The sequence below is a fragment of the Alteromonas sp. MMG017 genome, assembly GCF_018100795.1.
Taxonomy (GTDB): Bacteria; Pseudomonadota; Gammaproteobacteria; order Enterobacterales; family Alteromonadaceae; genus Alteromonas.
The window spans coordinates 1-48,268 of the sequence record NZ_JAGJDY010000017.1; the positions used below are offsets into that span (position 1 = coordinate 1).

Annotated in this window: 43 protein-coding genes and 2 pseudogenes; 15 read left to right on the forward strand and 30 right to left on the reverse strand. The window is 42.9% G+C overall.

The genetic code is table 11. The annotated features are described in order from the left end of the window. Positions 1–209 precede the first annotated feature (209 nt). The 6 genes from J8L84_RS19395 to J8L84_RS19420 all read left to right on the forward strand — a co-directional run bounded on the left by J8L84_RS19395 (position 210) and on the right by J8L84_RS19420 (position 3,399). Entirely contained in the window at positions 210–875 is a 666-nt protein-coding gene (locus J8L84_RS19395) for a Bax inhibitor-1/YccA family protein (protein ID WP_013784150.1), read from the forward strand. A gap of 114 nt (positions 876–989) precedes the next feature. Continuing rightward, entirely contained in the window at positions 990–1,379 is a 390-nt protein-coding gene (gene tusD, locus J8L84_RS19400; protein WP_211072138.1) for a sulfurtransferase complex subunit TusD, read from the forward strand. After that, positions 1,379–1,741: a DsrE family protein gene (locus J8L84_RS19405; RefSeq protein ID WP_211072139.1), complete on the forward strand. Its 363-nt coding sequence runs from the start codon at positions 1,379–1,381 to the stop codon at positions 1,739–1,741. Before tusD ends, J8L84_RS19405 begins: the two co-directional genes overlap by 1 nt. Next, positions 1,741–2,082, forward strand: a complete 342-nt coding sequence (locus tag J8L84_RS19410; RefSeq protein WP_211072140.1) for a DsrH/TusB family sulfur metabolism protein — start codon at positions 1,741–1,743, stop codon at positions 2,080–2,082. Before J8L84_RS19405 ends, J8L84_RS19410 begins: the two co-directional genes overlap by 1 nt. A gap of 90 nt (positions 2,083–2,172) precedes the next feature. Then, on the forward strand, positions 2,173–2,520 hold the full coding sequence (locus J8L84_RS19415; RefSeq protein WP_211072141.1) for a TusE/DsrC/DsvC family sulfur relay protein: 348 nt from the start codon (positions 2,173–2,175) through the stop codon (positions 2,518–2,520). A gap of 60 nt (positions 2,521–2,580) precedes the next feature. Further along, positions 2,581–3,399, forward strand: coding sequence for a Cof-type HAD-IIB family hydrolase (locus tag J8L84_RS19420; RefSeq protein ID WP_211072142.1), 819 nt, complete (start codon positions 2,581–2,583; stop codon positions 3,397–3,399). Between the two features lie 223 nt (positions 3,400–3,622). Here the strand turns inward: J8L84_RS19420 and serS are convergent, their stop codons facing one another. The 6 genes from serS to lrp all read right to left on the reverse strand — a co-directional run bounded on the left by serS (position 3,623) and on the right by lrp (position 10,861). After that, positions 3,623–4,915 carry a serine--tRNA ligase gene (serS, locus tag J8L84_RS19425; RefSeq protein WP_211072143.1) on the reverse strand — a complete coding sequence of 431 codons (1,293 nt, stop codon included), beginning with the start codon at positions 4,913–4,915 and terminating at the stop codon, positions 3,623–3,625. Between the two features lie 10 nt (positions 4,916–4,925). Beyond that, complete coding sequence (gene crcB / locus J8L84_RS19430) at positions 4,926–5,309, reverse strand: fluoride efflux transporter CrcB (protein WP_057791932.1); 384 nt, start codon at positions 5,307–5,309, stop codon at positions 4,926–4,928. A gap of 5 nt (positions 5,310–5,314) precedes the next feature. Then, the gene (locus tag J8L84_RS19435) at positions 5,315–6,649 is read right to left on the reverse strand and encodes a replication-associated recombination protein A (RefSeq protein WP_211072144.1); all 1,335 of its coding nucleotides are present in this window, start codon (positions 6,647–6,649) and stop codon (positions 5,315–5,317) included. Between the two features lie 10 nt (positions 6,650–6,659). Further along, complete coding sequence (gene lolA, locus J8L84_RS19440) at positions 6,660–7,463, reverse strand: outer membrane lipoprotein chaperone LolA (protein WP_211072145.1); 804 nt, start codon at positions 7,461–7,463, stop codon at positions 6,660–6,662. A gap of 5 nt (positions 7,464–7,468) precedes the next feature. Next, a complete protein-coding gene (locus tag J8L84_RS20700) occupies positions 7,469–10,135 on the reverse strand; it encodes a DNA translocase FtsK (RefSeq protein ID WP_211072146.1) in 2,667 nt (888 codons plus the stop codon). 240 nt (positions 10,136–10,375) lie between these two features. After that, positions 10,376–10,861, reverse strand: a complete 486-nt coding sequence (gene lrp, locus J8L84_RS19450) for a leucine-responsive transcriptional regulator Lrp (RefSeq protein WP_013784161.1) — start codon at positions 10,859–10,861, stop codon at positions 10,376–10,378. Positions 10,862–11,007: 146 nt separating this feature from the next. On the opposite strand from lrp, the gene ald reads away from it, so the two are divergent. Beyond that, positions 11,008–12,138 (forward strand): alanine dehydrogenase, encoded by a 1,131-nt coding sequence (gene ald / locus J8L84_RS19455; RefSeq protein WP_211072147.1) that lies wholly within the window; start codon positions 11,008–11,010, stop codon positions 12,136–12,138. A gap of 172 nt (positions 12,139–12,310) precedes the next feature. Here the strand turns inward: ald and pyrF are convergent, their stop codons facing one another. The 10 genes from pyrF to gyrA all read right to left on the reverse strand — a co-directional run bounded on the left by pyrF (position 12,311) and on the right by gyrA (position 25,177). After that, complete coding sequence (pyrF, locus tag J8L84_RS19460; RefSeq protein ID WP_061997324.1) at positions 12,311–13,006, reverse strand: orotidine-5'-phosphate decarboxylase; 696 nt, start codon at positions 13,004–13,006, stop codon at positions 12,311–12,313. Between the two features lie 7 nt (positions 13,007–13,013). Beyond that, positions 13,014–14,183 (reverse strand): lipopolysaccharide assembly protein LapB, encoded by a 1,170-nt coding sequence (lapB, locus tag J8L84_RS19465; protein ID WP_211072148.1) that lies wholly within the window; start codon positions 14,181–14,183, stop codon positions 13,014–13,016. A 1-nt stretch (position 14,184) separates the two neighbouring features. After that, positions 14,185–14,442, reverse strand: coding sequence for a LapA family protein (locus J8L84_RS19470; RefSeq protein WP_057791948.1), 258 nt, complete (start codon positions 14,440–14,442; stop codon positions 14,185–14,187). Between the two features lie 95 nt (positions 14,443–14,537). Further along, positions 14,538–16,877 (reverse strand): PilZ domain-containing protein, encoded by a 2,340-nt coding sequence (locus J8L84_RS19475; RefSeq protein WP_211072149.1) that lies wholly within the window; start codon positions 16,875–16,877, stop codon positions 14,538–14,540. A 153-nt stretch (positions 16,878–17,030) separates the two neighbouring features. Beyond that, positions 17,031–17,318: an integration host factor subunit beta gene (gene ihfB / locus J8L84_RS19480; protein ID WP_013784167.1), complete on the reverse strand. Its 288-nt coding sequence runs from the start codon at positions 17,316–17,318 to the stop codon at positions 17,031–17,033. A gap of 76 nt (positions 17,319–17,394) precedes the next feature. Beyond that, positions 17,395–19,065, reverse strand: a complete 1,671-nt coding sequence (gene rpsA / locus J8L84_RS19485; RefSeq protein ID WP_013784168.1) for a 30S ribosomal protein S1 — start codon at positions 19,063–19,065, stop codon at positions 17,395–17,397. 121 nt (positions 19,066–19,186) lie between these two features. Further along, positions 19,187–19,858, reverse strand: a complete 672-nt coding sequence (gene cmk / locus J8L84_RS19490) for a (d)CMP kinase (protein ID WP_057791952.1) — start codon at positions 19,856–19,858, stop codon at positions 19,187–19,189. Between the two features lie 157 nt (positions 19,859–20,015). Beyond that, positions 20,016–21,296 carry a 3-phosphoshikimate 1-carboxyvinyltransferase gene (gene aroA / locus J8L84_RS19495; protein ID WP_211072150.1) on the reverse strand — a complete coding sequence of 427 codons (1,281 nt, stop codon included), beginning with the start codon at positions 21,294–21,296 and terminating at the stop codon, positions 20,016–20,018. 2 nt (positions 21,297–21,298) lie between these two features. Next, positions 21,299–22,384, reverse strand: coding sequence for a 3-phosphoserine/phosphohydroxythreonine transaminase (serC, locus tag J8L84_RS19500; RefSeq protein WP_057791955.1), 1,086 nt, complete (start codon positions 22,382–22,384; stop codon positions 21,299–21,301). 96 nt (positions 22,385–22,480) lie between these two features. Further along, the gene (gene gyrA, locus J8L84_RS19505) at positions 22,481–25,177 is read right to left on the reverse strand and encodes a DNA topoisomerase (ATP-hydrolyzing) subunit A (RefSeq protein ID WP_211072151.1); all 2,697 of its coding nucleotides are present in this window, start codon (positions 25,175–25,177) and stop codon (positions 22,481–22,483) included. A gap of 410 nt (positions 25,178–25,587) precedes the next feature. Between gyrA and ubiG the strand changes: the two genes are divergently transcribed. The 4 genes from ubiG to yfaE all read left to right on the forward strand — a co-directional run bounded on the left by ubiG (position 25,588) and on the right by yfaE (position 30,681). Beyond that, positions 25,588–26,292 carry a bifunctional 2-polyprenyl-6-hydroxyphenol methylase/3-demethylubiquinol 3-O-methyltransferase UbiG gene (gene ubiG, locus J8L84_RS19510; protein ID WP_211072152.1) on the forward strand — a complete coding sequence of 235 codons (705 nt, stop codon included), beginning with the start codon at positions 25,588–25,590 and terminating at the stop codon, positions 26,290–26,292. Positions 26,293–26,845: 553 nt separating this feature from the next. Further along, positions 26,846–29,167, forward strand: a complete 2,322-nt coding sequence (nrdA, locus tag J8L84_RS19515; protein ID WP_211072153.1) for a class 1a ribonucleoside-diphosphate reductase subunit alpha — start codon at positions 26,846–26,848, stop codon at positions 29,165–29,167. Positions 29,168–29,253: 86 nt separating this feature from the next. Beyond that, positions 29,254–30,384, forward strand: coding sequence for a class Ia ribonucleoside-diphosphate reductase subunit beta (nrdB, locus tag J8L84_RS19520; RefSeq protein ID WP_057791963.1), 1,131 nt, complete (start codon positions 29,254–29,256; stop codon positions 30,382–30,384). A gap of 24 nt (positions 30,385–30,408) precedes the next feature. Further along, on the forward strand, positions 30,409–30,681 hold the full coding sequence (yfaE, locus tag J8L84_RS19525) for a class I ribonucleotide reductase maintenance protein YfaE (RefSeq protein ID WP_211072154.1): 273 nt from the start codon (positions 30,409–30,411) through the stop codon (positions 30,679–30,681). Between the two features lie 117 nt (positions 30,682–30,798). Here yfaE and J8L84_RS19530 read toward each other — a convergent pair whose 3' ends face one another. The 4 genes from J8L84_RS19530 to J8L84_RS19545 all read right to left on the reverse strand — a co-directional run bounded on the left by J8L84_RS19530 (position 30,799) and on the right by J8L84_RS19545 (position 34,573). Next, positions 30,799–32,286 (reverse strand): HAMP domain-containing sensor histidine kinase, encoded by a 1,488-nt coding sequence (locus J8L84_RS19530; RefSeq protein WP_211072155.1) that lies wholly within the window; start codon positions 32,284–32,286, stop codon positions 30,799–30,801. Positions 32,287–32,290: 4 nt separating this feature from the next. Then, positions 32,291–33,004, reverse strand: coding sequence for a response regulator transcription factor (locus tag J8L84_RS19535; RefSeq protein WP_211072156.1), 714 nt, complete (start codon positions 33,002–33,004; stop codon positions 32,291–32,293). Positions 33,005–33,135: 131 nt separating this feature from the next. Continuing rightward, positions 33,136–33,858 carry a spondin domain-containing protein gene (locus J8L84_RS19540; protein ID WP_211072157.1) on the reverse strand — a complete coding sequence of 241 codons (723 nt, stop codon included), beginning with the start codon at positions 33,856–33,858 and terminating at the stop codon, positions 33,136–33,138. Positions 33,859–33,868: 10 nt separating this feature from the next. Next, positions 33,869–34,573, reverse strand: coding sequence for a spondin domain-containing protein (locus J8L84_RS19545; protein WP_211072158.1), 705 nt, complete (start codon positions 34,571–34,573; stop codon positions 33,869–33,871). Between the two features lie 282 nt (positions 34,574–34,855). Between J8L84_RS19545 and J8L84_RS19550 the strand changes: the two genes are divergently transcribed. Further along, entirely contained in the window at positions 34,856–36,829 is a 1,974-nt protein-coding gene (locus J8L84_RS19550; RefSeq protein ID WP_211072159.1) for a hypothetical protein, read from the forward strand. Between the two features lie 254 nt (positions 36,830–37,083). Here the strand turns inward: J8L84_RS19550 and J8L84_RS19555 are convergent, their stop codons facing one another. The 6 genes from J8L84_RS19555 to J8L84_RS19580 all read right to left on the reverse strand — a co-directional run bounded on the left by J8L84_RS19555 (position 37,084) and on the right by J8L84_RS19580 (position 41,274). After that, complete coding sequence (locus J8L84_RS19555) at positions 37,084–37,575, reverse strand: hypothetical protein (protein ID WP_211072160.1); 492 nt, start codon at positions 37,573–37,575, stop codon at positions 37,084–37,086. Positions 37,576–37,685: 110 nt separating this feature from the next. Next, positions 37,686–37,982 (reverse strand): hypothetical protein, encoded by a 297-nt coding sequence (locus J8L84_RS19560; protein ID WP_211072161.1) that lies wholly within the window; start codon positions 37,980–37,982, stop codon positions 37,686–37,688. A 96-nt stretch (positions 37,983–38,078) separates the two neighbouring features. After that, the gene (locus J8L84_RS19565) at positions 38,079–38,507 is read right to left on the reverse strand and encodes a hypothetical protein (RefSeq protein WP_211072162.1); all 429 of its coding nucleotides are present in this window, start codon (positions 38,505–38,507) and stop codon (positions 38,079–38,081) included. A gap of 121 nt (positions 38,508–38,628) precedes the next feature. Further along, positions 38,629–39,282, reverse strand: coding sequence for a hypothetical protein (locus J8L84_RS19570; RefSeq protein ID WP_211072163.1), 654 nt, complete (start codon positions 39,280–39,282; stop codon positions 38,629–38,631). 99 nt (positions 39,283–39,381) lie between these two features. Further along, positions 39,382–39,987, reverse strand: coding sequence for a hypothetical protein (locus J8L84_RS19575; RefSeq protein ID WP_211072164.1), 606 nt, complete (start codon positions 39,985–39,987; stop codon positions 39,382–39,384). 84 nt (positions 39,988–40,071) lie between these two features. After that, the gene (locus tag J8L84_RS19580; RefSeq protein ID WP_211072165.1) at positions 40,072–41,274 is read right to left on the reverse strand and encodes a hypothetical protein; all 1,203 of its coding nucleotides are present in this window, start codon (positions 41,272–41,274) and stop codon (positions 40,072–40,074) included. A 126-nt stretch (positions 41,275–41,400) separates the two neighbouring features. Here J8L84_RS19580 and J8L84_RS19585 point away from each other — a divergent pair. Further along, a pseudogene (locus J8L84_RS19585) lies at positions 41,401–41,937 on the forward strand (transposase); the annotation flags it as partial. Positions 41,938–42,056: 119 nt separating this feature from the next. After that, entirely contained in the window at positions 42,057–43,034 is a 978-nt protein-coding gene (locus tag J8L84_RS19590) for a transposase (protein ID WP_211072166.1), read from the forward strand. A gap of 387 nt (positions 43,035–43,421) precedes the next feature. Here J8L84_RS19590 and J8L84_RS19595 read toward each other — a convergent pair whose 3' ends face one another. Both J8L84_RS19595 and J8L84_RS19600 read right to left on the reverse strand, forming a co-directional pair. Further along, positions 43,422–43,838, reverse strand: a complete 417-nt coding sequence (locus J8L84_RS19595; RefSeq protein WP_211072167.1) for an MAPEG family protein — start codon at positions 43,836–43,838, stop codon at positions 43,422–43,424. 147 nt (positions 43,839–43,985) lie between these two features. Beyond that, positions 43,986–44,744, reverse strand: a complete 759-nt coding sequence (locus J8L84_RS19600) for an alpha/beta hydrolase-fold protein (RefSeq protein ID WP_247670895.1) — start codon at positions 44,742–44,744, stop codon at positions 43,986–43,988. Positions 44,745–45,260: 516 nt separating this feature from the next. Between J8L84_RS19600 and J8L84_RS19605 the strand changes: the two are divergent. After that, positions 45,261–46,286 (forward strand): annotated as a pseudogene (locus J8L84_RS19605) (IS110 family transposase). Positions 46,287–46,663: 377 nt separating this feature from the next. On the opposite strand, the gene J8L84_RS19610 reads toward J8L84_RS19605, so the two are convergent. Both J8L84_RS19610 and J8L84_RS19615 read right to left on the reverse strand, forming a co-directional pair. Next, positions 46,664–47,140, reverse strand: a complete 477-nt coding sequence (locus J8L84_RS19610; protein ID WP_211072168.1) for a DUF4265 domain-containing protein — start codon at positions 47,138–47,140, stop codon at positions 46,664–46,666. Between the two features lie 132 nt (positions 47,141–47,272). Beyond that, positions 47,273–47,590, reverse strand: a complete 318-nt coding sequence (locus J8L84_RS19615; protein WP_211072169.1) for a hypothetical protein — start codon at positions 47,588–47,590, stop codon at positions 47,273–47,275. Positions 47,591–48,268: the final 678 nt, after the last annotated feature.

Sequence of the window (48,268 nt, forward strand, 5' to 3'; positions counted from 1 at the left end):
ATGACTGTAAAGTAAAAATTAAAAAAAATAGGTTAAGTGATGGCATTTCAGACAATTAGTGCGCTAATTGCGCGGTTGACACGTAATTCATACTTACTAACACTATTTTCATTTGAAACTACTTGAAAATGGGAACTAAAACCCATACAACATACACTAATAGTTAGTTTACCATTTTGGTTAAAGACATAGTCCTTTTGGAGGAAACAATGGATCAACGTTCGATGTATTCAAGTGCATCTCAACCATCAGTGTTGCAAACAAACAAGGTTTTGCGCAACACCTATATGCTGCTTGCGATGACACTAGCGTTCAGTGCGGTTTGTGCTGGTGTTGCCATGGCTGTAGGTATTTCTCCTATGATGTCATTAGGCATGACCATTGGTGCATTCATCACTTTATTTGTTGTACAAAAGAAAGCTGAATCAGCTTCAGGTATTTACTGGGTATTCTTGTTCACCGGTTTAATGGGCGCTTCATTAGGATACACACTTAACTTTTACTTAGGTGTAGCGGGACCAGGCTTAATCATGGAAGCGTTAGGTGCTACTGCGTTAGTATTCTTCGCCCTTTCTGGTTATGCACTTACCACCAAAAAAGACTTCTCATTTATGGGTGGCTTCTTGGTAGTAGGCTTAGTTGTAGTGATTGTAGCGGCTATCGCGAATATGTTTTTCGCCGTACCTGCGGTAAGCTTGGCAATTAGCGCAGCTATCGTATTTATCATGTCTGGTTTCATCTTGTTTGATACAAGCCGTATCATCAACGGTGGCGAGACAAACTACATCCGCGCAACGGTTTCTTTGTACTTGAACATCTATAACTTGTTCACGTCTATGCTTCACCTTCTAGGTGCATTTGGCGGCGACGACTAAGCTTAACGTAAGCGTTTAAGAAAACACCCCGTTACTGGGGTGTTTTTGTTTCTACAACGCAATTTTTATTACTAGGTTTAACATTAGTTTTATCACTAACCATATTTTAGAGTAATGGCACACTATTCAATTTTAGTCACAAGCTCCCCTTACGAAGGCCAACATGCTCAGCGTGCGGTTTCCTTTATTAAAAGTGCAATTGCACAAGGGCATACTGTTAATAACATCTTCTTTTATGGCCAAGGTGTGCACCATGCTAATGGCTTCATGGTGGAAGTGGGTGATGAATTCTATCCCCTTAACGGGTGGCAGGCGCTCAAAAACGACCATAATATTACCCTGCTGCTTTGTATTACCGCCGCGATTAAACGCGGAGTCATTAGCGAGCAGGAAGCCGCTAGTGCTGGCGTGTCAGCTGCTAACGTGGCAGATGGGTTTGAACAAGCAGGTTTAGGTGAGTTTTTTACCGCACTTCATGACTGCGATAAGGTGGTACAGTTTTAATGGCTACTTTACTGATTCGTTTTACGCAAGCCCCTTATCAATCTAGCGCTAGTCAAGACGGGCTAGACTTCGCACTGGCTGCCACCAATTATGGCCATGAGATCATTGTGCTATTTGAACATCAAGGTGTGTTGCAGCTCAATAAGACTGATTCTGTGCGCGGAACAAAAAACCACAGCAAACGGTTAGGCTCCCTGCCCTTTTTCGATATTGAAGAATGTTACGTTTGCGAAGAAAGTTTGAAACTGTCGCCGCTAAATAACGAGAAACATGAATTAATAGCACAACTAGACGCTTCACTGTTATCGATTGATGAAAAGCTAGCACTGTGTGCGCGCGTTGACCACGTGGTGACCTTCTAATGCTCTTTATTGTAAAATCTTACCCATTAAATGCTGTAGCAATCAAAACCCTACAGCAGGCGTTTAGAAGTGCTGAGTCTGACCAAGCGCTAGTTTTAATAGACGATGGTGTGTATTACGCCCAACAGACTAATGACGGTTTGTTAAGCGTTTTAGCGAGGGCACTTGAAATCGACGCCAATACGGACCCAATACCGGAAATATTTGCCTTACAAGAAGATATGGCCCTTCGAGGAATAAGTAATGGGGAAAGTAAAAGTAATAAAGCATCTTTCACATCATTATTGATGGATGAGTTCGTTACTTTAACCGATACTTTTTATCCTGTGGTGTATCTTTAAGCGTTCAAATCTACGCTGCTTTAGCGACTAATATAAACGCCTAACATCGACACTCACAATACCCAGTGCGTCAACTATAGAGCTTTATTAATGACCCAAGAACAGTTTCATTTTGAATTTAACGGCACAGCCATTCCCACCGACAAAGCAGGCTATCTGCTTGATCACACCTTGTGGAATGAAGATATGGTACCAACACTCGCTGCAAACGAAAACATTACGCTTAGTGAGCCTCATTGGGAAGTTATTCGCTTTGTACGTAACTTTTACGAAGAATTTGAAACTAGCCCGGCTATTCGCGCACTAGTGAAAGCAATGGCAGCTAAATATGGGCCAGAGAAAGGTAATAGTCGTTATTTGCAACGGTTGTTCCCTAAAGGGCCAGCCAAGCAAGCTACCAAACTTGCTGGGTTGCCAAAACCGGCTAAATGCTTGTAATACCTATTTCAGTTGGTGCATGCGCTTAGGCACTAATTAAGACCTAATGAGGAGCAGTACATGGATCTTATCTTTTTCGATTTAGACGGGACGCTGTTAAACAGCGAATCGCAAATATCAAATTACACCCGCGAAACGTTAGCCCTGCTCCAACAAAACGGCATAGCATATACAGTGGCAACGGGCAGAACCATGCTGTCAGCCAACAGCATTATTGCAGAAGATAACTTTCTTCTACCCCATATTTATAATAACGGTGTGGCTATATGGGATCCCACAGCCAATGCATTAACCCTCGAAAATCTCGTTAATGGTAATGAACTCGAATTCATCATCAATCTTGCCCATCAAAATGATATTACGCCTTTTGTGAATGTGATTGATGGCACGTCTCATGTTGTTTATCACCCCGCACCGAAACACCCAATAGAACAAAATTTATTAGACAAATATTTTAAGAAAACTAACGCAGTACTTCGCCCGTTAAGCCAGCTTTCCCTTTCAGCTAAAATAACCAACATCAGTATGATTGGCGACAATACAAGGGTTAGAAATATGTGGAAAACCACTAACGACGTTGAAAACCTTATTGCGTATTCAGGGCCTGCAATTGAAGGGCAATCTTTTAGCTGGATGGATATTCACCACCGTGCGGCCAGCAAAGGTAGTGCGGTCATGAATTTGAAACAAAAACTTGGCGCTACCAATGTTATTTGTTTTGGCGACAGCGACAACGATTTGAGCATGTTCGAGTTAGCGAACGAATGTTACGCCCCCGACAACGCTAAGCCGGTTATCAAAAACGCAGCCAGTGAAGTGATTGGGCATCATAATGAAGATGGTGTCGCTCGCTTTCTGAGGCAACGATTTTCACTGTAAGTCACAAGTAAGTGACAAACACTACACGCTATGCTTTTTGCTACCAAGCGTTTTGTATTTGGGATTTACCAATAGGCATAGATATAGATATCGGCCAATAGAGATTTAGTTTCCCTCACATACAAATAAGCTCGTAGATTCAACATCTACGAGCTTATAAACAGCAACTAAATACCTAATGTAAGTTGCAGCGCTAAATCTGCAACAACTTAGTTTAAAGCGCTTACGCTTTTATCACTTCTACACCGTTCATGTACGGTACTAGGGCTTTAGGTATCGTTACACTGCCGTCAGCCTGTTGGTAGTTTTCTAAAATAGCCACCAATGTACGACCAACTGCCAAACCAGAACCATTTAAGGTATGAAGCAACTCAGGCTTGTTTGTTTCTGGGTTTCTGAAACGTGCTTGCATACGTCTAGCCTGGAAATCTAACATGTTCGAACATGACGAGATTTCACGATAGGTGTTTTGTGCGGGCAACCATACTTCTAAATCGTAGGTTTTACATGCGCCAAAGCCCATGTCGCCAGTACAAAGCAATACTTTACGGTATGGCAATTCAAGCTTCTGCAAAATGGTTTCAGCGTGCTGAGTAAGTTCTTCTAACGCATCGAAGCTGTTTTCAGGCTTCACAAGCTGTACAAGCTCAACTTTGTCGAACTGATGCTGACGAATCAAACCACGGGTATCACGACCATACGAGCCTGCTTCTGAACGAAAACAAGGAGTATGCGCGGTCATCTTAACTGGTAGCGACTTCTCATCTAGAATTTCATCACGGGCGATGTTGGTTAGCGGCACTTCTGCAGTTGGAATAAGTGAAAGCCCTTGGCCTTCTTCCGTTGCTGGCTGAGTATGAAATAAATCTTCACCAAATTTAGGTAATTGCCCTGTGCCGTAAAGGCTGTCAGCGTTTACCAAAAACGGGACATACATTTCATCATAACCGTGTTCGTTAGTGTGAACATCTAACATGAACTGGGCAATGGCACGGTTTAAGCGAGCCATCTCACGGCGCATCACTACAAAACGGCTACCAGTTAATTTAGTCGCCGTAGCAAAATCTAAGCTGTTATTTAGCCCTTCACCAATATCAACGTGATCTTTCACTTCAAAATCGAAAGTACGTGGCTCACCCCAACGTGAAATCTCAACGTTGTCGTCTTCGTCTTTACCTTCAGGTACCGACTCATGTGGCAAGTTAGGAATGCCTTGGGTAAACGCAGTGATTTCATCAAGCAGTACGGTTAGTTCAGCTTTAGCCGCATCTAAGTCGTCGCCTAATTTGCCCACTTCTGCCAACAAAGGTGCAATATCTTCGCCTTGTGACTTGGCTTTACCAATGGACTTACTTCGAACATTACGTTCGTTCTGCAGATCCTGTGTTTTGGACTGAAGTGTTTTTCTTTTTTCTTCTAGCGAGTTAAATGTTGCTACATCGAGGTTATAACCACGGGCAGCCAAACGCTTGGCAGTTTCTTCTATATCGCTTCGTAAACACTTTGGATCTAACATGTGTTCCTACTTATCCTTTCATGAGTTCAATAGCCAGCCAACCTGCTAATAAGCAAGCGCCAACGTTGAGAAATATATTAGCAATGGCTTTTAACCACAGCTCGTTTTCTAATAATGTGAGCGTTTCCACAGAGAATGTTGAAAATGTAGTAAACGCGCCTAACAGCCCTACCCCAATTAGTGCTCGGTAAGGAGAGTCAGTTAATTCGTTGCGCTCAATAAAGCCATACAGGGTAACTAAGGCAAATGAACCTACAACGTTAACCGCTAGTGTACCAAAGGGCATATTTTTTCCAAACCAAGAATCTATGGTTGTGGTACAAAAATAACGCAAGCAAGCCCCAACTGCACCGCCTGCTGCAATATAGCAGTATAAAATAACGCCTTGAGGCACAATGTTCACCGTTTTTGATTATTACGCGCACTCTGCGCGTGTTCATTGAGATTATCTAAATAGTCACGTTTTGCTTTAAGCGCTTTCTCTAAACCACGTTCGTTAGGCTCGTATAAGCGAGTACCTGCAATGCTATCGGGTAAATACACTTCACCTGCCGCGAAAGCATTTGCTTCGTTATGCGCGTACCGATAACCATCACCATGGCCTAGGTCTTTCATTAGTTCAGTAGGAGCATTACGTAAATGCATGGGCACAGGCGCATCGGATGTTTGTCTTGCTAGTGCTTTTGCTTGGCTAAATGCCATATAAACGGCATTACTTTTTGCCGCCAACGCACAATAAACAGCCGCTTGTGCAATGGCACGTTCACCCTCAGCTGGCCCCACGCGATGAAAGGTATCCCACGCGTTTATGCATAACTGCATGGCTCTGGGATCGGCATTACCAATATCTTCCGATGCAATTGCCAATAATCTTCTTGCCACATACAGCGCATCACCGCCACCGTCTAATATACGTGCGTACCAATATAGCGCGGCATCAGGGTCGGAACCCCGTACCGACTTATGAAACGCCGATATTAGGTCGTAAAATGTATCACCTTTATTGTCGTAGCTGGCAATTTTTTCGCCTACGGCTTGTTCAATATCGGCAATAGAAATAACACTGTTCTCAGTAAAGTCGGCGGCTAGCTCTAAATAAGTGAGTAACCTGCGGCCATCACCGCCACACAAACCTAACAAGGCGTTACTGGCATCTTCCTCAATACTTAATTGTCGTAAACCTAACCCTTTTTCTTCATCGGTTAGCGCTCGTTGCATTAATTCAGCAAGTGCGTCTTGTTCTAGTGCTTTAAGTACATAAACCCGAACACGAGAAAGCAATGCGTTGTTCAATTCAAAAGAAGGGTTTTCAGTGGTTGCACCTATGAAAGTAACAGTGCCCGACTCTACAAAAGGTAAAAAAGCGTCTTGTTGGCTTTTGTTGAACCTGTGTACCTCATCTACGAACAATAAAGTACGTTGGTTGTAGCGGGAGTTTTCTTTCGCGGTGTCCATTGCAGCGCGAATATCTTTAACCCCAGAGGTTACCGCCGAAATGCGAATAACCGAGGCATTGGTATATGTGGCAATAAGCTCTGCTAGGGTTGTTTTACCCGTACCAGGTGGGCCCCATAAAATCATTGAATGGCAGTGACCCGCTTCTAGCATTTTACGTAGGGGTTTGTTAGCGCCTAATAAGTGCGACTGACCGGCATACTCATCTATGGTCACCGGCCGCATTTTTGCAGCTAGCGGCGCAAAAGGTTCAAGCGGTTCTTTGTTATCGTTAATCATCTATTCTTTGCTATCGCTGATCATCAATAATATAGCTTTGCGGCACGTCTACAAAGAAAAGATTGTCTTTAACCGTATCAATAGCAAAATCTAAGTCTTGCTCGCTAAAGATTAACGCACTGGTTTGATCTTGTGCATCAAGCATATCAAGTGTCGACAACGTGCCTTCACTATTGAAACCCAATGTCAGTGACTTAATTTGACCATCTGTCGATTTAGGCACAACTTGGTATTGCTCTAACATCGAGCTGGCTTTTGCGTCATCAAGCTTACTGATCACAAAGCTGTCCCACGTTTCATCGTCGTTAGCCGTTAATAAAACAATAGGGTTGTCTTTAATTGCTTGATCTTGCGAAATAATAGTGACCTGCTCAACAAAGGTATCGATATTCCATACCGCTTCACCATCGGCGATAAGCAAGGTTTCATCAGGAAACGTGGTTTCCCAGCGAAGCTTATTCGGGCGCATCATGGTTAATGTACCCTGCGCTTCATGCACAATATTGCCTTGGGCATCCGTTACCGTTTGATTGAAAGCGGCTTGGTATTGCTGTAATCCATGTAGGCGTTTTTTCAAAAGTACATTTGCACTATCTGCTGCCTCATCGGCTGCATTATCTCCTGCATTAACTGCTTTCGACATTTCGTTAGTACTTTGAGTGGTAAATTCAGGCTTTGTTACAGAACCCACTACCACTTCGGCTTCGCTATTCGTCTTTAGCGCATCGCTAGTTATATTAGTTACCTGCATTGCAGATAAACTCAATGGTGCGGCGATTAACGCTGCCATCATAATAGGTACTACTTTGTTCATTCTTCTTAATCCTTAGGCGCTGGCGGAGCTAATACTTCGCGGTTGCCGTTGTGACCCTGTGCACTTACGACGCCACTAGATTCCATTTGTTCCACTAATCGTGCTGCGCGATTGTAACCAATTCTGAATTTGCGTTGCACACTAGAGACACTTGCCCTTCTTGTTTCGGTAACAAAGGCTACGGCTTCATCATAAAATGCATCAAATTCTTGATCTTCACCTTCGGCTTGTTCACCCGGTAAAAGTACCTCGGCAGACGCTTCGCCATTTAATATCTCATCAATATATTTAGGTGCGCCTCTACGCTTCCAATCTGCCACAACAGCATGAACTTCGTGGTCGTCCACGAAAGCGCCGTGCACACGAGTTGGAACTGGGCTGCCTGGTGGCAAGTACAACATATCACCCATGCCTAGCAATGCTTCAGCACCTTGTTGGTCTAAAATGGTACGTGAATCAATTTTACTAGAAACCTGGAATGCAATACGCGTTGGAATATTCGCTTTAATTAAGCCGGTAATAACATCTACCGAAGGACGCTGCGTGGCGAGTACCAAGTGAATACCTGCTGCACGGGCCTTTTGTGCAATACGAGCAATTAGTTCTTCTACTTTTTTGCCTACAATCATCATCATGTCGGCGAATTCATCTACCACAACCACAATAGCGGGCAGCTTTTCTAAATCTGGCGCATGAGGCTCCATGCTTTCTTCACTCTTCCAAAGCGGGTCTTGAATAGGCGTGCCAGCGGCAATCGCTTCTTCCACTTTTGCGTTGTAGCCTTTTAAGTTTCTTACCCCTAAAGCGCTCATTAAGCGATAACGACGCTCCATCTCACCTACACACCAACGAAGGGCGTTCGCCGCTTCTTTCATGTCGGTAACCACTTCAGCAAGTAAATGCGGAATACCTTCATATACCGATAGCTCAAGCATTTTGGGGTCAATCATGATCATACGTACATCTTCTGGCGTGCTCTTATACAGCAAGCTTAAGATCATGACGTTAACACCAACCGACTTACCTGAACCGGTAGTACCCGCTACCAACAAGTGAGGCATTTTAGCCAAATCTACTATTACAGGCTTACCGGAAATATCCGCACCTAATACCATGGTAAGCGGTGAACTATTACGCTGGAAGGCATCACCACCAATCACTTCACTCAAACGCACCATTTCGCGCTTTTTGTTTGGAAGCTCAAGGCCTATAACGGATTTGCCCGGTATAACTTCTACCACACGCACTGATATTGCCGACATGGCGCGAGCCAAATCTTTAGATAACCCCGTAATTTTGCTTACCTTCACTCCAGGTGCTAAGTCTAGCTCGAAGCGTGTAATAACAGGGCCTGGGTATACACCCACAACATTGGCTTCAATATTAAAGTCAGCCAGTTTCTCTTCAACCAGCCTTGATATGCCATCTATCTCTTCTTGCGTGAGTGGATTCTCGTGTTTATCTGCACGCTCAAGCAAGTCGAACGACGGCATAGCAGTAATAGGTTCGCTCCCCTCCCCTTCAACACGGGTAATGGATTTTGCACCCATCGCAACCGGCGTAAAAGGTTGATGAGCCGGTTTTGGCGCTACTGATTCAGGAGCAGGCGCTGGCGTCTCTGCATTAACAGGCTCAGCGGTTTGTTGGGCCTCAGTCGCTTGCGTTTCATCTAACGTATCGGTTTGCGACATGTCGAAGGTTGGTTCAATCATTTCTTCTGACTGTGATTCAGCGACGTGATGATTGTCTGCTACCTCGTCTTTGCTAGAAGGCTTAGCCTCTTTCACTTTATTGCGTACCGCTTCACGCATACCCGATAACGAAAAGCTCGACTTAGGTTTATTTTCACTTTCAGTACTAGCAGGCGTGTGGCTTTGGGTTTCAAAAGGCGGTACATCATCTTGGTCAAACACATCATCTGGAATGCCAAATGACGGTTCACTGCGCTCAGCCTTAGGTGGCGGCGTATAAACGGGTTCAGGCGTTTCTGCAGGCTCTGCACGCATGCTGGTGATATCTAATTCTTCATTTTCAGGCTTTGCACTGCGAGAAGGTAGCGCAAGCCTTGGCATATCAAGCGCTAATGCCTGTTGTGGTAAAGACACACATTTGCGCCCAAACCAAAGCGTCATTTCACCTAGTCTGTCCACAATACTTAACCAGCTAATGCCCGTTAATAAGGTAAAGCCGGTACAGAAAAAGCACAGAAGCAACAAAATCGTGCCTGCGGTATTAAAGTACGGCACAAGGGCTGAACTAATAACATCGCCCACAAAGCCGCCGGCAGAAAAGTTGTATATGTCGTCAAAATTTATACTGGCAATGCCCGTGGCACCTAGTGCCATTAATAAACCACCAATAATGCGCAAACCTATTGTGAGGTAATCGAACTCTTCTAGGGCTTTAATGTGTTGGAATAAAAACCAACCTAAAAAGGCTGCACCAAAAGGAAGGAGGTAAGCTAAGAAGCCAAAAGAGAAAAGTAATAAATCGGCACTCCACGCGCCGGTAGAGCCTACCCAGTTATGTACGTCTAATTGCAAGCCGGCTTGGCTCCAGCCAGGGTCGCCCGGATGAAAAGATACTAATGCCAGCAATAAGAAAAAGGCGAAGACACAGGCTATAATCATGCCGGCTTCCCAAATTCGCTGAATCCCTGTTAATTGCGTCATAACCCTAAATCACTTATTAAACTAAATTGATGTTTCGATGTTGTGATAATTCTATCGATAAAGAAGAATACAAATGCAGTGCCAATATTATCGTAATGTTTTCAATAAGTAATTTATTAATAAGGTGTATTACAAACCTGTTTACTTACACCCACTATTGCGAGTCAAATTCACACTAACAATAACCACTGTATTTTTGCACAGCCTATCACAAATGCCCATAATTGAGCCATGCTTTCATTACTTCAAATTTATTCGAAGCGATGTTGTACTCTTCACTTCTTCCATTACCACATAGGTTCGTGACTCACTCACCCCCGGAAGGCGCAGTAAAGTGTCGCCTAACAATCTACGATAGCTAGACATGTCTGCAACTCGGGCTTTTAGCAAAAAGTCAAAATCCCCAGAGACTAGATGGCACTCTTGTATATCGTCATGAAGCCTAACTGCCGCAGAAAATTCTGCGAAGATATCTACCGACGTCTTCGTTAACGTTATTTCTACAAAAACAAGCATGGCGGCGCCCAGCTTTTCTGGATCAACCACAGCATGGTAGCCTTTTATATAGCCTTGGCTCTCTAAACGCTTCACACGCTCTAAGCAAGGACTAGGGCTTAAACCCACGTCTTTAGCCAATTCAACATTTGATATACGCCCATTTTTTTGTAGCGAAATCAGTATATTCCTGTCTATTCGGTCAAGGTGTTTTGGAGTCTTTACCAGCATATTTTATTCCGACTAAATCGTGCTATACAAGATTATATGCTGCAACTGATATTTTTTCAGCACATAGTTCGTTTTTATCTCACGTATACTGAATCAAATAATAATCGGCAAGTGAGCCACTGGGCTAATCAATTAGAGGAAAAGTTATGTTAATCGGTGTACCAAAAGAAATTAAGAACCATGAATATCGCGTTGGCTTAACGCCTGCGGCAGTAAAAGAGTTTACCAGTCATGGTCATTCAGTGTTAGTGCAAACACTAGCTGGCGATGCAATTGGTTTTACCGATGAAATGTACGTTGAAGCTGGTGCTTCTATCGCATCTACTGCTGAGCAAGTTTTTGCTGAAGCGGAAATGATTATTAAAGTTAAAGAGCCACAAACGAATGAATGTAAAATGCTTCGTAAAGGCCAAACCCTTTACACTTACCTTCATTTGGCACCAGATCCTACACAGACAGAGCTTCTTATTGCTTCTGGCGCAACCTGTATCGCTTATGAAACCGTCACCGACGACCGTGGTGGTTTACCATTGTTAGCGCCAATGAGCGAAGTGGCTGGCCGTATGTCAGTTCAAGCCGGTGCACATTACCTAGAAAAAGCACATGGCGGCAGCGGTACACTATTGGGCGGCGTTCCTGGCGTAGCACCGGGTAAAGTGCTTATCATTGGTGGTGGTGTTGTAGGCACGCAAGCCGCTAAAATGGCCTTAGGCCTAGGCGCAGACGTGACTATTTTAGACCGTTCACTTCCTCGCCTTCGTCAGTTAGATGACATTTTTAATGGCCAAGTTAAAACGGTTTACTCAACCGTTGATGCGATTGAGCATTATTCGTCAAAAGCTGATCTTGTTGTTGGCGCTGTACTTATTCCTGGTGCAGCAGCACCTAAGCTACTTAACCGCGAACAAATTGCGGCTATGAAGCCAGGCTCTGTATTGGTTGATGTTGCTATCGACCAAGGTGGTTGTTTTGAAACCTCTAAAGCCACTACACACCAAGACCCTGTATACATTATCGACGACGTAGTGCATTACTGTGTTGCGAATATGCCAGGTGGTGTTGCACGTACCTCTACTATGGCCCTTAACAATGCGACGCTACCATTTGGTTTAGCGTTAGCGAATAAAGGCCCTGCAAAAGCCATGCTTGAAGATAAGCACTTATTGAACGGTCTTAACGTTCATGAAGGCAAAGTGACCTATAAAGCAGTTGTTGACGCTTTAGGTGAAAAGTTAGGTTTAACTTACACACCTGCTGAAGAAGCACTAAACGCTTAAGCAATGCTTGATTATGCTAGTGCGGTAAAAGCACTAGCAAATAAAAACGCCCAGTAAGTGGTTAGCATATTGAATGCATTCACGACTGGGCGTTTTTTTGTGTGCTTTTTGTGTGTACCCTATGTGTGTATTTTTTGGTTTTTTTATTTTTGGGCAGTTAGCTATTTGGCAATTAACTGATAGACGCGTTTACCTGCTTCAATACTTCCATAGGTTCGCTAGCTTGCGTGATAGGTCGTCCCATCACTAAGTAGCTTACGCCACTGTCTATTGCTTCTGGCGGCGTCATTACGCGCTTTTGATCGCCCGCATCACTGCCCTTGGGGCGGATACCCGGCGTAACCAACAAAAAGTCTTCGCCGATTTCATTGCGTAGCATTGCCGCTTCTTTAGCAGAACACACCACACCATCTAAACCCGCTTGGGCAGTTAACGACGCTAAGCGTAATACTTGTTGCTCAGGCGTTACATTATCAATTACGCCACTTAGCTGCGATTGATCCATACTGGTTAGTACCGTTACCGCAATTAATTTGGTTTCAGGTCGGCTACTTTGTGCGATGCCTTCTTTGGCTGCCTGCATCATTGGAAGCCCACCACTGGCGTGCACGTTTACCATCCACACACCTAGTTCAGCAGCGGCTTTGCACGCTTTACCTACCGTGTTTGGAATATCGTGAAATTTCAAATCAAGAAAAACGTCGAAGCCTTTAGCCACTAAAGATTTTACAAACTCAGGGCCAAATAAGGTGAACATCTCTTTGCCCACTTTAACTTTACACAGGCTGGGATCTAATTGGTCTACAAACGAAAGTGCTTGTTCTTGGTTGTCATAGTCGAGTGCAACAATAACGCGAGGTTCTTGCATGGTGAAGTTATTCTCCGTCTAGCCCTTTTATCGGTTTTACTACGCCCCATTTTTTACATGAAGGACATAGCCAGTAGAGTTTACGCCCAGAAAATCCACAGCTATGGCAGCGGTATTTAGGGCGTTGCATCATTTGCTTCTCTACTAATTCTTTTAATATACGTAAACTCTCTGCTGAGGTCTTATCGTCTAATTGATCGATATATAAACCCATTAGGGTTTTAAAACCACGCATGGTTGGGCGTTTACGTAATTGTTCTAATAGGTAATCTGCTGCTTGAGTGGTATCGCCTTTTTTAAGCAATACATCAACCATGGCAAGGTACGAGGTTGCACACTCTTGCCAGTGGGCTTCTAAGCTTTCCTCGAAACTATCCCAATCACCGGTTTCTTCCGCAATTTTTTCTAAACTGGGCACCGCTTCACTGAACCAATTGATATCACGCTCGGCCACTTGTACAAAATAAGCCCGTGCGTCAGTGTAGCGTTGTTGTTGAAGTGCTAGCTGTCCAAGCATTAACCAAGGTCTTACTGCATGCTCATCGGCATTAACGGCCTTTTGAAGTAAAGATAACGCAGAACCCTGCTCATCGTCTTTTAGTTTCGCTACCGCGTGCTCACAATAGAAATGCGCTAAACGTTCGCACACATCATCGTTGTCGCCATGGCATTCCACCATGCGTTCGGCAAGCTCAATGGCTCTGTCCCACTCTTTCGTGGTTTGGTAAATACTAAATAACTGTGTTTGTGCTACCAAATAGTGTTTGTCGCTATTGAGTAGTTGAAGAAAAGCATTTTCAGCCCGCTCTAAAAAACCGGCGTGAGTGTAATCATGGCCAAGTTCTTTTAGCGCACTTTCACGTTGCGTGGGTTGCAACTCGTCTCGGCTTACTAGGTTTTGGTGAACCTTAATGGCTCTGTCTATTTCGCCCCGGTGACGAAAAAAGCTGCCCATCGCAATATGAGTTTCAACCGTGTCGCTGTTCACGTTAATCATTTTAATTAACGTGTCTACCGCTTTATCGGGTTGATCGGAAAGGAGGAAGTTTAAGCCTTTATAGTAATGCTTAGAAAGAATACTAGACTGTTTACGTTGTGCTTGGCGAACACTGTTACGGCCCATAATCCATCCGTAACCTGCTGCAACAGGCAAAAGTAAAAACAGCAGTTCGAGCATATTAGTGTTCTTTTTTCAGGCTATTGATTTTTGAATTCGCCGACAACAACTGAACGCGTAAACGTAACCAGCTTGCTGACATAATAAGTATCCCTACTAACACACCCAAAGAAAGCGCAATCGCAATAAGGGTGGAAACCCGCATGTTAGCTTGAGCAATAAGATAGTTAACGGTGATATAGGCTTCGTTTTGTGTGCCAATGACAAAAGCAAATGTCAGTAATATCAAAATGGCGAGTATTGTGAGGATCCCTTTCAAGACCAAACCCTTCTTGTACGTAATTAATAAAGAATAGCAAAATGCAGCAAGAGATAACACCAAAACCCAAGGTTTTAGTTGAGCTTACGTTAGCGTTACGCGGTGGCTTCATCTTCAGATAAAGGGCGCTCTTGCTTTGCAATTAATTTGGCCATAACCAAGTCGTGATGCAATGCAGACATATTAGTCACAAAAATACAGTGTGTATAGCCAGCTTGCATGGTTTCTAATTTATCGTACATTGCCTTATCAAGTTTAGACAGCTGTGCTAAACGCTTCTTCGTCAGCGGTGTGGTGGCGCCATAACAGCGTATAGCTGTGACATTAGTGGCACTCACCTGCACTTTCTCTTCTTCTAACTGATTTTGAATTTGCGTGCGCAATTTCGAATAAAGAAAATCGCTTTCTTTTATGTATACCAAGCGATTGTCGCTTTTACGTACACAATGCACTACAAGGTTGTTTTCAACATCGCCTTTAAACATGGCTTCAAGCATCATGGATTTAGGCTTGGCCACTGCTTTATCGGCAAAAAAACCATGCAATGGAATAATGTTGGCGGTACGAGAAAAAGGGTATAAATCGTCAGATGAATCACTTTGATAAACGGTTTTGAGCCTATCCAGAATATGCCTATTCATTACGCACAGCACAGCAAGCGAAGGCATATGCCGTACGGCTAATTCCCAAATGAATCGGTGAGTTGAGCGTTGAATACGGGCTATGTCTCTAATTTTGAAATACGCGGTATTTTCTTCAACCATGGCATCAACACTTGCCCCTGCCTTAGATTTTTTCACATCTTCTAAGCATAAGCGCACAACGCCCGACGTGGCGTCGTAGTGAACAACTTTGTATTTCTCGTTTTTGATTTTAAGGTCGGGGACCGATACCCGCACTTCGCTTTGCAGTTCAGTGCCTGGGGCAACCATTAACTTCATGCCACTGGCAGACAAATCGGCAACGCGAACATCAATTGAAGATAGCAGCCCTACTTTTATCATCGCTGCCTTATCGATGATATAACGGGTTTCAGAGCGCCTATCAAGGTCATCTTCCATCACGAAATCAATAGACCAATTATCGCCAGAAGCACGTAGTGTTTTCGATAAGGGCTTAAAATCACACTTCTCGCTAAGGGTTAAGTTAGTAAGGTACATAGAAATATCACGGCAGTACATTACATGGCTTAACGCGGCTAGGTGCTCAAACTCTTTGCTAGGAATATCATGAATAGCGAAGGCTTTTACTTTGTCTTCACGGCTCACATCTTCTAAGCGGCACTGCGTGCAAGTGAACTCGCCGCTTTTAACCAGTAGATATATTATGGCATTGAGTTGTCCAAGTTCTACTAATTGGCGATGCGTTGCCGTGATGGTAATTGCACCGCTTTTGGTTTTAATGACTCCGTGAAAAATAAACGCTTCATTATACTTATTTAGTTCTTGAACCAGATTTTCAAAATGCGCTTTGTCTTGCAGACTGGCCAGTAATTTTTCTGAATTATTATTATCCACATTCGCTTTAGTAAATAGCGCAATAATGGGTTTGAGTGATTTTTGATGGGCTGAAAGAAACACCGGCAACCATGGGCTGTTTTCTAAAATACGGTCTCGCTCAAGGTCTTGCATTGCCCTTTCAATTTCTAAGTCTCGCTGCAAGGGCTGTTTATACGAGGTGCCTTTAATGTAGCGCTTTAAATTATTAAGCAGGCTAAGATCGGTTTCAGATGAAATCGTAAAAAATGACTCGTACTTACCTAAGTGCTTATTATATTTAATGGCATCGAGTTCGTAGGTAATTTCTGTAGGTTCAGTAGTTAACCCCATCACCTCAGGGATAACGAAGGTAACAATATCACCGGTGGTTACGTTAGGCGGTCGTTTTGTTTCTACAGCAATACTCGTAAACGAAAGCGAGCTAACCGTGCAATGCCTGCCCTTTTCAAAATCTATAGAAGATACAGTGAAGTTGGGCCGAACGGCGATGTCGTCACCAAAATCGATATCGGTAAATGATTGGCTTTCAACATTGAATGCTTCAACAATTTTTTTAAACTGATCGCGCTTGATTTGTGTTTGATAAAAGTCGGAGTTCATTACCGATTCAAACACGCCTACCGTATATCGCTCTTGATATAAGGCAGTTTCATTTTGAAGAATTTTAGCGCCCACTTTGTCTAAGCGCATGGGAATACCAAAATGCTTAAACTTCATAACAGGGAATTTGGCGAATGCAGAATTATCCGCAGATGCATCAGTTAGAGACGTAAGCCTTACAACTTCTTCTTTAATGATTTTGCGGATATTGCCAGGGAGCCGTTTTGAAAATTTATTAATACCTTCCAATAAGCGGTTTTGTTGCTCATAGGGGATCAAGGCACGAATAAGCGGCTGATATTGCTTTATAATTTGTTGTTCTTCGCCGGCCGACATTGGTACACCATGCACCGTATTTAATTAACTACAATCTATTCAGATTTAAAAATAAAACCTGCATCCAGATATTAATTTAAACTTAAGTTACGAATATACCAAATTTTTTTTCAATAGATATAAAAAAACCGCAACAAGTGCGGTTTTTTTTATTTAAGCTATGGAGGCGTCTACTCTTTCTCGAAGCTCTTTACCTGGCTTAAAGTGAGGGACATATTTGCCATCTAACTCTACTGTTTCGCCAGTTTTCGGGTTACGTCCCACGCGCGGAGCGCGGTAATGTAATGAAAAGCTACCGAATCCTCGAATTTCAATCCTATCCCCTTTTTGAAGGGTCTGGGCCATCTGTTCGAGAAGTTCTTTAATTGCCAGTTCAAGATCTTTCGCAGGAATTTGACGCGCTTGATCCGCGAGCCGTTCAATTAATTCAGACTTGGTCATACAAACCTCGTTTCAATATTATAGTTAAACAGCTACTGCGAACAAGGGAGTGCTGTGCACTCCCACATATAGCTTATTATTCGCCTTTAGCAGCTTTGAATGCTTCTGCCATTGCGCTAGCAAAACCAGCATCTTCTTGCTGATTAACCTTGTCGATAGCTTCTTTTTCGTCAGCCTGATCTTTTGCTTTCACAGATAGGTTAACGGTGCGGTTTTTACGGTCAACGCCCATAAATTTCGCTTCGATGCTGTCGCCAACGTTAGCAGCTTCAGTTGCGTCTTCAATACGGTCAACAGATAAATCTGCAACACGGATGTAGCCATCAACTTCTTCAGAAAGGTTAACTGTAACGCCTTTAGCGTCAACTTCAGTAACCGTACCTACAACGATAGCACCTTTCTTGTTATCTGTCAGATACTTGTTGAAAGGGTCTTCTTCGATTTGCTTAACGCCAAGAGAGATACGCTCACGCTCTGGGTCAACTTGAAGAACAACAGCTGAGATTTCGTCGCCTTTCTTATAGTCACGAACAGCGTCTTCACCAGACTTGTTCCAGCTAATGTCAGAAAGGTGAACTAGACCGTCGATGCCGCCGTCAAGGCCGATGAAGATACCGAAGTCAGTGATTGACTTGATCTTACCAGACACTTTGTCACCTTTTTCGTGTGACTTAGCGAAAGTTTCCCAAGGGTTGTCGATGCACTGTTTAAGGCCTAGAGAAATACGACGACGTTCTTCGTCGATTTCAAGAACCATAACGTCAACTGTGTCACCTAGGTTAACAACCTTAGATGGGTGGATGTTCTTGTTAGTCCAATCCATTTCAGAAACGTGTACAAGACCTTCAACGCCGTCTTCGATTTCAACGAAGCAGCCGTAATCGGTAAGATTCGTAACCTGACCAGAGATCTTAGTACCTTCTGGGTAACGTGAAGCAATTTCTTGCCATGGATCGTTGCCCATTTGCTTCATGCCAAGAGAAACACGTTGCTTCTCTTTATCGAACTTAAGTACTTTAACGTTGATTTCGTCACCAACATTTACGATTTCACTTGGGTGCTTAACGCGCTTCCAAGCCATATCTGTAATGTGTAGTAGACCGTCTACGCCACCAAGGTCAACGAATGCTCCGTAATCAGTAAGGTTCTTAACGATACCTTTGATTTCGTGGCCTTCTTCAAGGTTAGCAAGAAGAGATTCGCGCTCTGCGCTGCTTTCTGCTTCAATAACGGCACGACGTGAAACAACAACGTTGTTACGCTTAGCGTCAAGTTTGATAACTTTAAATTCTAGCTCTTTGCCTTCAAGGTGAGTTGTGTCACGTACTGGACGTACGTCAACCAATGAACCAGGAAGGAACGCGCGCACTGTGTTAACTTCAACAGTGAAACCGCCTTTAACTTTACCGTTGATAATACCTTTAATGGTAACTTTATCATCGTAAGCTTTTTCCAGCTCAACCCACGCTTCGTGACGCTTCGCTTTTTCGCGAGAAAGAATAGTTTCACCGAAACCATCTTCTACTGCGTCAAGCGCTACATCTACTTCGTCACCGATAGCGATTTCAAGCTCGCCTTCAGCGTTTTTAAATTGGTCAGCTGGGATAGCACTTTCTGATTTCAAGCCTGCATCAACAAGAACGATGTCTTTGTCGATAGAAACTACAGTACCTTTTACAATTGAACCTGGACGTGTTTCTAGTTCTTGTAAGCTTTCTTCAAAAAGTTGTGCAAAATTTTCAGTCATAAGGTTTAAATTAACTTTAAGTTGATATCCACGCTTCAAATCCGGATAACGTGGGGTTATTAGTAAAAGCCGCCACTCCCTGTGGTAGCACTGCTTTGAATACCTTAAAAACTCACCTTACTTAAAGGCGCGAATTGATGATATCCATCGCTTTTTCAAAGACTTGGTCAATATCCAAATCAGTTGAGTCTATAATTACCGCATCTTGTGCCGGTACCAATGGAGCGACTGAACGTTGTGTATCTCGCTCATCTCTCGCCTTGATATCGGTTAAAAGGCGCGCAATATTAACATCCATACCTTTAGCTTTCAACTGGCTATAGCGACGTTCGGCACGGGCTTCAGCGCTAGCAGTAAGAAATAACTTCACCTGCGCGTCTGGAAAAACGACCGTACCCATGTCTCGACCATCGGCAACAAGGCCGGGATCTTGTTGAAAAGCTCGCTGGCGTCGAAGCAATGCTTCGCGAACGCGAGGTAACGCAGCAACCTTCGATGCAACACTACCTACATCTTCAGTACGAATGTCGTCAGTAACGTCTTCGCCTTCCAAAATAACGCGTGTGGTGTCTTTATCTGTCTCAAAACTTACGTCGAGACCGGTTGCTAACGGAACAACACATTCTTCATCGTCGCACGGCAAGTCGTGGTGAAGCGCAGCAACAGCAAGTACACGATAAATCGCGCCGCTATCTAAAAAGTGCCAACCAAGCTTCTTTGCGAGTAAGCTACTTAACGTTCCCTTACCTGCACCGCTGGGACCGTCAACCGTGACTACGGGTGTAGAATGCATACCTGCTCCAGAATTTATAAAATACGTAAAAATCGCGCGCAATTATACGCGTTAAGTAGAGATAAGCAATGCCATCGAACGTTGATGGCATTGTACATAAGGCTAAATTTCGTTTTAAAAATAATACGCTATAAACGAAATGGGGTCTTTTTGCAGACTAAGAATAGAGTGTGGCAAACCGCGTGAAGTAGTCAGGGAAGGTTTTGCGGGTACAACCTGGGTCGTTAATGGTTACCGGCGTATCACTGAGCGCCACTAACGAAAAGCACATAGCAATGCGGTGATCGTTATAGGTATCAATGGCAGCATGCTTTAACGAATCCGTTGGCCATACTTTAATATAGTCATGCCCTTCTTCTACTTCTGCACCCAACTTTCTAAGTTCAGTGGCCATGGCGTTTAAACGGTCAGTTTCCTTTACTCGCCAGTTATAGATGTTAGTAATACTGGTTGGCCCTTCGGCAAACAGCGCAGTAGTAGCAATAGTCATGGCCGCATCAGGAATATGGTTCATATCCATGTCTACACCCTTAAGTGGCGCCCCTGTTACTTCCACATATTCATCATGCCACGCGATTTTTGCGCCCATCGCTTCAAGCACATCTGCAAAGCGAATATCACCTTGGATGCTATTTTGGCCAATTCCGGTTACGCGTACCGTTCCACCTTTAATGGCGCCGGCTGCAAGGAAGTAAGAAGCCGATGAAGCATCACCTTCCACCATAAATTTACTCGGCGAACGATATGATTGTCCTGCCGTTATGGTGAATGTTTGATAGTTATCGTTATTTACTTCAACACCAAACTTCGCCATGGTATCTAAGGTAATATCGATGTAAGGTTTTGACACTAATTCGCCTTTAATGCGAATGGTAACGTCACCTGTAAACAATGGTGCAGACATTAAAAGTGCAGTCAAAAACTGACTAGATACACTACCGTCTACTTCCATTTCACCGCCGGACAAAGTCTTACCCTTAATTTGTAGCGGTGGAAAACCATCGTTTTTAAGGTATTCAATTTCTGCATTGCCTTCTCGTAATGCATCAACCAAATCGCCTATAGGGCGCTCTTCCATGCGCGGCTCACCGGTAAGGACTACTTGTACATTGCTGGCTGCTAATGCTGCGCATAGTGGGCGCATTGCTGTGCCCGCGTTACCTAAGAAAAGCTCTAATGGCTCAGCAACTGAAAATGCCCCGCCATTACCCACCACTTTACAGCGGGTTTTGTCTTCACTAAGTGAATACGTTACGCCAAGCTTGGTTAGCGCATTTAACATATGCTCAATATCTTCACTATCAAGCAAGTTTGTTAGTTCGGTTTCACCTTCAGCTAATGCAGCAAGCAATAACGCTCGGTTCGACAGGCTTTTAGACCCAGGAACGTTTACTATCCCCGATACTTTGCTAATAGGTTCTAATGTTAACTGTTCCATGACTACCCGTTTACTCGTTCAAATTCACGCATAAATTCTACTAACGCCATTACCCCTTCAACAGGCATAGCGTTATAAATGCTGGCACGCATTCCACCTACAGAGCGGTGGCCTTTTAATGCCATTAAGCCTGCGTCTTGTGCTTGGCTTAAAAATAGCGCGTCTAATTCGGGGTTAACCAACTGAAACGGCACGTTCATTTTAGAACGGTTGTCTGGGTGTACTTGGCTAGCATAAAAATCTGAGCTGTCGATAGCAGAATACAACAGTGACGCTTTTTCGCTGTTGCGTTTTGCCATAGCATCAACGCCGCCCATTTCTTTAAGCCATTCAAACACTAACCCCGCCAAATACCACGAGAACGTAGGTGGCGTGTTGTACATCGAATCAGCTTTCGCTGCTAATGCGTAGTCGAAAATTGACGGTGTTTCTTTGCGAGCTTTACCCACCAAGTCTTCACGAACAATCACGACCGATAAACCGCTTGGGCCAATATTTTTCTGCGCACCGGCGTAAATAAGACCGTGTTTAGCAACATCAATAGGCTGAGACAATATGGTAGACGACATATCAGAAACCAGCGGCACATCGCCAGACTCTGGTAACCAATCGTACGCGATACCGTCAACGGTTTCGTTTGGACAGAAATGATAATACGCTGCTGATTGGTCTACATTGGCAAGCGATGGTTGAGGCATGTAATGCAACCCATCTTTTTTAGTAAGCTCACCAACGACCACAGCGTTGTTGTATTTCGCGGCTTCGCTTACTGCACCATCAGACCAAGATCCACTCACTAAGTGAAGACTGGTGTCTGACGCAGACGATAAATTAAGGGGAACCGCTGCAAATTGACCACGTCCACCGCCATGGGTGAAAAGAACATGGTAATTTTTAGGGACCGAGAGTAAGTCGCGCAAATCTTGTTCAGCTTTGGCTGCTATCTCGATGAAATCTTTTCCACGGTGGCTGACTTCCATTACCGAGCAACCTGAGTCGCGCCAGTTAGTAAATTCAGCTTGTGCTTTTTGCATTACGGCTTCAGGCAACTTTGCCGGGCCAGCGCTAAAATTGAAAACCTCTTTCATTGCGTTTTTCAACACCTATAAAATAACAAGCGGCCTAAGCCGCTTGTAATAAAGAACACCGATAACTGCCCGCTTTTAAATTAAGCGGGCAATACCCTACTCTTCTGTCGTTGAGCTGTCGCCGTCTTGTGCAGCGTTTTCTTCTTGCTCAATAGGTTCTTCTATAGCGATTGGATTGCCATCTTCATCTAGCTCTAGCAATTCTTCAACTACTTCTTCTATACGTTGTAAGCCAACAACATGCTCGTTCTCAACAGTACGGATTAAGCGAACACCTTGGGTATTCCTTCCTACTACTGACACTTCGCCAACGCGGGTACGTACTAGGGTACCTTGGTCAGAAATAAGCATAATTTCATTGGATTCATCAACTTGAACCGCGCCAACCACTTTACCATTACGCTCAGAAACCTTAATGGATACTACACCTTGTGTAGCACGGCTCTTCGCTGGGTAATCTTCAAGTGGCGTACGTTTACCAAAACCGTTCTCTGTGGCAGTCAGGATAGGACCATCACCACGAGGTACAATTAGGGAAACAACGCGTTGGTCGTCTTGTAATCTGATACCACGAACACCAGTAGCAGTTCGGCCCATTGGACGTAGTGCTAATAGTTCTTCGCCAGTTTCAGGATCTAACTTAACGTTACCTGTTTCGCTATCACGAAGTTTTTCGTTAAAGCGAACCACTTTACCTGCGTCTGAGAACAACATAATGTCGTCGTCACCATGGGTAATGTCAACACCAATAAGTTCGTCACCTTCGTTCAAGTTAACGGCAATAATACCGCTTGAACGTGGACGTGAATAAAGGCTTAAATCTGTTTTCTTCACGGTACCGTTAGCCGTAGCCATTAATACAAACTTACCTTCTTCAAATTCTTTGATAGGTAAGATTGCAGTAATACGCTCGTTATCTTCTAAAGGAAGAATGTTCACAATTGGACGACCACGGGCATTACGGCTCGCAAACGGCAATTGATAAACTTTCAGCCAGTACAAACGGCCTCGGGTTGAGAAACAAAGAATGTGGTCATGGGTATTGGCCACTAATAGTTTCTCAATGAAGTCTTCATTTTTCATCTTAGTTGCCGATTTACCACGGCCACCACGACGCTGCGCTTCATAATCGTTTAGTTTTTGATACTTCACATAGCCTTCACGAGACAAGGTAACAACAACGTCTTCTTGTTCAATCAGGTCTTCAATATCAATATCGTGACTAGCAGCAGTAATTTCAGTACGGCGCTCATCACCAAATTCGTCACGAATTTTCTCAAGCTCTTCTTCAATCACTTCCATTAATCGCTCTGGGCTATTAAGGATGTGAAGTAGTTCAGCAATAACGTCTAGAAGCTGTTTATATTCTTCAAGAATTTTTTCGTGCTCAAGACCAGTAAGTCTATGCAGACGAAGGTCTAGAATAGCTTGTGCTTGTTGTTCAGTAAGGAAGTATTGTCCATCACGAATACCAAACTCAGGCATTAACCAATCTGGACGTGCAGCATCATCACCGGCACGTTCAAGCATTTGCGATACATCGCCTAAATCCCAACCTTGCGCAACTAATGCTTTTTTCGCATCAGCAGGGCCAGGAGAGGCTTTAATTAGCTCAATGATTGGGTCGATGTTGGCTAGCGCAATGGCTAAACCTTCAAGGATGTGTGCACGGTCGCGGGCTTTACGTAGTTCAAATACGGTTCTACGCGTAACCACTTCACGGCGATGCAGAATAAAGGCTTCTAAGGTATCTTTTAAGTTAAAGACTTTAGGTTGACCGTTATCCAACGCTACCATGTTGATACCAAATACCGTTTGTAACTGGGTATTGGCATATAAATGGTTAAGTAGTACTTCCGCAGATTCGTTTCGTTTTACTTCAACAACAATACGCATTCCGTCTTTATCAGACTCGTCACGTAGTGCAGAAATACCCTCGATACGTTTTTCTTTAACAAGCTCAGCAATTTTTTCAATTAAGCGAGCTTTGTTAACCTGGTACGGAATTTCGTTGATGATAATGGTTTCTTTACCGTTATCTTCCGTTTCAATTTCCGCTTTGGCGCGCATGTATATTTTGCCGCGACCAGTACGGTAAGCGTCATCAATACCTTTACGACCACTAATTATAGCGGCAGTTGGGAAATCAGGACCAGGGATATGAAGCATTAAGTCATCAATCGTAATTGATGGGTCTTTAATAAGGGCAATACAGCCGTTAATAACTTCAGTTAAGTTATGTGGCGGAATGTTAGTTGCCATACCTACCGCGATACCAGAAGAACCGTTTACCAGTAAGTTAGGAACCTTAGTAGGTAACACTTCTGGAATGTGTTCAGTACCATCGTAGTTAGGTACGAAGTCGACGGTTTCTTTGTCGAGGTCGGCAAGAAGTTCGTGGGCAATTTTTGCCATACGTATTTCGGTATAACGCATTGCAGCGGCTGAATCGCCATCTACCGAACCAAAGTTACCTTGGCCGTCTACCAACATGTAGCGAAGCGAGAATGGCTGGGCCATACGTACAATAGTATCGTATACCGCTGAATCACCATGTGGGTGATACTTACCAATTACATCACCTACCACACGGGCAGATTTCTTGTATGGCTTATTGAAGTCGTTTTTCAGTTCGTTCATTGCGAACAGCACACGGCGGTGTACAGGCTTCAAACCATCTCTTACGTCAGGCAATGCTCGCCCGACAATAACGCTCATCGCGTAATCGAGATAGGAGTTCTTTAACTCTTCCTCAATATTAACGGGGAGGATTTCGTTAGCGTTATCAGACATAAACTGCTTAATCCCTTTATTTCGGTTTGTTCTGCATTATCAATCTAGCTCAATCTACACAATATAGAGAAGCAAACGATAGATTTGCATTGTTATTATGGGGTCATAATCTTGCTCCGAGTGTAACACTTGATGACACATTTATGTAGCGCTTAATTGCCCTTCCTTACGTACTCGTCAACAAGCGATTACTTTTCGTTCAAGCAGACACGCTAAACCGCATTCGAGTTCCAAAAACGATGCCTTAATGCTGGTTTTGCGTTATGTTATTGCTCTTATATAGGCAGTGTTTAATTAATCACAGATAGCTTCTATCTGTCGAGCGGCATCAGTCATGCAGGTTCTTTTGCAAAACAGGTTCTCTATATTAGTGCAAAATAATAAGCAGGCGCAGAAAGGAAAAAACATAAATGACAAACGTTGATGAGCAGGAAATTGATAAGTTTTCAGAGTTAGCCTCACGGTGGTGGGATCCTGAAGGTGAGTTCAAACCCCTACATTTAATTAACCCACTTCGTTTAGATTTTATTAACCAACACAGTAACGGCTTGTTTAACAAAAAAGTCGTGGATATTGGTTGTGGTGGCGGCATATTGGCAGAGTCTATGGCGAAAGCCGGTGCTGAAGTGGTGGGCCTCGATATGGCAAGTGCCTCATTAGAAATTGCCAAGCTTCACGGTTTAGAGTCGGGTATTAACGTTGAATACCATTGCGTGACCGCTGAATCATTCGCAGACAGTCATGCTGGCCAGTTTGATGTTGTTACCTGTATGGAAATGCTAGAGCATGTACCAGACCCCGCTTCAGTCGTGCAGGCTTGCGCTAAATTGGTTAAGCCTGGCGGGCATGTTTTCTTCTCTACCTTAAATAGAAATATAAAGTCTTATTTAATGGGGATCGTTGGCGCTGAGTATTTATTAAAGCTTGTGCCAAAAGGCACTCACGATCATTCTCGATTCATTAAACCTTCTGAACTCATGCAGATGACAGATGAGGCTGGTTTGTTACCACGAGATATGACTGGCTTACATATGGACCCCGTTTCCCAAGGTTTTTATCTGTCTGACCGTAATGTGGATGTTAACTACCTACTATATACGGTGTCGCAAGATTAATTAGCACTACATATTGGGGCTTGTTGATAATTTCAACACCACATATCGTGTTTGGGTGTTAAGTACGATAATAAGTTAAATTATTTTAAGCCTCGATCATTTTTTCGAATAGTACTTGCAATCAGTATATTTAAGGCTTGTAGAAAGCTAAAAAGTTAGTCACTACTAACCTAAAATCCGTGCCAGTTTAAGTGGTCGTTTAAGCACCAGATATTGGGTTGCATTGTGACGCAAACCTCACTATCTTGTGTTTAATCCAACGCGGGATCCCAAAGCGAGTTTTTGGGAAATATTGAGATCGATAACGATCCTTTCACTGCGTTTTTTTCGGATGATCAGACAAAACATACTATTAATGAAAAGAATTCAGCGGCTCCTCTCAAACTTATGCGCTAATAAGTTTAGGGTTGGTCGTGGTTAGTTGTGTAAATCGCGCAAATGGTCTTACGCAGATGTATTACTTCGCAGCGAAACAACTAACCAAAAAGAATACACATTATAACAGGGTGATATACCCACGCCTCGCGCGCTAACAGACAACGGCCAGAGTAACATGAATAATAGTTTATCCGTCACCAAGCGAAATGGTGAACAAGAATCCATCGACCTAGAAAAAATTCATAAGGTGGTGACATGGGCTGCAAAGGGACTTGAAAACGTCTCGGTTTCACAAGTTGAAATTAAAGCTCAAATTCAGTTTTTCGACGGTATTAATACCAGCGAAATCCATGAAACCCTTATTAAATCAGCGGCAGACTTAATTTCTACCGACGCACCTGATTACCAATACTTGGCAGCTCGCCTTGCTATTTTCCACCTTCGTAAGAAAGCCTACGGTCAGTTCGAGCCCCCTGCACTCTTTACCCATGTAACTAACATGGTAGAGATGGGCAAATACGATAAGCATTTAATTGAAGATTATACTGCTGAAGAATTTGCCGAGATGGATACCTATATCGATCATTGGCGCGACATGAACTTCAGCTACGCCGCCGTTAAGCAGCTTGAAGGTAAATACCTGGTTCAAAACCGTGTAACCGGTGAAATTTACGAAAGTGCACAGTTCCTATATATCTTGGTAGCAGCGTGTCTGTTCGCTAACTACCCGAAAGATACTCGTATGAGCTATATTCGTCGTTTCTACGATGCAGCTTCTACGTTTAAATTATCACTACCTACGCCAATTATGTCTGGCGTACGTACCCCTACTCGTCAATTTAGCTCGTGCGTATTAATTGAAACGGGCGACAGCCTTGATTCAATCAATGCCACGGCTAGTGCTATCGTTAAATACGTAAGCCAGCGAGCTGGTATCGGTGTGAATGCTGGCCGTATTCGCGCATTAGGCAGCCCTATTCGCGGTGGTGAAGCTTTCCACACGGGTTGTATCCCTTTCTATAAATACTTCCAAACAGCGGTTAAAAGCTGTTCTCAGGGCGGTGTACGTGGTGGCGCGGCTACCTTGTTCTACCCGCTATGGCATATGGAAGTTGAATCGCTATTAGTGCTTAAGAACAACCGTGGTGTAGAAGAAAACCGCGTTCGTCATCTAGACTACGGCGTACAGTTCAACAAACTCATGTATCAACGCATGATGAAAGATGACTATATTTCATTGTTTAGTCCATCTGATGTACCTGGCCTTTACGATGCGTTCTTTGCTGATCAAGCAAAATTCGAGCGTTTGTATGTTCAGTACGAAAACGACGACAACATTCGCAAAAAGCGCATTAAAGCCATGGAGCTTTTCAGCTTGTTCATGCAAGAGCGTGCAAGCACAGGTCGTATTTACCTTCAGAACGTTGACCACTGTAACACGCACAGTCCGTTCAACCCTGAAGTGGCTCCTGTACGTCAAAGTAACCTTTGTCTTGAGATTGCACTGCCTACTAAGCCGTTGCAGCACGTTAACGACGAAGAAGGTGAAATTGCCCTTTGTACGCTGTCTGCCTTCAACTTAGGTGCCATCAAGTCGTTAGACGAATTTGAAGAGTTATCAGACCTTGCAGTACGTGCGCTTGATAATCTACTCGATTACCAAGACTACCCAGTTCCAGCGGCATACAATGCCACTATGGGACGCAGAACCTTAGGTGTGGGTGTTATCAACTTCGCTTACTACTTAGCGAAAAATGGTGTGAAATATTCAGACCATAGCGCTAATGGTCTTGTTCACCGCACGTTTGAAGCAATGCAGTATTACCTACTAAAAGCATCGAACAATCTTGCGAAAGAAAAAGGCGCGTGTCCTAAGTTTAACGAAACCACTTATTCGCAAGGCATCATGCCTATCGATAGCTATAAAAAAGATCTTGATGGCGTATGTAACGAGCCACTTCATTACGATTGGGATGCCCTTCGTGAAGAAATTAAGACTCACGGTTTACGTAACTCTACCTTGTCTGCGTTGATGCCTTCTGAGACATCTTCTCAGATTTCAAACGCAACCAACGGTATTGAGCCGCCACGTGGCTTTATTAGTATTAAATCAAGTAAAGACGGCGTACTTAAGCAAGTAGTACCAGAGTACGAGCGCTTAAGAGATCAGTACGAACTATTGTGGGATATCCCTTCGAACGATGGTTACTTACAGCTAGTAGGTATTATGCAGAAGTTTATCGACCAAACTATCTCTGCTAACACCAACTACGATCCTAGCCGTTATGACGGTAACAAGGTTCCTATGAAGCTGTTACTGAAAGACCTATTAACGACGTACAAACTGGGTGTGAAGACCCTGTATTACCACAACACACGCGATGGTGCGACAGACGCTTCAGCATTAGATGTTAAAGCCAATGAGCCGTTACCTCGTCAAGAAGAAGTGGTTATAGAAGAAGACGATGATTGTGCAGGCGGTGCGTGCAAAATATAGCGCGCACACGCTTTTGCGAAATCGGTATCGCAGCAAGAACATAATAAATAAAACGCGTTTATCATTAAGTTTTTAGTTAGGCACTCATGAAATATACTACGTTTAATCAGCAAAGTACCAACCCATTGGTTGAACCTATGTTCTTCGGTAATCCGGTGAATGTAGCCCGTTACGACCAACAAAAGCATGCCATTTTCGAAAAGCTTATTGAAAAGCAAATTAGCTTTTTCTGGCGCCCTGAGGAAGTAGATGTATCTCGCGATCGTGTTGATTTTCAAAAATTAACCGACCCTGAAAAGCACATCTTTATTTCAAACTTGAAATACCAAACCCTATTAGACTCGGTACAAGGCCGCAGCCCTAATATTGCCTTTCTACCTATCATCTCATTGCCTGAGCTTGAGACGTGGGTTGAAACATGGTCTTTCTTTGAAACCATTCACTCTCGTTCTTACACGCACATTTTGCGCAACCTGTTTTCAGATCCTAGCGATATTTTTGAAGACATTGTGGTTAACGATGAAATTAAGCGCCGTGCCGCCGACATTTCGAAGTACTACGACGACCTTATTTTTGCCACTCAATTATGGCAAACCCAAGGGGAAGGTGTGCACACGGTTGATGGCGTGCCACATACCATCAACATGTATGAGCTTAAGAAGAAACTGTATTTGTGCATGAACTCAGTGAATGCCTTAGAAGCAATTCGTTTCTATGTGTCGTTTGCTTGTACGTTTGCCTTTGCGGAACGCAAGTTGATGGAAGGTAATTCAAAAATTATCCGCCTGATTGCCCGCGATGAAAACCTGCATTTGTCTTCTACCCAACATATTTTAAATTTGTGGGCACGAAGCAAAGACGATCCTGAAATGGCGCAAATTGCAGAAGATTGCAAAGAAGAAGCACGCGCTATTTTCATGAATGCGGTTGAACAAGAAAAAGAATGGGCTGATTACCTATTCAAAACCGGCTCTATGATTGGCCTTAACAAAGAAATCCTTTGTTCTTACGTTGAATACATTGCGAATCAACGTATGACGGCAATTGGCCTAGACGCGCCATTTGAAATCAGCAGTAACCCTCTGCCGTGGATGAACAACTACCTTAACTCTGACAACGTTCAGGTAGCACCACAAGAGTCTGAAATTAGTTCTTACTTGGTAGGTCAAATTGACTCTGCTGTTAGTGAAGACGATTTTGCTGATTTCGAGCTATAGCGCTGAAAATTAGCACCGAAAAAAATGAGCACAACTGATAAAGCACTCCGCATCGACGTTGTTGATGTGGGGTGTATTTCTTCCCCTCCTGATCTTACGCTTCTTACCGCCCTTGAAGCCGCTAACATCAATATTCACTACCATTGCCGTGAAGGCTTTTGCGGTGCGTGTAGAACTAAGCTGATTGAAGGCGAAGTAGAATACACTACCGATCCCCTCGCCTTTATTGATGATGATGAAATTCTTCCGTGTTGCTGCGTTGCCTTATGCCCGCTTAAAATTAAAGTACCGCTTTAATCTGTCTTTACGCTGTTATCTGTTCAGCTACCTTTTTGGCTCTGTAAGTTTTCGTAGTTACAAGGCTCCGTTAATAAACGGGTATTATTTTACGAAGTGCTTATTAGCAACTACTCGCTATTGGCTTTTCGCGAGTGTAAGTTCAAAACTAAAACAGGTGCCCTTCCCTAATTGACTCTCTACTCGTAAATCTGAATTAAGTAGCATCATTAACTTTTTACAAATGGCCAAGCCCAAACCCGCATGACTACAGGTGTCTTTTTCTGTGTTGCTGGCTTGATACCTAGCATCAAAGATATACGCAATTTCTTTATCGCTAATACCAATGCCAGTATCTCTAATGTCCACTCTTAGCTTGTCATTATGCAGCACCACAGCAAGATCTATGCTGCCATCTGCTGGGGTATGGCGAATGGCATTGGCAATAAGGTTCGTTAACACGCGCTCAAGTTTACCAATGTCGGCAAACACGTAATATTCGAAGTGGTCGGGAATAACTTTAATGGCGATATTTTTCTGTTTGGCATCAAGTTCAAACTTTGCCGCTACGTCATGCAGCAATTCACCTAATGGAAAAGACTCTTGATGCAAAGTAACCTGGCCGCCTTCTAAATACGCTAGTTCAAATATTTGGTCGATAAGGTGCTTTAAGTTTTTCGCGTTTTTTAACGACACATCTACAAAATGCCTTCTATCTTCTTTGGATAACGTCTCCTCATTTAGCGCCAGCGTTTCAATGTAGCCTTGAAGGCTAGCCAAAGGAGTGCGAAGGTCGTGAGATAAGTCGGCTAACAATACTCTACGCTGGCTATCAATTTTATTAAGCTGGTCGAACTGATTGTCTATATGCGTAAGCATATCGGTAAACGCACAGCCTAGGCGGTCAACCTCGTTCGCGCTGTGTCTGTTCCATACAGACAAGTTAGGGGGTAACTTTTCGCGATGAAAATCCGCTTCTCGCACGCTGTCCATATCATCACTTAAGCGCCTTAACGGTGTGGTGAAGTACTTGAACAACACAAGAAGCGCCAACAATAATAAGAACAAACCTACAAACATGAACAACGCCACTTCACGCATGCTTTGGCTGTTCTTTAAATTTGCGATAATGGAATCATAACGCTCACCACCAATAATTACATACAAATAGCCTTGCAGCTGTTCATTATTATAAACCGGTGCGGCCGAAAATATTTTTTGCAGGCCAATATTTCTAGGATCATCGCCTTCAATAGGAAAACCGCGATCGGTATTAATCAGTTGCTTTATCGGCGCGATATCCACCGACGTGGCTTTCACTTTTCCAGGTTCAGCTGAATAGGTAAGTATGGTGCCCTTAGGGTCTAAATAATAAAACTCGAAGCTAGGCCCTAGTATCATTAGCGTATGGAAAAGATTTCCAAGAGCTTCGTAATCGTACACCCCTTCTTTTAGCAGTGGATTATCGCTAACCAAGTGTTCCGCCAACCCGATATGCAGTTTTTGTTCAGCTTCTTGTTGGGTACGTTTTTGCAATAGATTTGTGGAGTAAAAACAGGCAATCATCACCACCATAAATACGCCAACCAAGCACACAGCGAGGCGAGGATAAAAGCCAAATTTCATGGGTTTAAACTCCTTGAGGATTAAATTTATACCCTACACCCCAAACGGTTTGTACGATTTGTGGTGCGGTGGCATCGTTTTCTAATTTTGAACGCAATCGATTGATGTGCGAGTTCACCGTGTGCTCGTAACCACTATGGTGATAACCCCACACCGACTCTAATAATTGGCTGCGACTGAACACTTGCCCTGGGTGGCTAGCCAAATGATGAAGCAGCTCAAATTCAGTTGCCGTCAATACCAGCTCGTCGTCAGATAAAAACACCTGATGATTGCGTTGGTCGATAACAAGTCGGCCTATTTTTAAAGGTGTATCTGCTTGTTGTTGTGTGGTTTGGGTTTGTTGCACCACATGATATTTACGAAGCTGGGAACGCACCCTTGCTTGCAGTTCTCTTACGCTGAAAGGTTTTGTCATGTAATCATCAGCGCCAAGCTCTAACCCTAATACTCTGTCGGTTTCAGAGGTTTTCGAGGTAAGCATAATAATGCTCTGCATAGGTAAGGCATCGCGTACCTTTCGGCATATATCCAAACCACTCATGGTGGGCAACATTACATCCAATATTACAATGGCGTACTCGTCAGACAACGCACATTCCAGTGCTACTTTTCCATCAGTTTGATGCTCTATTTCAACACCCAGTTCTAACAGATTAACCCGCATCAAATTGGCGATATCTTGGTCGTCTTCAACAATTAATATTTTGTCGGTCATTTTTAGGAAAGCCACAGTTCAAAAACTAATAGAACGATGGAAAAGCGTTAATCTTTCACAAGATTAACGCTTTTTATTTACTTGCCCGTTAAATTAGCCTTTCGTCTAATAACTAAGGGCATAATTACTCATTACTCTTTTCGCGTAATTTGAATACGAATAACCGGGTTATCGAACTTATGTTCAACCGTTAGCGCAGAGCTTGAAAGGCCATCGTCAGCGCTAACCACACCTGGGTGCATTGAGATGAACCCTGTGTCGTCACGACTAGGGCTAAAGCCTTCTCCGTTCGCGGCAGGCCCTGGTACCGTTGCTGCACTTTCAGTGTTTGCTTCTGTACCAGCGTCATAAGCTGGACGCGTAGTGGTATAAGTAGCACCAACTTCAAGGTTTGCTAGGCTCCAACTATTAATACCGGTAAAGGCATCGTTGGTATTGCCCAACATTGCGGCAATCGTTAGGTTAGCGTCGGTGATATCGTTAATCGATACACTGATAGTTTGTGAATCGCCCGGGGTAATTGGGCCAACACCGCCAGCACTTGCATCACCTAGCATTAAAAAGTCGGCAGAATCACCTTGTTCAGCAATACGCTCTAACTCAACTGATGCGACTGCACCTACTTCCCACAACGTACCTTCGCTATGCAGCACTACCGCAGGCGGTGATACTGGCTGACCATTGGTTAAATTGGTTACGGTGACATCGTAAGATACCGGTACGGGATCTGGAATTTCAGCTGGCACTTCTACTTCGACTATCACTTCACGGGTATCGTCATCGCCACACGCCGCTAGCAAAAAGGGTAAAGTAAGTACCAATGCTTTTTTATAATGTTTGGCTAAATATTGCATAACAGCCTCCTTATCGTACGGTTACTGTTACTTTAGCTACTGGGTTCAACCAACGATGAACGGCATTATCTACGTCACTTGCACCTTCCGTTAACGAGTCGTCACCAATGTTACCGCGGTGAATATGTACGGTAGCGTTAGTATCTGCGCCCGCAACACCGGTTCCACCTGTGCCTAACATAGGGTCTAGTGGTGGTGGTACTGGCATACCCGCCATACCTAGTTCACCGCTTCCACGAAGTTCGTCATTCGCTTCGGTTCCCGCATCATACGCATTAACATAAACCGTGTACGTGCCAGCTTCCGTTGGAATTGCCCAGTTATCTAATCCAATGAAGCCATCGTTAGAAGGCAAAATCATAGCAACCACAGACAACACAACATTGTCATCTGCTGTCATTAAGTCAGCTGAGGTAGACATAGTAGGCGCTAAAAGCCCGCCTGCTGGGTTAGCAATAACGTCTGCACCAATAGCTGTACCAATGGTAGCAATACCATCTAAGCTACCACCTTCGGCCATCATTTGAAGTTCAGTGCTAGCAGCTTCGCCCACTTCAAACAAACTTGCATCGGCAGTGTGCGCTACAGCAGCAATAGGTGTGAAGTACAACCCATGAGTTAAGTTTTGTATTTCTACTGTTATATCAGCAGCGAAACTTTGTTGGCTTGCAAACGCAAGCAATGCCGCTGCAGAAATTTTATTAAATCGCTTCATGATGTTTCCTTAGTAATAAATAGGTTTGTGTTAACGCCCTATCAATACTGAAAGAAAGATGTCACGAAAGTATCCAGAAAATGGGACAAAAATGTTCTGATGACATAACAGGTTTGTAAAAAGTGGTACGTATAGGTTGCAGACTTTTGATGAAAATAGAATATGAAGTGTATGGGCTAGCGGTATTTTTTAACTTGCCATCCTGTTAACAATATCTAAAATGCATCTTTACTAATATTTATAAAACGGTTAAAAAACCGTAAATCAGAAAAGGAAGTCTACGTGAAGTACGCACCCATTAATTATAAAACACCCCTATTGTCGTTATTAACCGTTTCGCTTATCAGTGCCTGTGGTGGCGGAGGTGGTGGTGCAGACCCCGTTACCCCTCCGGTTCAAGTTACGCCCCCTGTTACTCTTGCTGACTATGCAGGTGAAGCAAGTGGTATCAGCTTGTCTTCAGTAGATAGCTTGTTGCAAATTAGCTTTTTAGCTCATAACACGTTGTTTACCACTGCGCACATTAGCGCCAACAGAGAAGGGAGTTGTTTTAACGGAGGAGTTTACGAACAAACGCTCACCGATAACGATGATAACTCTGTGATTTCGGCCGGTGACCAAGTAACGGTAACCTACAGAGAATGTTACTCTGACAATTTAAATAGTGTTGCCAACGGCACTGTTCGTTATGACGTAACAGCATTGAAAGAACAATCGGATTACGACATTACTATTGATGCCAGTTCATTAACGGTAGATGAAAGCATAAACCTGGTAGGTTCGCTAAGTGTGAACTATCAGCGTGAAGACACTCAGTCTGTTATGACCGTAACGACATCTACTGAAATTGATGTTGACATAAACGGTGACACAATCATTACGCTTAGTAATATGGAAATTGTGAAGCGCGAAGACTTTGCAGAAGCGCAATATAGCGTGAGTGTAGATGGTGATATTAGGGATGAAGCCTTAAACGGGACATACTCACTGAGTCAAGTTACCCCGTTTTCTGGTTATTTTGACGAGTTCCCTAATGAAGGTGAAATAACTATATCAACAAGCGGTACTGAAAGTATAACAGTGACGGCCAACTTTGTTGAAGACTCAGCGTTATACGATGTTCAATACAAAGACGACTCTTTTTCGTTGTCTTGGGACAGTACAATTGATGGCGCGATAACCGGGTTAAATGGTCAACGTAGCTCATATATATACGAGTTTCGTTCAGATAACTTTGATCTAGTATCAATTCTAAACACAAGTACGCTAACAAATTATGGTCTTAATGACAGCTACCAGTTGGTATTTTCAAGACCTGTCGAGTCATTTGTAGCGTCTTATGGTGAAATGGCTTTTCAAGCTGAAGACTGGCCCTTCGATAAGGTACTGGCTAGCGTTGAGATTAATGGCGCTCTCGTTACCATTACCCCAGAAGAAAGCCTGATGGCCGATACGTATTACGATGTATCGAGCTTTATAGTTACAAGCTTTAACCAACATAACTATGATATGTACGTTCCGTCTGTGCGAACCCGTGACGACATTATTCCGATGGTAACCTGGCAAACTAATCTCTATAGATTTAATGACACACCTACATTAAGCGCAGAGGAAACAGGCAATAATACCAACGGTGAACTTACCTATCAGTGGCAAGAATTGAGTGATTCAGGTGTTGTATTTGAAACACCAAACGCGGCTAGCACAACATTTACAGTACCAGAAACTGCTGACAGCGAGCTTGCTATCGAAGTTGTAATTACCTCGGAATACGGATATAGCGTAAATGAAAAAGTGTTATTAACGTACGTTGCTCCGCTTCGTTCGATCCTAAGCTTCGATAGCCCAGTGGGTGATTTTGTTGGTGGCGGCGAACAGCGCTTGTTCACTGAAAATGAGGGGGTATTCACCTTTACCAACCATGAAGAAGCACCTCATTACTTATCGGTAGACTATCAAACCGACGATTGGTGGACGTTAGATCTTGCCTCTCCCACTGATGAAGTATTAGGTGTTGGGGTATATGAAGGTGCAACCAGATGGCCATTTCAATCCCCTACGGGCCCAGGCTTAGATTTCTCGGGCGCGGGCAGAGGTTGCAACGAATTAAGTGGAAGATTTGAGATACTGGAACTAAGTTATGATGAGAATGGCAATGTAGAAAGCCTAGCCGTGAACTTTGAGCAAAACTGTGAAAAAACGATGCCTACTCTAAAAGGGCTAGTTCGTCATAACAGTAGCGTGCCGTTGAATTAATAAACGTTAGATACGCTAAAATTAAGCTATATAAGCCCCTTTCATTAGGGGCTTTTTTTTGCCTGAAGAAAGGATAAAGGGTAAAACTAGATAGATACAATATTAAGTATTGAAAGGAATGAAAATCACCAACAGTGTTTGCGCGGTGCATAGCACTGGAACTAAATAACGAACTAAATAAGATAGGCACAGAATGTATACCTTCGTACACAAAGGTGCCTGTCTTGTTTAGTCGAGAGCATGTAACGCCGCATTTAGAATAAATTGGCCATTTTATCAACATGACGAGTAAACGGCTTTGACAGGAAAACGTCAGTTTCGCTAACCCCGTACCCAATATTTACAAAATACTGCCGATACCACTGACCACTATAATAAGTAAAACGACCATTTATATGAAAGCTAGCCGTTTCACCTTTAGATAGGTTAATAAGATTACGGCGAACACCGCCCCTATTTGGCGCACCATGTTCGTGGTAACTATAGCGAAAGAATACATTTAACCTATTATCGGACTCTGTAAACTCAAACGACCAGTATTTCTTTGGGTTTGAAATAGCTAAAGTTTCACTTTCCAGCTTAAAACTATTATCTTCGGTTGCTTTGACCTCATGAACAAAAATGGCTGCATCATTTTCAATATGAGGTAACTCTAGCCCCCTTGGGACAGAGTTTCTTAGTTTTGAGTTTGGCATCCCTCGTGAGGCTTTAGTCCAATGTGTTTCTATTTTTTGTACGATAATCATGACTTAACGTGTAACGCTCCAATAAGACGCTGATAATGCTTGACTAAAATTGTTTAGCGAAGCGAAACTGAGCCAAGCTTTAGCGGTCATACATGATTGACTTGTTAGCATTACTCTTTAATGTACCAACCTTTAGTTTTAAGACATAAAGCATTACCGCTAAAAAATGATAATAACTGGACGCTTGCAACGGTTACATCTTCTTTATGTGAATTTTTATCTAATGTTGTGCCAGTAACACTTTCTCTAGCTTGTAACGCACAATCACTCGCTTCTTTGCGAAACAGTTCATTATTGGCACTCATCTCACCGTATTGGTCATGTACAACAATGGGTGCCGATGTAGAACATGAACATATCGTAAGTAAGATAAGGGGCAAAGAAAAAACGCTAATTTTTGAAGCCATAACCTTTCATCTAATCCTTGTAATGCTAACACTTCACATATGGGGCGCAGGCTTGCTGGCTATATTTGCGCGAAACGAATGAACATAATGTGATTGTTAGGGGCCAATTGACTCATTTAATTTAGAGAGCTCCTGTTGAGCATAACTAAAAGGCATTTCTTTTATAAACCAAGTCCCACCTGGTGTATATCTTGTAATTTCGTTATATTTTGGTACGTCACTGGAGTTTGCGATAGAGATTTTAAACAAACGCTGATCATTACGTGAAATATTAACATCAAATTCTAAAAGTGTGTGTGTAGGGAAGGCATCTGGTTTTATCTTAACCCGGTAATCACCGGCCTTTGCGTAAAATCCCAAAAATCCTGTTGTTCCAAGACATCCTTTTTCAACATCGTTTAATAAAACTTTTAAGCATACTGTACCGCCGTCATTTTCTAATGGCCGGTAAAAGTAGATCTGCGCCTTATCTTGATTGGTTGGCATTACACCGGAGAATAGAGGCCCATTGGCAGCTGGGTTCATGCACCCCGCCAATCCAAATAAAAATACGAAAGTATATAGTAGCCTCATAAATGTCCTATGTACTATGCTAAAGCCCCTAAAGCAGAGAGCGCCGTTTTTTGGCGACCGCTGCCTTTGAACGTTAAATTTTATCGGCACTGAGCATACCGAGCATATCTTTTTTATACTGATCATAATCACGCCACTGAAGCAGACCAGTAATATTTGACGCATAATTATCTAGCGTTGGATTACTCGTATCAAAGCACGGATCTTTATAGGGTTCCCTTACAAGTTTTGAAGGACCTATAGTGGCTATTATGTCAAAAATAGACTGCGAAGGATCACGAAGCTTGCCATCATCTAGATGGTTAGATTGGTTTCTTCCAGCATAGATAACTAAACCAATAGGCAGTCCATTTACAATTCGACCAATACAATATTTTCTAGCAAATTCTATCTTAACTATACCCTTGCAAGAATCTGGAATAACTTTATTTCTTGAGTATTTTTTTATCCCCATGGCAGCAATTTGTAGAATAGCTCCACACAACGTGGATTGAGCAATTATCTCGTTAATGTATCTATTTTGCGAATCAAGCTTAGCCTGTATTTGCTCTTCATTTTCCTCAGCCCATACTATCAACTTCGCCTGAAAATCATCTTCATCAGTATAATCTCCAGAAAACACAGGTTTTTTAACTTCATAAAGGATAGAAAGATAATCTTCAATGCCTTCAAACAGTTTTTTCGTAGCACTTTCAGTACTTTTTAAATACTCTTCAATCGTATCCATGACAACTCAACGCCGCCATTAGCGGCTAAACAACTGTTGGCTAAAATTGCGAGGAACGAGCACAGCCAACTGTTATGTGTCCGCTACTTAATGGCCTTGTTATAAACCTGCTTGCATCAATATTTCGTTTATAGATGATTCTATGTTCTGACTTAAAACCTCAGAAACATGCTGTTTATCAGTGTCTGAAAGCTCATCCCAAGTCGCTGGTAATTCTTCAATGTTAATAGGCATCAATTTTTGTAGATAACAAGCACTACACCTTTTCTTACCGTGAATAAAAGGTGCAATATTCAATGCAACATAAGTATTTGCTTGCATCGCATTTCCAAAAGCCGACCGCTGATTAACCCCATAGCCATACGTGCCGGGAGTTGCATAAACATCGCGGGGAATGAGCTCAATGATCATGTCATACTTTTCCCGTTGAGCCTCGTCAATCACTTGGACTTGGAACCCTTTATTTTCTAGCCTGTTGATAACAGAATCAGTTAAAAGCGTAGAAAATATTGGTTCATTTACTTGAGCATACTCATTATTAAATATTGTGGTTCCGATAGTTACAAAGTTTGGTGTGTCTGGAAATTGATTGATGATGCCAACAGTTTTGACTGATTGCAGCTCAGTTGGCTTTAAAGTAGAAGCGCATCCACCTAAAAAGCTAAGGGTTAAAATGACTATTGTTAGTTGTACGAATTTTTGCACGATACGTCCTTTTAAGGTTTATAACGCTCGCATTTGCGGCTGGTTTGGAGCGCAGCGAAAAACCAGTCCGACAACATGCGCTTGTTATACGTTTTTCTTGCCAAAGTCCCAGTAATGTTTTTTAAAGTATTCATAGTCAACTTCGTGATATGCTGTTGAATTCACAACCGTATCTTGTTGCATCACAACTCTATCAGTAATTAATGAGTATGCACCAGCAAACCTTCCTACACCCTTCGACATTAACTTTGAAGTAACAGCGGCATCTTCAATTCTTTTAGAAAAGTCCGGGCCGCCTAATATAGACGCAACCGTCCAAATCAAACCAGAAACCCAAAAACCATATCCTATTCCTTTGGAAAGGCGGTCAATCTCAGATACCAAGGATCCAATATCACCTCTTATTTCAGATAAAGAGGACGCCAAGTCAGAGTCGGTAATAGAACTAATCGTTTTATCTAGTTTTGTTAAATTATCTCGGATTATTTTGTAGCTTTGAATACTCTGACCAACTTCGTTAAGGCTAATATCGACAGGTAGAATTTCAGAATATTTTGCCATCTGAATCCGAAATGCTTCGAAGAATTCTGAGACATCACCATTATTTTTAATAAGCTGATTTGATACACGCCTGCCTTCCAGCAACTGAATGGCTGGCAGGTACTCAGTCAACATGGGGTCATAAATTTGCTTGCCAGAATCTATTAAATCCATACATCTTGAACAAGAGGCCAAAAGCCGACTAAATGTACTTATCGCATCTTTATTGTCTGAAAACCTGCCCAATATTTCACTTTCAGGGGACTGATATATTTCAATTAGAGATTTTTTTCGTTCTTCCCAAGCCGGTAGTAACTCACTGCCTAGTAAATTTCGATAAGCTTCATCTTTTCTCAGATACCTTACTTTACTTTGGTTATACTCAATCCAATGCTGGAATGCATCAATAGTTAATTTAACTAGGTCTTTAGGTTCCAGCGTAGGATCGTTTCTGTCTTGAGCGCGCCTAAATAGAAGGTTTTTTATAACTTCTGATCTTTTGGTGTAATCCTCTTTGGCCAATCCGAGCTCTACATCTTTGACTATTTCTATTTCAGGAAAATCATCTCTTGAAGAAAATGAGTCAAGATGCATTGCTATCTGATTATGGTAGGAGGACTGAGCCCCTTCCTTTAAAACTTTGTTGTAATCAGATTCACAAATTTTTATTTTGTCATAGTAAATGGTCACCCCAGGACTAAGAAGCCACCATTTACTATGTTCCGGCGTTAAAAAGACTTCTCTCACTCGTTACTCCCTGTTGTATAGACACAATGACTCCCTGTGAAATGCTAGCCTCCGCATTTTCGTGGGTTAACTTTTCAGCCAGTGCCATAATTAGTTTGCTTAAGACTAAATCATTTGGAGGCTAGCATGAACAAACATAGCATAGTTTTTTTAGGATTAGATACTCACAAAGAATTTCACGAGGTTGCCTATTGTGAAGAGCAGCGCGGAGCGACGCCGGTTCATTATGGGCGTATTCCCTCGTCTAAGGTCAGTGTCAAAAAGCTTATTCGCCAGTTTGAATCTAAATATCCTGGCGTAACACTTCACGTTGTTTACGAAGCAGGGCCATGTGGCTACTGGATATATCGTTTCATTACCAGTCTTGGGCATTGTTGCTATGTCGTGGCACCGCCTCTTATTCCCAAAAAAGCCTGGTGAACGAATTAAGACTGACCGCCGTGATGCACTTAAATTAGTGAAGTTGCTAAAGTCGGAAAGTCTCACGCCCATGAATGTGCCCGAGCCTGAGGACGAAGCCGTTCGCGATTTATCCCGTGCTCGTGAAGCGGCAATGAAAGATTTAAAAGAAGCCAAGTATCAGCTTAAAGCACTGTTACTACGCAACAACATTCGTTATGAAGGTACGGCAAATTGGTCAAAAAACATCTGCGGTGGCTGACCGTGTACTAAACAAGACAGCCATAATTTGAAAAATACCAAAACTGTCCCTTAGTACACTTTCTTTAGTCTGAATAGCTATTCAAACTTGTAAACGAGTCAATCAGAGTCAGGCAGCCGCAATGCCAAAAGCCCGAAAGTCGCAAATTAGTTTATTGGATACGCCGTATTATCATTGTGTTTCCCGCTGTGTTCGTCGTGCCTTTTTGTGTGGCGAGGAAAACGGTAGAAGCTTTGAACATCGTCGCCAATGGGTGGAAGACCGTATTCATGTTTTGAGTGAGGTGTTTGCCATTGATGTATGTGCTTATGCGGTGATGAGTAATCATACGCATCTGGTGTTGCATGTAGCTAAAGAGAAGGCAGACGCACTGAGTACAGAAGACGTGATTCAACGTTGGCACAGGCTGTACAAAGGCACCCTACTCTCGCAGCGCTACGTATCACCAGATTTACGCAAAGAGTTACATGAAGCCCAAATTAAAACGGTGGAGTTAACGGCTGAGATATGGCGTAAACGGCTATTTGATATCAGCTGGTTTATGCGTGCACTGAATGAATATATTGCCAGGGCCGCCAATAAAGAGGATGACTGCACGGGGCATTTTTGGGAAGGGCGATTTAAATCGCAAGCGCTATTAGATGAGTCGGCGCTTGCCGCCTGCATGGCTTATGTTGATTTAAACCCGGTGCGGGCAAAAATAGCAAAGACCCCCGAAACATCTAACCATACCAGCATTAAATACCGTATTAACGCATTCAGGGTAGGCAAAAACCCCAAACGACTTATGCCTTTTGCGGGAAATCCAAAGCAAGAGATGCCGCAAGGTTTACCTTTTACCCTCCCCGACTACTTAAAGCTTGTAGATATAACCAGCCGATATATTCTTCCCAACAAGCGCGGCAAAGTTGAACATAGCCTGCCTACTATTCTAGAACGTCTGAATATTGAACACGAACAATGGCTAATCTTAACCACGCAGTTTGAAACCTACTTTAAGCTAGCTGCTGGCAAAGTGATTCACCTTGAGCAATACGCACAAAATCAACATCAGCAACGGGTTCAAGGGCGACAAAGTGCAATGCGGTTACTGGGATAGCGTTGTAACTAAATAGCGTACCTCGCAAAACTGATTGCATCTTTACGCTGGTGAAGGAATAAATACACTTAAGCGCCATCTACTCTTACGCACACTTCTGCTTTTTCTAACCATCAACTAAAAAGAAACGTTTACCTACACAATTAACGACGAATATAGCCTTCGTAAAAGCAGCTTTAACTTTCCAAATATGCCTGTCTTGTTTTGTCCAGTAAAAGCAGCTTTAGCTTTCTAAATATGCCTGTCTTGTTTTGTCCCAATAAAGACTCTTAACTTGCATTACCCCAAACAAACTCTACAGTTTCAAGAATTTTGAAACAACTAATTCGGGGGAATCGTCCGCCGAAGGCCGAAACAAATTTGATTGCTTTGTTATGCAGACATCGGTCATGCAGCCAATTTCCAAACTGCAACTCCAAGCATGGCAAGTAACACCACGCAACCAACCATGAAGAGCCGCAACCGCATTGGCACATAGTTGGACCCCACGTGGACCCAGGCATGCGCGTATCGACTCGCAACAAACATATAAGCCAGAACGACGGCCACAATACCGGTGGCATTTATACTGTAGAGAACAACGCATAAAACGTAGAAAAGGATCGGGACTTCAAACTGGTTGGCAATGTTGTTGGAAACCTTGACGACCTCTTCAGGCCATACCCGATTATCTAACGCCGCTTGCTGACGATTAACCTTGCCAGCTTTCACTACCTTGGCTTTTCTTGCTCCCAGAACGATAAAAAGTACTAGGGTAAGAAAAACCTGAGCCAACACAGGCCAAAAGATATGACTAGAATTCATTCGTAACTCCTTATGTAACCAGTTTATTATGCGTACATCACTGCAAATATGCTAGGGTAAATTGTCGCAATACTTAGGTAAAATTGGAACGAAGGGACAGAGCCAACGTGTGAATGTCCTATTGAGCTTACGAGCAATGTAATGTCATTATTGTATGCCCTTACCGCGCTGATATTGATATAACCCTGATAAAGCATTGTATAAGCCCGCAATCATTGTGAAATCGTGAGAAACATCGTCAAACGCGTTTAGCTTTAACTTTAAGTCGATGGAACGGTTTTTCGATAGTGTAGCTGCAAACGAGTTATACACTGATTTCATTTCACCGCTTTCACTTCCAATATTCATATAAAGGTAATTTTCACTGCCTCCGTTAGAGAGCACATAATTTTTAGCCGATTTAGCCGTCTCTCTTGCTCCCCACCAGACAGCAGGACTGAAGGCTAGATGAGACTGAAAAAGTTTTGGGCGTGAATGAAAGCTATGGATAACTAGCAGTCCAGCAACAGAGTGGCCAGCGATGGAATTAAATTCACTTGTGCGATATTTTTTGTTGATGCGCGGTATAAGCTCTTTTTCTAAGAAATCTAAAAATTGATCCCCGCCCCCTCCTTTTCCAACAGGGCCTCGTGGATCCATGTTTACGGTTGGTGCGAAATCATTCAACCGATCCTCTACATCGATACTTACAATAATATGCTCATAAGACCCCTTTGATAAATGGAGTCTTTGAAGCATGCCATTTAGCATATTCTGATTCGAGGTGCCGTCTAGTAAGTAAATAACAGGGTATTTTTTTGATGTCTCAGTTTCGTATGACTGGGGAACAATAACGCTTACTTTGTGAGTTTGGGCATTTACGGTAAAACAAAAGAAAATTGAAAGTAACAAGTAATAGGTTTTCAAATTTTAAACGCCTTTTTGAAGAACTAAAGTTTCCAGGCTTATAGACACAAAAACGCCCTGTCAAATGCCAGCCTCCACATTTTCGTAGTTCAGTTGAAAGCCACCGGAACGCCGGCCGGAACAATATTAGTTTGTTCAATGCTAAATCAACTTAGACGCTAGCATCAACAAACATAGCATGATTTTTGTGGGATTTGACACTCATAAAGAGATTCACCCGCTTGCCTATTGTGAAGGACAACGAGGGCGTTATGGTGGCACCAGCTTATTAAAGGGTAATCACCCACGAGCCTAGGCTGAACGATCACCGGCCTACGGCGGGGTGAGTATGATAGGCGTTGTTCATTTAATATGAGTAAGAACACAACTAATTATAGACTGAAAAAATACCAGGGAGACACTCGGTTTATACTGACATGGAGAGTCCTACCAACGAATGATATGGACTCCCCTCCATTAACGGCATCAATGTGCCATATTGAAAGTGCAAACTAATCAATAAAAAGGAGAGCCCATATGTCCTTAATTAAAGTCGTTGGCATCGATTTAGCCAAACTTGTTTTTAGTATTCACGGTGTGGATGAACATGGCAAGTGTAAATTAAGAAAAACTATAAAGAGAAACAATCTGTTAGCTGAAGTTGCACAGTTACCTAAATTTATCATTGGAATGGAAGCGTGCTCAGGCTCACATTATTAGGCAAGAGAATTTATTAAGTTGGGACATGAGGTTCGCATCATGGCATCTAAGTTTGTTACTCCTTATCGGCAGATTGAAAAGAATGACGCAAACGATGCTGAAGCAATTTGTGAAGCCGCCTGCAGACCTAAAACAAGGTTCGTCAGTATTAAATCCGAAGAGCTACAAGCATTGCTATGCTTGCACCGTATTCGCCAAGGCGCAATTAAAGATAGAACGGCACGTATTAACAGATTGCGTGGATTATTATCTGAGTTTGTCATCATCATGCCCAAAGGCCGCTATCCTGCTCAAAATGCCATTATGGGTATTTTAGAAGACGCTGAAAATGGATTGCCCATTTTAGCACGTGAGTTACTTGATGACTTATGGCAAAGCATCCAAGACTTAAACCAGCAAATACTGAATCATGATAGAAAGCTCTATCAACTTGCGAATCATATGGAGCAAGCCAAACAATTGTTGGGTTTTCCTAGTATTGGTGAAGTTACCGCAACCGCTGTGGTTGCCACAGTCAATGATGCAAAGCACTTTGAGTCCAGTCGTTCACTCTCTGCTTGGATTGGTTTAGTCCCAAAACAGTACACCACAGATGGTGTTGCTCGATTAGGTCGTATTAGCAAACGAGGCGAAAAACACATTCGCACTTGTCTTATTCATGGCGCTAGAGCCGTTATTGCTAATTGTAAAAACAAAACCGACCGCACCAGTTTATGGGTAAAAGACCTAGTTGAACGACGTGGCTTTAAACGTGCCACTGTAGCATTGGCCGCTAAAAACGCCCGCCTAATATGGGCATTATTACGGTCTGGAAAAGAGTACCAAGTGGATTACGTGAAATAACACTTAATCCTTATAACCAAGGTCAAACCAAAACGGTTAACCCCACCGAGTCTGTGCATTAGCAATTGACGATAACACGGTCAGACCGAGAGCAAGAAAGCCTGTTTAATCGGGAAGAGATTATTAATAAATACTCTGTTTAACGAATGAGGCATTGCTCAAGCGCAAATCATCAGGGCGATAGCAAAAGCTGTTACGGCAGCAAGCTAATTAAACGCCGAATGTAGAGCTGCTGTCAGATCCACTGTTGTTGAAGATTACTTGTGCTTGACAAAGGGGAGTCCATGTAGCCCTGTTAATGGGCAAAATTATGTTGGCTAAAATGTGGAGCGGAGCGAAACCAAGCCAACGTAATTTTGTCCACTTTAAACAGTTTGTTAGGCGTCATCATCCGGCTCAGCATCGAAGGACCCTGGAATATGCTCGTCGCATGTTTCATAAGCAAAAACATCTTCTGCATTCCAGATATCAAACTGTTCGATTACATCCAAGTAGCAAGCAGTTTTACGGACATTGACAGTTAAATATGTTTCATCCCATCTTTCCAATGAACAATCTAAATTGCGAATTTTTTCGATATAAATATCTTGTTTATTTCTATCCATTGATTTGTCGAAGATTACTCTCAGCGTTCGGTTACCGCTTCTTGCGATGACATTTTCAATTTCCAAAATGCCGTTATCGTCCTCAAAAGCTTGTACGTCATCCTTGAAATTTAACGAGTATGAAAAGAATGGGACATTTTCAAGCCGATAAATATTATTCCCTAGAGGTTCTGCCCACATAGACTCGCCACCAATCATCCAGTGATTGGGCAAAGATACGTGAACTTTAACTAATCCTTCGTTGCTCATTTAGATGCCTAACGCCGCCAACAACGGCAGGTTTGTTGTTGTGATTTTTGTGCAACAATGGCGAAGCCATGCACAAAAAGCGCGACGACAAAGCTGTCCAAGGAGCGTAGCGACTGATGTTGCTTGGCCTTGTTAAGCATCTGCCTCTGCGCCCCAATCTTTGAACCACTGTACTGGCATGTTAACAGACTCAAAATCTAGTTGCTGTAACTCTGTTGATGAATATGTATTTGCCAAGTAGAGGTCCCATTGTGTTTCTACATCTGCCAATATTGGCATAATTACTTCAATTTCTTTCGGAGCATCAATGTCAGAATATTTATTCCAGAACAACTCGCACCACTCAGCTATTTGTTTATGGGTATATGGTGATTCATTTGGGTTTTCACCATAGGCTAATAAGGATATAAAATTTCCCTTGATGAATTCTAACTGTATCGGTCTGCTCATTTTCATCTTTAGTGCTTAACGCCCAACTTTTGGGCACAAATACGTAGGCTAAAATAAGGAGCGAAGCGACGGGAGCCTACGTGTTTGTGTCCCAGCGAACGCAGTGAGCGCCAACAGTTGTTTGTTAGCAGCCAATGCAACTCAAACCTTGTCGATCTTTAAAATTCCGTTTTCCTGTTTAGGCAGGAAAACAATAGTCACACACTGTCCGTTTTTGATAAAGGTGTTGTGACCCCGATTAGCAAAAAAGTATTGTTCAGTAGCGTAATCGTTATATTTGAATTTTACATCTGAAATAACGAACATTTCTTCCCTACTGTTACCTTGTAATATTTCATGGTCGGTTATACATCCTGATATGATCTGACTCTGGTTGGTCAAAATAGAATTTTGGACGTTATGAACTCTCAAGCCGTTGAGAAGTGATGTGGTAAAGGCAACTAAAAATACGCTAAATGCAATGACTACGATGTATTTAGGCTTTAACTTGGTTAAAGTTGAGAGTGACTGTAGCAGAGTCGTGAATTTGAAAGTCGCGACAAGGATTGCGGCAGCGATTAACAAACCAATTGAATTGAAACTAGCGCTGATGGACTCCACGTTACTTAGGAAGTAGGTGCTACTTGAAGGTTCTAACATCGTACTAATATTGAATTCCTAAACTTGGCTGCTAACGCT

Bases quoted from the DNA above. Each gene is read 5' to 3' on its own strand.
- J8L84_RS19395 (WP_013784150.1), top strand. From the start codon at position 210: ATGGATCAACGTTCGATGTATTCAAGTGCATCTCAACCATCAGTGTTG.
- tusD (WP_211072138.1), top strand. From the start codon at position 990: ATGGCACACTATTCAATTTTAGTCACAAGCTCCCCTTACGAAGGCCAA.
- J8L84_RS19405 (WP_211072139.1), top strand. From the start codon at position 1,379: ATGGCTACTTTACTGATTCGTTTTACGCAAGCCCCTTATCAATCTAGC.
- J8L84_RS19410 (WP_211072140.1), top strand. From the start codon at position 1,741: ATGCTCTTTATTGTAAAATCTTACCCATTAAATGCTGTAGCAATCAAA.
- J8L84_RS19415 (WP_211072141.1), top strand. From the start codon at position 2,173: ATGACCCAAGAACAGTTTCATTTTGAATTTAACGGCACAGCCATTCCC.
- J8L84_RS19420 (WP_211072142.1), top strand. From the start codon at position 2,581: ATGGATCTTATCTTTTTCGATTTAGACGGGACGCTGTTAAACAGCGAA.
- serS (WP_211072143.1), bottom strand. From the start codon at position 4,915: ATGTTAGATCCAAAGTGTTTACGAAGCGATATAGAAGAAACTGCCAAG.
- J8L84_RS19435 (WP_211072144.1), bottom strand. From the start codon at position 6,649: ATGATTAACGATAACAAAGAACCGCTTGAACCTTTTGCGCCGCTAGCT.
- lolA (WP_211072145.1), bottom strand. From the start codon at position 7,463: ATGAACAAAGTAGTACCTATTATGATGGCAGCGTTAATCGCCGCACCA.
- J8L84_RS20700 (WP_211072146.1), bottom strand. From the start codon at position 10,135: ATGACGCAATTAACAGGGATTCAGCGAATTTGGGAAGCCGGCATGATT.
- lrp (WP_013784161.1), bottom strand. From the start codon at position 10,861: ATGCTGGTAAAGACTCCAAAACACCTTGACCGAATAGACAGGAATATA.
- ald (WP_211072147.1), top strand. From the start codon at position 11,008: ATGTTAATCGGTGTACCAAAAGAAATTAAGAACCATGAATATCGCGTT.
- pyrF (WP_061997324.1), bottom strand. From the start codon at position 13,006: ATGCAAGAACCTCGCGTTATTGTTGCACTCGACTATGACAACCAAGAA.
- lapB (WP_211072148.1), bottom strand. From the start codon at position 14,183: ATGCTCGAACTGCTGTTTTTACTTTTGCCTGTTGCAGCAGGTTACGGA.
- J8L84_RS19475 (WP_211072149.1), bottom strand. From the start codon at position 16,877: ATGTCGGCCGGCGAAGAACAACAAATTATAAAGCAATATCAGCCGCTT.
- ihfB (WP_013784167.1), bottom strand. From the start codon at position 17,318: ATGACCAAGTCTGAATTAATTGAACGGCTCGCGGATCAAGCGCGTCAA.
- rpsA (WP_013784168.1), bottom strand. From the start codon at position 19,065: ATGACTGAAAATTTTGCACAACTTTTTGAAGAAAGCTTACAAGAACTA.
- cmk (WP_057791952.1), bottom strand. From the start codon at position 19,858: ATGCATTCTACACCCGTAGTCACGGTTGACGGTCCCAGCGGTGCAGGT.
- aroA (WP_211072150.1), bottom strand. From the start codon at position 21,296: ATGGAACAGTTAACATTAGAACCTATTAGCAAAGTATCGGGGATAGTA.
- serC (WP_057791955.1), bottom strand. From the start codon at position 22,384: ATGAAAGAGGTTTTCAATTTTAGCGCTGGCCCGGCAAAGTTGCCTGAA.
- gyrA (WP_211072151.1), bottom strand. From the start codon at position 25,177: ATGTCTGATAACGCTAACGAAATCCTCCCCGTTAATATTGAGGAAGAG.
- ubiG (WP_211072152.1), top strand. From the start codon at position 25,588: ATGACAAACGTTGATGAGCAGGAAATTGATAAGTTTTCAGAGTTAGCC.
- nrdA (WP_211072153.1), top strand. From the start codon at position 26,846: ATGAATAATAGTTTATCCGTCACCAAGCGAAATGGTGAACAAGAATCC.
- nrdB (WP_057791963.1), top strand. From the start codon at position 29,254: ATGAAATATACTACGTTTAATCAGCAAAGTACCAACCCATTGGTTGAA.
- yfaE (WP_211072154.1), top strand. From the start codon at position 30,409: ATGAGCACAACTGATAAAGCACTCCGCATCGACGTTGTTGATGTGGGG.
- J8L84_RS19530 (WP_211072155.1), bottom strand. From the start codon at position 32,286: ATGAAATTTGGCTTTTATCCTCGCCTCGCTGTGTGCTTGGTTGGCGTA.
- J8L84_RS19535 (WP_211072156.1), bottom strand. From the start codon at position 33,004: ATGACCGACAAAATATTAATTGTTGAAGACGACCAAGATATCGCCAAT.
- J8L84_RS19540 (WP_211072157.1), bottom strand. From the start codon at position 33,858: ATGCAATATTTAGCCAAACATTATAAAAAAGCATTGGTACTTACTTTA.
- J8L84_RS19545 (WP_211072158.1), bottom strand. From the start codon at position 34,573: ATGAAGCGATTTAATAAAATTTCTGCAGCGGCATTGCTTGCGTTTGCA.
- J8L84_RS19555 (WP_211072160.1), bottom strand. From the start codon at position 37,575: ATGATTATCGTACAAAAAATAGAAACACATTGGACTAAAGCCTCACGA.
- J8L84_RS19560 (WP_211072161.1), bottom strand. From the start codon at position 37,982: ATGGCTTCAAAAATTAGCGTTTTTTCTTTGCCCCTTATCTTACTTACG.
- J8L84_RS19565 (WP_211072162.1), bottom strand. From the start codon at position 38,507: ATGAACCCAGCTGCCAATGGGCCTCTATTCTCCGGTGTAATGCCAACC.
- J8L84_RS19570 (WP_211072163.1), bottom strand. From the start codon at position 39,282: ATGGATACGATTGAAGAGTATTTAAAAAGTACTGAAAGTGCTACGAAA.
- J8L84_RS19590 (WP_211072166.1), top strand. From the start codon at position 42,057: ATGCCAAAAGCCCGAAAGTCGCAAATTAGTTTATTGGATACGCCGTAT.
- J8L84_RS19595 (WP_211072167.1), bottom strand. From the start codon at position 43,838: ATGAATTCTAGTCATATCTTTTGGCCTGTGTTGGCTCAGGTTTTTCTT.
- J8L84_RS19610 (WP_211072168.1), bottom strand. From the start codon at position 47,140: ATGAGCAACGAAGGATTAGTTAAAGTTCACGTATCTTTGCCCAATCAC.
- J8L84_RS19615 (WP_211072169.1), bottom strand. From the start codon at position 47,590: ATGAGCAGACCGATACAGTTAGAATTCATCAAGGGAAATTTTATATCC.